Annotated in this window: 54 protein-coding genes, 3 tRNA genes and 1 riboswitch (2 of these 58 running past the window's edge); of the genes, 50 read left to right on the top strand and 7 right to left on the bottom strand. The window is 27.9% G+C overall.

Annotated elements, in window-relative coordinates; all coding sequences use genetic code 11:
• Both NSA50_RS10150 and NSA50_RS10145 read left to right on the top strand, forming a co-directional pair.
• Positions 1-587 carry the 3' end of a DEAD/DEAH box helicase family protein gene (locus tag NSA50_RS10150; RefSeq protein WP_257444889.1) on the top strand. 2,758 nt of this gene lie to the left of the window's left edge, so 587 of the gene's 3,345 nt are visible here — the last part of the coding sequence; its start codon lies beyond the left edge, outside the window; the stop codon is at positions 585-587.
• A gap of 289 nt (positions 588-876) precedes the next feature.
• On the top strand, positions 877-1,551 hold the full coding sequence (locus NSA50_RS10145; protein ID WP_257444888.1) for a CPBP family intramembrane glutamic endopeptidase: 675 nt from the start codon (positions 877-879) through the stop codon (positions 1,549-1,551).
• Positions 1,552-1,952: 401 nt separating this feature from the next.
• On the opposite strand, the gene NSA50_RS10140 is transcribed toward NSA50_RS10145, so the two are convergent.
• Both NSA50_RS10140 and NSA50_RS10135 read right to left on the bottom strand, forming a co-directional pair.
• Complete coding sequence (locus NSA50_RS10140; protein ID WP_257444886.1) at positions 1,953-2,222, bottom strand: DsrE family protein; 270 nt, start codon at positions 2,220-2,222, stop codon at positions 1,953-1,955.
• A gap of 40 nt (positions 2,223-2,262) precedes the next feature.
• Positions 2,263-3,378, bottom strand: coding sequence for a cysteine desulfurase family protein (locus NSA50_RS10135; RefSeq protein WP_257444884.1), 1,116 nt, complete (start codon positions 3,376-3,378; stop codon positions 2,263-2,265).
• A gap of 142 nt (positions 3,379-3,520) precedes the next feature.
• Between NSA50_RS10135 and NSA50_RS10130 the strand changes: the two genes are divergently transcribed.
• Complete coding sequence (locus tag NSA50_RS10130) at positions 3,521-3,715, top strand: hypothetical protein (RefSeq protein ID WP_257444882.1); 195 nt, start codon at positions 3,521-3,523, stop codon at positions 3,713-3,715.
• Positions 3,716-3,858: 143 nt separating this feature from the next.
• On the opposite strand, the gene NSA50_RS10125 is transcribed toward NSA50_RS10130, so the two are convergent.
• Positions 3,859-4,539 carry a cyclic nucleotide-binding domain-containing protein gene (locus tag NSA50_RS10125; RefSeq protein WP_257444880.1) on the bottom strand — a complete coding sequence of 227 codons (681 nt, stop codon included), beginning with the start codon at positions 4,537-4,539 and terminating at the stop codon, positions 3,859-3,861.
• Positions 4,540-4,797: 258 nt separating this feature from the next.
• On the opposite strand from NSA50_RS10125, the gene NSA50_RS10120 reads away from it, so the two are divergent.
• The 5 genes from NSA50_RS10120 to NSA50_RS10100 all read left to right on the top strand — a co-directional run bounded on the left by NSA50_RS10120 (position 4,798) and on the right by NSA50_RS10100 (position 10,267).
• Positions 4,798-5,868 (top strand): BMP family lipoprotein, encoded by a 1,071-nt coding sequence (locus tag NSA50_RS10120; protein ID WP_257444878.1) that lies wholly within the window; start codon positions 4,798-4,800, stop codon positions 5,866-5,868.
• Between the two features lie 96 nt (positions 5,869-5,964).
• Positions 5,965-7,473, top strand: coding sequence for an ABC transporter ATP-binding protein (locus NSA50_RS10115; protein WP_257444876.1), 1,509 nt, complete (start codon positions 5,965-5,967; stop codon positions 7,471-7,473).
• The gene (locus tag NSA50_RS10110; protein ID WP_257444874.1) at positions 7,463-8,554 is read left to right on the top strand and encodes an ABC transporter permease; all 1,092 of its coding nucleotides are present in this window, start codon (positions 7,463-7,465) and stop codon (positions 8,552-8,554) included. The genes NSA50_RS10115 and NSA50_RS10110 overlap by 11 nt, the downstream gene beginning before the upstream one ends.
• Before the next feature lie 2 nt (positions 8,555-8,556).
• A complete protein-coding gene (locus tag NSA50_RS10105; RefSeq protein ID WP_243241910.1) occupies positions 8,557-9,471 on the top strand; it encodes an ABC transporter permease in 915 nt (304 codons plus the stop codon).
• Position 9,472: 1 nt separating this feature from the next.
• On the top strand, positions 9,473-10,267 hold the full coding sequence (locus tag NSA50_RS10100; protein WP_257444872.1) for a metallophosphoesterase family protein: 795 nt from the start codon (positions 9,473-9,475) through the stop codon (positions 10,265-10,267).
• Between the two features lie 178 nt (positions 10,268-10,445).
• On the opposite strand, the gene NSA50_RS10095 is transcribed toward NSA50_RS10100, so the two are convergent.
• Complete coding sequence (locus NSA50_RS10095; protein WP_257444870.1) at positions 10,446-10,874, bottom strand: pyridoxamine 5'-phosphate oxidase family protein; 429 nt, start codon at positions 10,872-10,874, stop codon at positions 10,446-10,448.
• 147 nt (positions 10,875-11,021) lie between these two features.
• Between NSA50_RS10095 and NSA50_RS10090 the strand changes: the two genes are divergently transcribed.
• The 32 genes from NSA50_RS10090 to NSA50_RS09935 all read left to right on the top strand — a co-directional run bounded on the left by NSA50_RS10090 (position 11,022) and on the right by NSA50_RS09935 (position 43,954).
• Positions 11,022-11,951: a helix-turn-helix transcriptional regulator gene (locus tag NSA50_RS10090; RefSeq protein ID WP_257444868.1), complete on the top strand. Its 930-nt coding sequence runs from the start codon at positions 11,022-11,024 to the stop codon at positions 11,949-11,951.
• 280 nt (positions 11,952-12,231) lie between these two features.
• A complete protein-coding gene (locus tag NSA50_RS10085; protein ID WP_257444866.1) occupies positions 12,232-13,665 on the top strand; it encodes a polysaccharide deacetylase family protein in 1,434 nt (477 codons plus the stop codon).
• 41 nt (positions 13,666-13,706) lie between these two features.
• Positions 13,707-14,762, top strand: a complete 1,056-nt coding sequence (locus tag NSA50_RS10080; protein WP_257444864.1) for a polysaccharide deacetylase family protein — start codon at positions 13,707-13,709, stop codon at positions 14,760-14,762.
• Positions 14,763-14,787: 25 nt separating this feature from the next.
• Complete coding sequence (locus NSA50_RS10075) at positions 14,788-16,554, top strand: glycosyltransferase (RefSeq protein WP_257444862.1); 1,767 nt, start codon at positions 14,788-14,790, stop codon at positions 16,552-16,554.
• 106 nt (positions 16,555-16,660) lie between these two features.
• A complete protein-coding gene (locus NSA50_RS10070) occupies positions 16,661-18,346 on the top strand; it encodes a polysaccharide deacetylase family protein (RefSeq protein ID WP_257444860.1) in 1,686 nt (561 codons plus the stop codon).
• 13 nt (positions 18,347-18,359) lie between these two features.
• Complete coding sequence (locus tag NSA50_RS10065; RefSeq protein ID WP_257444858.1) at positions 18,360-19,418, top strand: glycosyl hydrolase family 18 protein; 1,059 nt, start codon at positions 18,360-18,362, stop codon at positions 19,416-19,418.
• Between the two features lie 344 nt (positions 19,419-19,762).
• The gene (locus NSA50_RS10060) at positions 19,763-19,996 is read left to right on the top strand and encodes a hypothetical protein (RefSeq protein WP_195262665.1); all 234 of its coding nucleotides are present in this window, start codon (positions 19,763-19,765) and stop codon (positions 19,994-19,996) included.
• Between the two features lie 50 nt (positions 19,997-20,046).
• A complete protein-coding gene (locus NSA50_RS10055; protein WP_257444855.1) occupies positions 20,047-21,453 on the top strand; it encodes a GH1 family beta-glucosidase in 1,407 nt (468 codons plus the stop codon).
• 147 nt (positions 21,454-21,600) lie between these two features.
• Positions 21,601-22,329 carry a MurR/RpiR family transcriptional regulator gene (locus NSA50_RS10050; protein WP_195262663.1) on the top strand — a complete coding sequence of 243 codons (729 nt, stop codon included), beginning with the start codon at positions 21,601-21,603 and terminating at the stop codon, positions 22,327-22,329.
• A 287-nt stretch (positions 22,330-22,616) separates the two neighbouring features.
• Positions 22,617-24,056 (top strand): glycoside hydrolase family 1 protein, encoded by a 1,440-nt coding sequence (locus tag NSA50_RS10045; protein WP_257444852.1) that lies wholly within the window; start codon positions 22,617-22,619, stop codon positions 24,054-24,056.
• Between the two features lie 33 nt (positions 24,057-24,089).
• Positions 24,090-24,395, top strand: a complete 306-nt coding sequence (locus NSA50_RS10040) for a PTS sugar transporter subunit IIB (RefSeq protein ID WP_257444850.1) — start codon at positions 24,090-24,092, stop codon at positions 24,393-24,395.
• Positions 24,396-24,436: 41 nt separating this feature from the next.
• Entirely contained in the window at positions 24,437-25,771 is a 1,335-nt protein-coding gene (locus NSA50_RS10035; RefSeq protein WP_257444848.1) for a PTS sugar transporter subunit IIC, read from the top strand.
• An 18-nt stretch (positions 25,772-25,789) separates the two neighbouring features.
• On the top strand, positions 25,790-26,104 hold the full coding sequence (locus NSA50_RS10030) for a PTS lactose/cellobiose transporter subunit IIA (RefSeq protein ID WP_195262659.1): 315 nt from the start codon (positions 25,790-25,792) through the stop codon (positions 26,102-26,104).
• 201 nt (positions 26,105-26,305) lie between these two features.
• Positions 26,306-26,932: a thioester domain-containing protein gene (locus tag NSA50_RS10025; RefSeq protein ID WP_257444846.1), complete on the top strand. Its 627-nt coding sequence runs from the start codon at positions 26,306-26,308 to the stop codon at positions 26,930-26,932.
• A 29-nt stretch (positions 26,933-26,961) separates the two neighbouring features.
• Positions 26,962-27,504, top strand: a complete 543-nt coding sequence (locus tag NSA50_RS10020) for a phosphatase PAP2 family protein (protein ID WP_195428848.1) — start codon at positions 26,962-26,964, stop codon at positions 27,502-27,504.
• 101 nt (positions 27,505-27,605) lie between these two features.
• A complete protein-coding gene (locus tag NSA50_RS10015) occupies positions 27,606-28,259 on the top strand; it encodes a VTT domain-containing protein (protein ID WP_257444844.1) in 654 nt (217 codons plus the stop codon).
• A 75-nt stretch (positions 28,260-28,334) separates the two neighbouring features.
• Positions 28,335-28,526 carry a peptidylprolyl isomerase gene (locus NSA50_RS10010; RefSeq protein ID WP_195262656.1) on the top strand — a complete coding sequence of 64 codons (192 nt, stop codon included), beginning with the start codon at positions 28,335-28,337 and terminating at the stop codon, positions 28,524-28,526.
• 269 nt (positions 28,527-28,795) lie between these two features.
• The gene (locus NSA50_RS10005; RefSeq protein ID WP_195428844.1) at positions 28,796-29,743 is read left to right on the top strand and encodes a PucR family transcriptional regulator; all 948 of its coding nucleotides are present in this window, start codon (positions 28,796-28,798) and stop codon (positions 29,741-29,743) included.
• Positions 29,744-29,862: 119 nt separating this feature from the next.
• Entirely contained in the window at positions 29,863-31,071 is a 1,209-nt protein-coding gene (locus NSA50_RS10000; protein WP_257444841.1) for a sugar ABC transporter substrate-binding protein, read from the top strand.
• A 65-nt stretch (positions 31,072-31,136) separates the two neighbouring features.
• Positions 31,137-32,054, top strand: a complete 918-nt coding sequence (locus NSA50_RS09995; protein ID WP_257444839.1) for an ABC transporter permease subunit — start codon at positions 31,137-31,139, stop codon at positions 32,052-32,054.
• Between the two features lies 1 nt (position 32,055).
• Positions 32,056-32,949: a sugar ABC transporter permease gene (locus tag NSA50_RS09990; RefSeq protein WP_257444837.1), complete on the top strand. Its 894-nt coding sequence runs from the start codon at positions 32,056-32,058 to the stop codon at positions 32,947-32,949.
• A 95-nt stretch (positions 32,950-33,044) separates the two neighbouring features.
• On the top strand, positions 33,045-34,064 hold the full coding sequence (locus NSA50_RS09985) for a LacI family DNA-binding transcriptional regulator (protein WP_257444893.1): 1,020 nt from the start codon (positions 33,045-33,047) through the stop codon (positions 34,062-34,064).
• 215 nt (positions 34,065-34,279) lie between these two features.
• Positions 34,280-35,761 (top strand): 4-alpha-glucanotransferase, encoded by a 1,482-nt coding sequence (malQ, locus tag NSA50_RS09980; RefSeq protein ID WP_257444835.1) that lies wholly within the window; start codon positions 34,280-34,282, stop codon positions 35,759-35,761.
• Positions 35,762-35,894: 133 nt separating this feature from the next.
• Positions 35,895-36,191, top strand: coding sequence for a DUF503 domain-containing protein (locus NSA50_RS09975; protein ID WP_195262650.1), 297 nt, complete (start codon positions 35,895-35,897; stop codon positions 36,189-36,191).
• Between the two features lie 94 nt (positions 36,192-36,285).
• Positions 36,286-36,434: riboswitch (SAM riboswitch) on the top strand.
• 93 nt (positions 36,435-36,527) lie between these two features.
• Positions 36,528-37,565, top strand: coding sequence for a methionine ABC transporter ATP-binding protein (locus NSA50_RS09970; protein ID WP_257444833.1), 1,038 nt, complete (start codon positions 36,528-36,530; stop codon positions 37,563-37,565).
• A complete protein-coding gene (locus NSA50_RS09965) occupies positions 37,565-38,203 on the top strand; it encodes a methionine ABC transporter permease (RefSeq protein ID WP_195262648.1) in 639 nt (212 codons plus the stop codon). Before NSA50_RS09970 ends, NSA50_RS09965 begins: the two co-directional genes overlap by 1 nt.
• A gap of 136 nt (positions 38,204-38,339) precedes the next feature.
• Positions 38,340-39,173 carry a MetQ/NlpA family ABC transporter substrate-binding protein gene (locus NSA50_RS09960; RefSeq protein WP_195262647.1) on the top strand — a complete coding sequence of 278 codons (834 nt, stop codon included), beginning with the start codon at positions 38,340-38,342 and terminating at the stop codon, positions 39,171-39,173.
• 199 nt (positions 39,174-39,372) lie between these two features.
• Positions 39,373-40,305 (top strand): serine hydrolase, encoded by a 933-nt coding sequence (locus NSA50_RS09955; RefSeq protein ID WP_257444830.1) that lies wholly within the window; start codon positions 39,373-39,375, stop codon positions 40,303-40,305.
• Between the two features lie 12 nt (positions 40,306-40,317).
• Positions 40,318-41,517, top strand: coding sequence for an alanyl-tRNA editing protein (locus NSA50_RS09950; RefSeq protein WP_257444828.1), 1,200 nt, complete (start codon positions 40,318-40,320; stop codon positions 41,515-41,517).
• Positions 41,518-41,735: 218 nt separating this feature from the next.
• Positions 41,736-42,449, top strand: a complete 714-nt coding sequence (locus NSA50_RS09945; protein ID WP_257444826.1) for an N-acetylmuramoyl-L-alanine amidase — start codon at positions 41,736-41,738, stop codon at positions 42,447-42,449.
• 703 nt (positions 42,450-43,152) lie between these two features.
• A complete protein-coding gene (locus tag NSA50_RS09940) occupies positions 43,153-43,683 on the top strand; it encodes a helix-turn-helix domain-containing protein (RefSeq protein WP_195262643.1) in 531 nt (176 codons plus the stop codon).
• 40 nt (positions 43,684-43,723) lie between these two features.
• Positions 43,724-43,954 carry a hypothetical protein gene (locus NSA50_RS09935; protein WP_195262642.1) on the top strand — a complete coding sequence of 77 codons (231 nt, stop codon included), beginning with the start codon at positions 43,724-43,726 and terminating at the stop codon, positions 43,952-43,954.
• A gap of 181 nt (positions 43,955-44,135) precedes the next feature.
• On the opposite strand, the gene NSA50_RS09930 is transcribed toward NSA50_RS09935, so the two are convergent.
• Complete coding sequence (locus NSA50_RS09930) at positions 44,136-45,884, bottom strand: ATP-dependent metallopeptidase FtsH/Yme1/Tma family protein (protein WP_257444824.1); 1,749 nt, start codon at positions 45,882-45,884, stop codon at positions 44,136-44,138.
• 223 nt (positions 45,885-46,107) lie between these two features.
• Here NSA50_RS09930 and NSA50_RS09925 point away from each other — a divergent pair, with 223 nt between their 5' ends.
• From NSA50_RS09925 to NSA50_RS09900, 6 genes are all read left to right on the top strand, one after another.
• Positions 46,108-46,551: a hypothetical protein gene (locus tag NSA50_RS09925; RefSeq protein ID WP_257444822.1), complete on the top strand. Its 444-nt coding sequence runs from the start codon at positions 46,108-46,110 to the stop codon at positions 46,549-46,551.
• A 25-nt stretch (positions 46,552-46,576) separates the two neighbouring features.
• Positions 46,577-47,533 (top strand): YkvA family protein, encoded by a 957-nt coding sequence (locus NSA50_RS09920; protein ID WP_257444820.1) that lies wholly within the window; start codon positions 46,577-46,579, stop codon positions 47,531-47,533.
• A gap of 43 nt (positions 47,534-47,576) precedes the next feature.
• The gene (locus tag NSA50_RS09915) at positions 47,577-48,527 is read left to right on the top strand and encodes a ribonuclease H family protein (RefSeq protein ID WP_257444818.1); all 951 of its coding nucleotides are present in this window, start codon (positions 47,577-47,579) and stop codon (positions 48,525-48,527) included.
• A gap of 89 nt (positions 48,528-48,616) precedes the next feature.
• Positions 48,617-48,790, top strand: a complete 174-nt coding sequence (locus NSA50_RS09910) for a YtxH domain-containing protein (protein WP_195262637.1) — start codon at positions 48,617-48,619, stop codon at positions 48,788-48,790.
• A 302-nt stretch (positions 48,791-49,092) separates the two neighbouring features.
• Entirely contained in the window at positions 49,093-50,394 is a 1,302-nt protein-coding gene (locus NSA50_RS09905; protein WP_195262787.1) for a helix-turn-helix domain-containing protein, read from the top strand.
• Positions 50,395-50,411: 17 nt separating this feature from the next.
• Positions 50,412-51,671 carry a helix-turn-helix domain-containing protein gene (locus tag NSA50_RS09900; protein ID WP_195262636.1) on the top strand — a complete coding sequence of 420 codons (1,260 nt, stop codon included), beginning with the start codon at positions 50,412-50,414 and terminating at the stop codon, positions 51,669-51,671.
• A gap of 369 nt (positions 51,672-52,040) precedes the next feature.
• Here NSA50_RS09900 and NSA50_RS09895 read toward each other — a convergent pair whose 3' ends face one another.
• Entirely contained in the window at positions 52,041-54,107 is a 2,067-nt protein-coding gene (locus tag NSA50_RS09895) for a helix-turn-helix domain-containing protein (RefSeq protein WP_257444814.1), read from the bottom strand.
• 183 nt (positions 54,108-54,290) lie between these two features.
• Here NSA50_RS09895 and clpB point away from each other — a divergent pair, with 183 nt between their 5' ends.
• From clpB to NSA50_RS09875, 4 genes are all read left to right on the top strand, one after another.
• Positions 54,291-56,885, top strand: a complete 2,595-nt coding sequence (clpB, locus tag NSA50_RS09890) for an ATP-dependent chaperone ClpB (protein ID WP_257444812.1) — start codon at positions 54,291-54,293, stop codon at positions 56,883-56,885.
• Positions 56,886-57,193: 308 nt separating this feature from the next.
• Positions 57,194-57,270 (top strand) — tRNA-Arg (locus NSA50_RS09885).
• A 7-nt stretch (positions 57,271-57,277) separates the two neighbouring features.
• A tRNA-Lys gene (locus tag NSA50_RS09880) sits at positions 57,278-57,353 on the top strand.
• Between the two features lie 33 nt (positions 57,354-57,386).
• A tRNA-Gly gene (locus tag NSA50_RS09875) sits at positions 57,387-57,461 on the top strand.
• 44 nt (positions 57,462-57,505) lie between these two features.
• Here the strand turns inward: NSA50_RS09875 and NSA50_RS09870 are convergent.
• Positions 57,506-57,671, bottom strand: the 3' portion of a protein-coding gene (locus NSA50_RS09870) for an alpha/beta-type small acid-soluble spore protein (RefSeq protein ID WP_257444810.1). 23 nt of this gene lie beyond the right edge of the window; only the last 166 of its 189 coding nucleotides appear in the window; its start codon lies beyond the right edge, outside the window — the gene reads right to left on this strand; its stop codon occupies positions 57,506-57,508.

Here is a 57,671-nt window from a genome sequence, read left to right as displayed (position 1 = left end):
CTTTAAGAGATATTCTTAAATACTTAGAAAAAGAAGGTCAAATAATTTACTATACACACTTTAAGGATTTAATAATAGCAGAAGAAAAAAATGAGTCAATGTATAATGTTAACGACTTAAAGAATTATAGGAAAAAGGTTGAACATTATTTAAGTGAACATAAAGATGAAATGGTAATATATAAGCTTAGGAATAACAAAAAGCTTACTAAAGAAGATATTAAACATTTAGAAAGCATAATGTTTACTGAACTAGGAAGCCAATCAGATTACCAAAAAGAATTTGGAGATACACCAATAACAAAGCTTGTTAGAAATATGATAGGTTTAGATAGAGAAGCTGCTAACGAAGCCTTTTCAGAGTTCTTAAATAATGAAAACCTAAACTCAAATCAAATACATTACATCAAGCTAATAGTAGATTATATAGTTAAAAATGGAATGATAGATGATAATAGAATTCTAACAGAAGATCCATTTAGAACGGTTGGTAATATAGTAGAACTATTTGAAAATAATATTGATGTTAGAAGTAAACTATTAAGCGTTATTAAAGAAATAAAAGATAATGCAATAGAAGTAAGTTAATATTTATAAAAGGAATCTGTATTTTACTGAATACTCTTAATTCAGTTTTATATGGATTCCTTTAATAATATGTAAAAATAAAAGAAATCCAGAGATAAAGTAATATGAAGTATCAATAAATTAAATGCTGAAAATTAAATGGTAAAAATATAATTTCAAAGTATATATGTGAAAATGAGATTAGATTTGAAAATTCATATTAATATTTATAGCATAGGATTCAATAAATAGTATAAGTAATGATGTTATTACAATATATGGTATAATGAAGAGAGGGGAGGGAAGTTATATGGTAAAGAAAAAGAATGCTATTATTTTAATTATTTTACTAGGTTGTTTAATAATGGGATTTATAGATGCAGTTATTAGACCAGAGTATCTTATAAAGTCCTTTATAAAAATTACACTTTTTTCTGTATTGCCTATGCTATATTCGAGGTACGATAATGAATTAAATTTACCGTCACTATTTAAAGTAAAGAGTAAAAAAGAAATAATTATAGCAATTTTATCAGGAATAGCAATATTTATTATTATTTTGGGAGCTTATTTTATAATAGGTAGTTTTTTTGATTTCTCAAATGTTGTATTAGCATTATCAGAAAATGTAGGTGTTAATAATGCTAACTTTATTTTTGTTGCAATATATATTTCCTTTATTAATTCTCTATTAGAAGAATTTTTCTTTAGAGGCTTTGCATTTCTAAAGTTAAAAGAAGTATCAACTAGGAAATTTTCATATATTTTTAGTTCCTTAGCATTTGCTTTTTATCATGTTGCTATGATGATAGGATGGTTTGATATAAGCTTATTTCTTTTAACTATAGTTGGATTATTTGTTGGAGGATTAATTTTTAATTACTTCAATGAAAAATATAAGAATATATATGTTACTTGGTTAATTCATATGTTTGCAAATTTTGCTATTAATTATATTGGATTTATGCTATTTAATATTGCATAGATTTTTTTGAGTGAATGGTAATACTTTTTATCTATGAAATGATGTGTCTAAGTAGGAGTGTAGGAGATGAATTTAGTTTCTATATATAATAATGTTATAGTCTTACCAAAAACTTTAACTATTTCCACTAAACTTTGATTATTCAGAAGATAGCTTGAGTTTGATGAAATCAAAGTCAAGCAGAGTTAAAGGAAGTAGCAGTATAAAACAAATAAGAAAGAATAAAGCTAAAGCAAGATAAATATAGGGATCAGTAAGAAATTTCGCTTGGCTTTTTTCTTTTTATATCATTAATTCTGTAATGCTATTTAATACTGCCATTTTTATGAATTTTTCACAATCAAACTATCCTTCTTTATCTTATTTAAAATGTAACTGTTTTTTCTGCCCATTCTACCATTTCAACTAGAGCTTGGACACGTATTAGTAGCTTCTATATCTCTTGATTTTAAGCAAGTGCCACATGCTAAAATTTCTCCACCTATTTTTGAGAAAATATCAACTTGTTCTGAAACATTAAATTTTTCATGAGTTAATGTTTCACATTCTACAGCTTCTCCCATAAGAAAAACTTTTACTTCGTGGCCTTTATTTTTAGCAGTTGTAGCAAACCTAAATGCATTCCAAGCTTTTTCATATTCCTTTGTTTCAATAATAATTCCTAATTTCATTAATACTCCTCCTAATCAATATGTAGGTTTACTTATTTTATTATTTGTGCATGTCATTTAGTCTTTTAAGGACAATATCTAATTCTTCTTTTGTAGTATATTTACCTAAACTAAAACGAATAGCACCACGTGCAATTTCAGAAGGAACATTCATAGCTTTTAAAACAGGAGAGATAGATGTAGCACCTGAATGACATGCAGAACCGGTAGAAGCAGCAATATCTTCTCCAAGATCAGCTAATAATTTAGCTCCGTCATATCCTATAAAACTTATATTTAAAGTATTTGGAAGTTTATTATCTAAGTCTCCATTTAACTGCATCTTATTGCCGAAAATATTTTTTAATTCATAATAAAAATATTCAGTTAACTGACTTATTTTATTGTTTTGAAGTGCTTCTTGAGCAACTTCACAAGCCTTTCCTAAAGCTACATCAAAAATTACATTTTCTGTTCCTGCACGTCTACCTGATTCATGACCAGCACCGTGAATCAATGATTCAATTTTAATACCATTTTTAATATATAGAGCTCCAATACCTTTAGGAGAATAAAGTTTATGTCCTGCTATTGTAAGAAAATCTACATCAAGTTCCTGAACATCAATAGGAACTTTGCCAAGTGACTGTGAGGCATCTGTGTGAAAAAGCACATCATGGTCATGACATATTTTTGCTATTTCTTTAATTGGTTGGATAGTACCTGTTTCATTATTTGAGTGCATGATAGTAACTAATATTGTTTTTTCAGTAATCATTTTATCAAGTTTAGATATATCGACCATACCATTTTTATTTACAGGAAGATATGATATTTCACAGCCCATTTTCTCTAAATAATTACATGGATTTAAAATTGCAGGATGCTCAATTTCAGAAGTTATAATATGAGTTCCTTTATGATGATAAGTATGAGCAACACCCTTAAGAACAGGGTTATTAGATTCACTTCCACCACTTGTAAATATTATTTCATTAGCACTACAGTTTAATAATTTCGCAACTTTACTTCGTGCTTCCGCAACAGCCTCTTTAGTTCTTTCTCCTAGTTCATGATTACTAGAGGGATTTCCGTAATTTCCATATATATAGGGAATCATTGCATCTGCTACCTGCTTATCTATAGGAGTAGTGGCATTATAATCTAAATAAATCATAGTTTCAAATCCTTTCTGTATTTATATACTTAAGATTATAGCAATTATAAATTATAACAGTAAATAGATTGATCGAATTATTTGAATAATGTCTATTCTTAAATAAAATTCATATAGACTGGATTGAAATGAAATCATTGAAATGTTAAAGTCTTCTGATGTTACAACAATAGATAAAATGAATGATGGAAAGATACAAATGGAATATACATTAGAAAAAATGAAGGTATTAAAAGAAGCTGTGCCAGGTGTATTTGAAGTTGGAAAAACAAATTATTTAACAGAAGTTGAAAATAGTAGCGGGGATAATAAGAGAAAAATTATTAGTATTTCTTAAATAAAAAAATATACTAGAAATTGCAATTTCTAGTAACATAAAATAATAATTATGTAAATTTGTTTATTCTCTTGTATAAGTAAGAAGAATATATTTTGAATGCTATGTAATATAGATATAAATATAGTTACTGTAGATTATATTTAAGAATTCACATCATAAGAATCAGAAGCAATTTCTATAAAATACTCTTCATCTAATATTTTATAATACTTACCTGTTTTACTTAACTTACTATTATTACAAAAAGCATTGAGAACTCTTAATAAATGCCTATAACTAGTACATAAAAGTTCAGCACATTCAGTTAAATTATAGTGAAAAATATTATCTTTAGAGTTTTTTAGTATAAATGAAGCTAAACGATTTTCCAATGAATCAAACATAGTGATACAAGTATTACTATTCATATAGCTAAGCCTCTCGCCAAGGTTCATACAAGTATATCTTAAAAATTTCACATCATTTAAAAGAATTTCTCTATATCTTATAAGAGATATTCCTATACAGTATCCATTAGTGGTAGCTTGAACTGAAGCAGTAGGTGCTTTTTGCCATAGGCTGCAGGTTTCTCCTAAAATTTGTAGGGATTTAAAATGAGAAACAAACATTACTTTTCCAGAGCTAGAATGAGAAAAGACTTTCATTTTCCCGCTGACCAAAAAAAACAAATAATCCGAACATTCACCTTCATTTATTAATATATCACCTTTATTGAAATGGAAAAAATCCATTTTATCAATCATATCATTTGAAAATATATCTAAAATGTTAGTTTCACTCACATATTTATTAAAAAGAGAGTTACTTTCAATTTTTTCCATAAGACCTCCAAATATATAATATTATTAAGTAATAAATATTTTATCATAAGGTTCTTTAGCATTCAATTAGTCTAAAGGTTTTAATTAGATAATTAAATAATAAAGCAAAGTGTAAAAAATATCCTGTTGGAAATCACGAACGTTTTTGATAAAAATAATATGAATATATAGTTTTTTTGAAAAATATGACCTATGTCATATTTTTTATGTTCAACAATTATTATAATAAAGGCATAAGTTGAATACGGAGGATGAGTTATGAAAAAAAACATGAAGAAATTTACCATTTGTTTATTATTTATTATGTCAACTCTTGTTTTTGCAGGATGCTCTACATCAGCTAATGGTACATCAGTTGAAAACGCATTTTCTAACGGAGATTATTCAAAATTAAGAGTAGCATTGATTTCAGACACAATTGGAACAGAGCAATTTATTATTCAAGCTTATAATGCATTAAAAGATGCAGCAGATAAGTATGGATTCCAATGGACATCAATTGAATGTACAGACACAGCTGCTTGGGAAGAAAATACAAGAGCAGCATCAAATGAAGGTTATGATTTAATAATAGGTATTGGTTGGCAAGCAGCAGATCCATTTAGTGAAGCAGCAGATGAATTTGAAAATACTAAATATGCGGTTATAGATACAACAGCTTCTAATGAGAAGGTTACAAGTATAGGATTTAATGAAGCAGAAGGTAGTTATGTACTTGGAACTATGATTGCAACAGCTTTTCCAAATGAAAGTTTATATGGATATGTCTCATCATTCCAGTCACAAGCTACATATAAATATAGATATGGTTTTGCAGAAGGCGTAAAATCTGTTAATCCAAATGCAAAGTTTATGTATAACTATACAAACTCTTATAATGATACAAGCTTAGCATATGAATATGCATTACAACAAAAAGCAGCAGGAGCAAATTTCATATTTGGGGGAGTTTCTGCTAGTGCAAATTCAGGTATATATCAAGCAGCTCTTGAATTAGAAAAGAAAGATACACCTATTTATACAACAGGATTAAGCATTGATCAAACAACAGCTGATAATAAACATATTATTGGTGGATTAATAAAGAATACAGCAGCATGTGTAAATACTGTAGTTGATGAATTCTTAGCAGGAGAATTAAAAGGTGGAGCACAAATACTTGGATTAAAAGAAGGTGCTTTTGGAGTTGTAGGAGTTTCTCCAGAAAATATGAATTACAGAAATACTGATGTTATAACAGATGAAGTTATTTCAGTAGGAAAAGAAACAGCTGACAAATTTATATCAGGAGAGCTTTCAATTGAAGTTCCTGAAGAAGCTTCAAGATAATAAAATAATAGATATATTATATTTAGTTAAGGGCTTTAGCAGTTTGCTTTGCCCTTGTTTTATGATTGAAACCACTTAGAAAGGAAGAGATTTATTATGCTTTTAGAAATGAAAAATATTGTTAAAAGATATGGAAATGTATTAGCTAATAATGGGATAAATATAAGTCTTAACAAGGGTGAAATTCTGGCTATAGTAGGTGAAAATGGAGCTGGAAAATCGACAATAATGAAAATACTATATGGATTAGAAAGACCAGATTCAGGTGAAATATATATTAATGGAAAAAAGATGGACTTTCATAATCCTTCAGATGCTATGGAACAAGGGATTGGAATGGTTCAACAACATTTCATGCTTTTTAATTCAATGACAATTGCAGAAAATATAGTTTATAAGAATGAAATTAAAAATGGAGTGTTCTTTGATTACAAGAAGAATATTGAAGTAGTAGAAGAACTTTCTAAGAAATATATGTTAAAGGTTGATCCAAAGGCTATTATAGAAGATTGTTCTGTTGGACTTCAACAACGTGTTGAAATTTTAAAAATTCTATATCAAAATGCAGATATTATTATATTTGATGAGCCATCGGCAGTTCTAACTCCTATTGAGGTAGACGAGCTTTTAAAAACAATGAAACAATTAGCTAAGCTAGGAAAAAGTATAGTTATTATTACTCATAAATTAAATGAAGTTATGGAAGTTTCAGATAGAGTTGTAGTAATGAGATCTGGGGAAGTAGTAGCAGAAAAACTTAAAAAGGATACAAACATAGAAGAATTATCTTATCTAATGGTTGGAAGACAAATATTAACAAGAGTAATTCCAGATAAAGAGACAAAAGAATTAGTATTAGAAGTTAAAGATTTAACTTTAAATGGAGAACACCAAAAGAAAATATTAAATAAGATTAATTTACATATAAAAAAGGGCGAGATTGTAGGTATCGCAGGTGTATCAGGAAATGGTCAATCAGAGCTTATAAGATGTATAACTGGTCTTGATCACGTGGATTCAGGAGAAGTAATACTTAATGAAAAGAATATTACAAATAAAAAGGTAATGGAAATTAGGGATGCAGGAATTGCACATATTCCAGAAGATAGATATTTCTGGGGAAGTGCACCAGAAGCTACTTTATCAGAAAATGCTTTAATGGGATTTGAAGATAAAGATGGGTTCTCAAAAAGAGGAATATTAAATATTAAAAAGGTTACAAGCCACGCAACAGAATTAATTTCTAAATTTCTTGTGAAAGCTGATTCGCCTAATCAAAAGATTAAAGAACTTTCAGGTGGTAATGCACAAAAACTTATTGTAGCAAGAGAAATTGCTATGGACACACCGCTTCTTATTGCATGTGAACCAACAAGAGGAATAGATATTGGAGCTATGGAGTTTATTCATGACCAACTTGTGGAAAAAAGAAATAATGGAGATAGTGTTTTACTAGTTTCTTCAGAATTAAGTGAAATAATGAGCTTAAGTGATAGAATTTATGTTATTTATGAAGGCGAAATTGCTGGAGAATTTAAAAGAGGAAGTATTGATGAAAAAAGACTTGGTCTTTTAATGGTAGGAGGAAAAACAAATGAAAAGTAAAAGTTCATTAGCAAAAAGCAAATTTATTACTTTATTTGAACCATTAAAACATCCATTACAAGCAATAGTTGTTGGATTAATATTAGGTGGAGTAATTATTGCTTTTTCAGGATTTAATCCTTTTGAAGCAATTATAGGAATGTTTAAAGGTGGATTCGGTTCACTGTACTATTTAACAACTACTTTAACACGTTCAGTTCCTATTATTTTTGCCGGTCTTGCAGGAGCCTTAGCTTGGGGATCTGGATACTCAAGTCTTGGTGCAGCAGGACAAATGATTTTAGGAGCATTTACATCAGCAGTTGTGGCTGCTAATTGCCCAGGCCCAGCAGTATTTGTTGTAATTGTAGCTCTTATTACAGGGGCAGTGGTAGGGATATTATATTCAATGCTTTCTGCTTATTTAAGTGAGAGATTTAAGCTTGATTTACTTATAATAACTCTTATGCTTAATTATGTTGCAGATTATATTGCATCATATTTTACAACATATGTAGTAAAAGATCCATTAGCAGTAGATTCTTCTGCTATTCAAACACAAAAGTTAACAGATACAATACTACCCAAGATATTTAAGGGTTATTCATTACATTGGGGATTTGTAATTGCATTAATTGTAGTATTATTAATACTATTTATCATGAAGAAGACAAGCTTTGGATACAAGGCCAAAATGGGAGGATTAAATTCAAACTTTGCAAATTATGGTGGAATTAATAGTACAAAGATGATGTACTTTGTATTAATGTTAAGTGGAGCTATAGCAGGTCTTGGAGGCGCTTGTGAGGTTTTAGGTTCAAGATATCGTTATGTAGACTCTATGATAACATCTCCAGGATATGCATGGACAGGTATTATAGCTTCATTAATGTCTAGCAATCATCCTATTGGTATTTTAATTAGTGCTATATTCTTGGCGGGGATTACAACAGGTGGTAGCACAATAGAAAGAAGTATGGGAGTGCCATCAGAAGTAACTACAATTATTCAAGGAATTATAACTTTATTAATTACTGCAAAGTTTGTGGTTAAGTGGTATAAGAAAAAGAAAAATATATCAACTAAGGAAGGAGTTCAATAAAAATGGAATTGAATATAGATTATTTAGCAGTAGTAGTAAACTCTACTATTCGTATGATGACACCTATTTTATTAGTAACTCTTGCAGCAGCAATATGTACTAAAGTTCGTATTTTTAATATTGCAATGGAAGGAACTATGCTAACAGGAGCATTTTTTAGTATTGTTGCTAATTACTATACTCATAATGTATTTTTATCTATTCTTGCAGGAGCAATAAGTGGAATGATTGTTTCAGCAATAGTTGGTTTTTGTATCATTAAGCTAGAGGCTTCTCCAGTTGTTGTTGGTATGGCGACTAATACGATGATGGGGGGGGTAACTACATATTTACTTTATATAATATTTAAGACTAAAGGAGTATTTACTGATCCAAGCTTAGTTAGTCTTACAAAGATAGACATACCTTTTGTTAAGGATATACCAGTACTTGGAACGATGCTTTCAGGTTTAACAATAATTGATTATTTAGCATTTATACTAGCGATTGGAATGCATATATTTTTATATAAAACAGTTTTAGGATATAGATTAAGAGCAATAGGAATAAATAAAGAAGCAGCAAGAAGTCTTGGAACTCCAGTAGAAAAATATCAATTCCTTACAATAAGTTTATCAGGTTTATTATGTGGTCTAGGCGGAGTTTTACTATCAATGGGAAGTGTAACTTTATTTATACAAAATATAACTTCAGGACGTGGATATATAGCCATGGCCGCAAATAATTTAGGAAGATCAAATCCGATAGGAGTATTATTATCAAGTTTATTCTTTGGATTTTCACAAGCAGCAGGAAATGTACTTCAAAATACATCTTTAAAAACACAAATAACAGCATCTATTCCGTATGTAGCTACAGTAGTTGCTTTGGTTATATTTAGCATAAGGAATAGAAAAAAGAAGGTTAAAAAGGTGTAGCATGATATTTTTACACTTATCAGATATTCATTTCTTAAGAGAATATAAAAAAGAGGATTCTGGATATAATTCAATTTTTAATAATATGACTAACCCAATTATTCAAATAAAAAGAGTATTAGAAAAAGTAGATAAAAGTACTTTAGATTTTATTATAATTACTGGGGATCTAGTTGAATCGGGAAAAAGTGATGATTACAGATGTCTAAAAGAAAACTTAGATAGTTTATTTGGAGAAATTCCTTATATCGTTACATTGGGAAATCATGATAATAAAAAGGAGTTTTATAAAGGATGGTTTAATGAAGAATCAAAGGATGAGCCTTATAATACTACTATGGAAATAGGAGATCTTAAGATAATAAGCTTTGATAATTCTGAATATCATAATAGTAATGGAATTATAAATTTAGACAGATGTAAATGGCTAAAGAATGAATTAGAGAAATCTTCAAAACAGGATGTAATTCTCATGCTTCATCATCATCTTTTAAAAGAACAATTTAATTTACCATCTGTTAGTTTTAATAGAGAGTTTGAAGAAATTATTAATAAAAGTAAGATTAAGGGTATATTTTCTGGACATACACATCATCCTTACAAAGGAATTTTTTCTGGAAAACCTTACTTTACATCAGGGAGTCTTTCTTTCGTTGGATATGATGAATATGATGGAAGTGTTAGATTTGAAGAGGAAACTAGATGTAATCTTTGTAGATATGAAAATGGTGAAATGTTTGTAGAAGTTATAGATGCTTTAGAGAAAAGTGAATTTTTAACATACGTTAAGTTTTAATATAATATTTAAATTCAAAATTTTAAGAGTATTAATCATGCATTAAGTATATGGAGCTGTTTGTAACATCTCCATATTTTTGTATTTAGAATACCATAGGTTAGACCTGTGGTTTCGGAAAGCTTCTAGCAGTGAGTAGAAATAAAAAAAACTCCGTTGTAAAATTATAAGAGTGTTCTTATAAAGTTATTTTGCCACCTTTGCCAAGGTCTAAAACTACAGTAGCTTCATTAAAACTAATTTCATAAACATCTAACATTTCTCCAAATTTTTCTATTATATTATCATAACCTGGTAGTTTTTTTGTAAACTCATCCTTTAATTCATATATTGTTAAATTACTTTTTTTGACTGTAGCCTTCTTTACTCTAATATGCTCACTGCTTTCAAGTGATAAAGGGATTGTTGTGAATGTTACTATATTATTTTGTGAAAGTTCCAATGTCTTTGGATGGCTTCTAAAGGATGAAAAGTATACAACACCTTTATTTTGAGGGTTATTACAAAAGTTTACTATTCTAACATTTGGTATATTATCTACACTAGTTGCTAAGGCAATCCTATTCGTTTCATTTATTACTCTAATGAATTCTTGTATTAATTCCATTTTAATTCTCCTTTTTAAGTTATTTTTATTATCAATACTCATTGATCAATGTAAATTTATTTTATCATATAACCATGACATCATTATGTCATGGTTATATGATAAAATAAATTTAAATATGGGATGATAAATAAGAGGTGATTTCAATTGAAGATAGATAGGCTTGTATCAATTATAATGATATTACTAGAACGTAAAAAGATAAGTGCATCAGAGCTTGCAGAAATGTTTGAAGTAACACCAAGAACTATATATAGAGATATAGAAGCGATAAGTTTAGCCGGGGTTCCTATACTCACATATCCTGGAGTTAATGGTGGGATTGGAATTATGGATGAGTATAAGATAGATAAAAAGATTTTTACCAAATCGGATATAGCAACGCTTTTAATAGGTCTTAGTAGTATATCATCTACCTTTTCAAAGGAGGAAATTAGAGGCACTTTAGCAAAGATAAAAACATTACTTCCAGAGGAGCATATGAAAGAGGTAGAGTTGAAATCAAATCAAGTTTCTATTGATCTTACTCCATGGATAGGAAATAAAAATTTCAAAATTAATCTTGAAGAGACTAAAAAGGCTATGAATGATAAAAAGATTTTAATCTTCAATTATTTTGATAGTAATGGCAAAAAGAGTAACAGAAAAGTTGAGCCTTATCAGTTGATATTAAAGGAATTAAATTGGTATTTACAAGGGTATTGTATTTCAAAACAAGATTTTCGTGTGTTTAAGCTATCTCGTATTTCAGAACTTAAGGTTATTGAAGAAAGCTTTATTACAAGGGAATTTAATTTAAGATCATTAGGTTCTTGGGACTACATAGAAAAAAATATTATTATGATAAAACTTTTAGTGGACGAATCCCTTAGAGAAAAAATGATAGAGCATTGTGGTGAGGAAAATATTAAGACCTATAAAAATAATAAATTACTTATAGATTTTCCATTTATTAATGATGATTTTGGATACAATCTTTTGCTTGGTTTTGGTAATAAGTGTGAATGCTTAGAACCTATTAATATACGACAAGAACTTATTAAAAGAATAAAAAATATGTTAGATATATATAATTAGTTTAAGCGCCAGTTAGGTGCTTTTTTTATTTTATAATATTAATATAATAATAAAGAATTTTATGTGTTAAATTTATATACACTTATAGAATATTATTTATATAATAAAAAGATATTTGATAAGATTTATTTGTATAAAAATACATATATTAGAAGATGTGTATATAATTGAAAAGTTTAATACTAGGAATATTATGGGAGAAATTCAAGGAGTTTAATATGATAAAGAATATATAAAATAAGTATAATTATTATATAAATTTATAAGTAAGGAGAAGGCAATGAAGAAAAAATACATTAGTATTCTTATAGGAGCATTAATACTTAGCACTTTTATAGGAGTTTATATATACAAAAATTACAACATAGATACTAATGGAGTAATTCCGAATATTGTTAAAAAAAATAGATATGATGCATCAAAGGAAATTAGTGATGCATTAAAAAATTTTGATATTACAAAAAAATCAGAAGTTATAACAAATATAGATACTAAATCAAATATAATTTCTTTATCATTTGAAGGAATTAATAATAAAGAAACTATGCAACAAATAGTAGATTTACTAGATAAATATAATGTTAAGGCTACTTTTTTTATTCATGGAATAAAAGCTGCTGAAGATTCTAGTATAGTTGAAAGTATTAAAGAAGGTGGACATGATATAGGAAGTGGAACGCTTTCAGAAATTAATAATATGGAAAACTTGCCAAAAGAAGATTTAATTTCAGATTTTTCTACTACTAATAAAATTTTAAAGACTATTACATATACAACTCCTGAATTATTGAAATGTAATTCAACAATTTATAATGATAATATACTAGCTTCTGCTTTTGCAGCGGGAAATAAATATGTTGTTAATACAGATCATTATTTAAGTTATCAAAGCTTTAAGAATTATGAACAAGCTTATGGGTATATAAAAGGTTTATTAAATGGAACTATTTTATCTATAAAATTAGATGGGGTTCTTAATGATTTTGAATATAATAAAGAAATTTTAGAAGAAAAGCCAGCAATAGATAAGGAAGCAGGTATAAAAGAAAACTCAGTAGATAAAGAAGAGGAAAGAAATATTACTGAAATAGTAGAATGGGTATTAAAAGCTATTAAGGAGCAAGAAAAATTAGCAGTTAAGATAAAAGAATTTCCAAGTATTAAAAAATACAATGAATTATTAAATAATAACAAGCTGAATGATACAACAATAGGAAATATGAATGATAACAATAGTATTAATAATGATAATTATGAAGACAATAAAAATAATGTGGATGAGATTAATTTTAAAGAGTTAATAGATAAAAATAATGGGATGATTTCCCCTATAGTTTCAAGATTTTATACGACTCAAGAAGCTTTATCATATACCTTTAGAGGAGTAAGCAATGAGATGGTGTTAGATAAGGTATTAGCAAGTCTTGATAAGTATAATGCAAAAGGAACATTTTTTGTTACTAAAAATGAAATAATAAACTATCCAGATAGAATAGAAAAGATCTTAAGACATGGACATGAAATTGGAAATGGCGGAATAACAGTTAACTCTAATTTATTAGATAAGAATTCTGAAGAAATATGTAAAGAAATATATGAAGTGGATAAGTTATTAAAAGAGAGAGGTATATTAACTAATTCATATATGCCTGGATATGGCTATTCGAATTCTAAAGTTCAAGAAGCAATAAAGGTTTTGAAAATTATGAATTAATTACTTATACAAAGGCGCCGATTATACACAAATACAAAGATATGAATGCAGAGCAAATTATAAAAGACTATTTTAATGTAAATTCATATCTTTCATTAAGTAAAGGTGAAATAGTATATTTTAGATTAGATTCTGATTTGTTTAAAGATGATAATGTAGTTCCAAATTTGATTGAGTTACTAACAGAGAACTATGTAAAAAATGGTTATGCTCATAGATATAGTAATGAACTGCAGACATATTTATTAGATAAAAAGCCTTTAAATTACTCAGTAGTTCCATTGAAGAATATACAAAGTAATTTTGAAGGTCAATCAAATTTTGGAAGATATAATATTGTAACTAACATTAGATCTTATGAGGAAGCTTTAAAGATGATAAATACTAACTATATAGGAAATAAAGATGTTAGTTTAGAAGATTTTAGTGATGATGAAAAGCTAAATATTGATAGGACTGGAACTATAGACACTAATGGTGAAAGTGTTATATTTTTTACATTTGATGATTGGGGCGGAGATCCGATAGTAAATGAAATATTGGATGTTTTAAATAAGCATAATGTTAAAGCAACATTTTTTACTATTGCAAAGTATTCAGATGTTAATAGTGGTATATCTAACATTAATCCAAATTTGCTTAGAACTATTGCATTAAATGGTCATGATATAGGAAGTCATAACTATAATCATGAGCTGTTAGATACTAATAAGGCAGAGTTAAAAAAATCATTAATAAAGTCTTATGAGGTTATGTCAAATGTTATAGGTGATTTAGATTCATTAAGACAGTATTTTAGACCACCAACATTATTAGTAAGAAAAGCAGGATTAGAAGCAGTATTTGAAAGTGGATACAATTATTCAGTCGGTGCCAATATTTCTACACACGACTATGAAAGTGCTTCTTCACAAGAAATTTTAGATGCAATTGAACCTAAGTTAGTAGAAGGAAAGGGTAACATAGTTATAATGCATTTTAATAATCAAAGCTATTATACTGCAGAAGCTTTAGATAAATTTCTTACCAATAATGAAAATGGAGTGTATGGAACGAAGTATAAAATTGCGAAGCTAAGTGATTATTTAGAAAAGTAAAAGTACAAGAAGAGGAGTTTGAAGAGTGAGGTTTAACTACAGAAGAAAAAAAAGTAACACAGAAATAACCAATGATATTCTTTTAAGACCTCGAAGAGATAGAAGATTATTATCTAATGTTCCAGATAAGGAAAAAATAAGGAATGGGACTGATCGTAGAGGGAAAAAAATATTAGGTGATAGAAAAGATAATTCAACTGCATTTATTGATGGTAATAAAGCAGGAATAAGATATCTAATGCAAACTGATATTAAGATTAGATGCAAAAGTTCGAAAGGTGATATAACATTTATAGCAAAGTCCATAGATATATCTACTACAGGAATGCTAGTAGAATTACAAGACAAAGAACAATTAAATATAATTAGTGAAGCAGATAAAGTAAAATTACAGTTTAAAATATTACCTGGAGCCATGCCTGAAGGATATGAAATGAAGGTAAATATAGAGGCTAAAAAAGTTAGAGATACAATTGATGAGAATGGAAATATACTTTGTGGACTAGAGTTTTTAGAAACACTATCAGAATATTCGAATAGAAAAAAAGATAAATATTTTTTATTTACATCAAGTTTAATATTATTTTTTATAATCATCTTTATAATTCTGATGAGGGCAGAAAGTATAATTTACTTTAAATTTAACAGGTGGATTTATTTATATAGTATTATAGCTGCTGTATTTTTATTAAGTAGATATTTATTCGGTGCCTTATATAAACCGGTACCTATAGATACTAGTTATACTCCAGGAGTAACGATAATAATTCCTTGTTTTAATGAAGAGGAATGGATACAAAGAACAATCTTAAGTTGCATTAATCAAGATTATCCTATTGATAAATTAGAGGTAATAGTGGTAGATGATTGTTCACATGATAGGTCAGTAGAAAAGATCAAAGAAATAGTAGAAGAATTAAAAAAAGAAGAAAGATTTGATGTTAAAGAAAGATTAAAATACATTGTACAAGAAAAGAATATGGGAAAAAGAGAAGCACTATGCACAGGAGTATTAAATGCAAAACATGAATTAGTAGTATTTGTTGATTCAGACAGCTTTTTAGATCCATTTGCAATTATTAATTTAGTACAGCCATTTAAAGACCCTAAAATGGGAGGAGTGTCTGGTAGAACTGATGTTGCCAACACATATACTAATACTTTAACTAAGATGCAATCAGTTAGATATTATATTGCTTTTAGAATAATGAAGGCAGCGGAAGCTTATTTTGATGCAATTACATGTTTATCAGGGCCGCTTTCATGTTACAAGAAACAAATAATAATTGACAATATGGAATCTTGGAGAAATCAAAAGTTCTTAGGTCAAAGAGCTACATTTGGTGATGATAGGGCAATGACTAATTTTGTCCTTAGCAAGCATAGAACTAGCTATCAAGATACGGCTATTTGTTCAACGATAGTACCTAATAAGTATAAAGTATTTTTAAAGCAGCAAATGAGATGGAAAAGATCTTGGCTTAGAGAATCTATTATAGGTGGAAAGTTTATGTGGAAGAAGGAGCCATTTATGTCACTATTCTTTTATATTGGCCTACTTGTTCCTTTAGCAGCTCCAATAGTAGTAGTATATAACCTTATTTATGTTCCGATATTTCAAAAGGTGTTTCCAACAACTTTTCTTGTTGGTGTGTTAATGATGGCTTTGATGATGAGCTTTGCACAAATGTTCTTTAGAAAAAGTACTACTTGGATATTTGGGCTACTATTTTGTTTATACTATGAAGTTGTATTACTTTGGCAAATGCCTATAGCTGGGGTAACATTTTGAAAGTCAACATGGGGAACAAGAATGACTCCGAGTGATATAGAAGATAAAAGAAAAAAAGAGCAAAAAAAAGCTATAAAGAAATTTAATAAAAAGGGAGGAATTGAAAGTGAAAAATAAAAGATTTTCTCCTGAGAAAAAAGATAGAATAAAGATTTTAAGAGGAACATTTCAAGGAATAATATTATTTGTATTATTGATAATAATTATAAAGGCGGTTTTTACATTTTCAGAATATAAGCCTTATGATTATAATGAAGTAGTAAGTAGTGAGGAGAATGGGTTTATTGCTGTATCATATTTTGGAGTAGATAGAACAGGAAATGATACATTAATAAGTACTGGAGCTTTAGAGAAACAAATAAAAGCTTTACGGGATAATGGTTATGTGACAATAACACAACAAGATATTTTAGATTATTATATTGAGGGAAAAAGCCTGCCAAATAAAGCATTATTTTTATTATTTGAAGATGGTAGAAGAGATACTGCTATTTTCTCACAAAAGATTATGGAAAAATATAATTATAAGGCTACAATGCTTACTTATGCAGATAAGTTTGAAAAAAATGATCCTAAGTTTTTAATGCCAAAGGATTTATTAGAATTAGTTGATAGTTCTTATTGGGAACTAGGCACCAATGGTTATAGACTTGAGTATATAAATGTTTTTGATAAAGATAATAAATATTTAGGTCAATTAACTTCACTGGAGTTTTCAAAGCTATCAGATACAATCAATAGAAACTATAACCATTATTTAATGGACTTTATAAGAGATGAATATAATATTCCAATGGAAACTTATAGTGAAATGGAAGATCGTATTAATAGTGATTATGAAGAGTTATCAAAAATTTATACTAAAGAGATTGGAAATGTACCAAATTTATATTCTCTTATGCATTCAAATACAGGACAATTTGGAACAAATGATAAGGTTAGTTTAATAAATGGCAAATGGATTAAAGAATTATTTAACATGAATTTCAACAGAGAAGGTTATTCTTTAAATACAAGAGAGAGCTCCATTTACGATTTAACAAGAATACAGCCGCAAGCATATTGGTCAACTAATCATTTATTAATGAGGATATGGGATGATACTAAAGAAAATATAGATTTTATTGTTGGAGATGAAGAAAAAGCAAAAGATTTTCAAGAAATAAAAGGAGAAGCAGAATTTATTGATGATACTATAATATTAACATCATTGCCAAAAGATACTGGGCTTATTAAATTATTAGGTAGTGATAAGTATAAAGATTTTAAAATTTCAGCAGAGTTAAATGGAAATGTTATAGGTTCTCAAGCTATATATTTTAGAACAAGTGATGATTTAAAAAATAGTTTGTGCGTTAAGCTTGTTAATAATAATATTGAGGTTATAGAAACCTTAAATGGAAATGAAGAAATACTATATTCTCTAGATTTAAATGATGACAAGAGTATTGATGATATTGATATAAAAGAGTTAGGTAGTAAAAAAATAGATATAAATATAAATGATAATAAGCTTAATTTGACTTTAGATGGAAATCTTATAGTAGAGGGATTAGAAGTCAGAAATACAAATGAAGGTGGTATTTATCTAGAATCAGAATGGGGAGAATATGGATATAGTCAAAGAAATATAGCTGACGATGTATATGATGGAGTATTTAAAAAGCTTAAGATATCTGACATAAATGATACAATATTATACGATTCATCTTTAAAAGGAGTGGATCTGATAAAATACAATGTAAAGAAATACTTTAATAAGGTTATAAATTGGTTTATAAAATATTTATAAACAAGAGGTAAAAATGAATATTAACAAACATAAAGGAAAATTTATTTTAATAGGAATTGTTATCTTATTAGTTGGAGCTATCTTCTTAAAAAAGACATTAAATAAGGATAGTACTATTAAGAGTCCAAATATAATTTCTCAGGAGAAAAATAATGATATTTTTCAAAGTATAGATAATTTATCTTCATGGATAGTTTATTGGGATTTAAATGTAGATAGCGAAATAAATATGCTAAATGATAAGTTGAGTAGTATTTCATACTTTGCTGTTAATTTTAATCAAAACAACGATTTAATTATTCCTGAAAAATTAAAAGTATATTATGATAAGACAAAGTCATATAACTATGAAAAATATATAACTATTGTAAATGACGTAGTTAATGATGATGGTACATCTTCACTAAAGGACAAAGAGATATTAAATATTTTGCTTAGTGATAAATTATCTAGAGAAAAGCATATTAGTGATATAATTGATTTAGCTAAAGAATATGAATTTGATGGTATTGAAATTGATTATGAGCAAATTAAAGATGATTTGGGATTATGGGAAAATTATATATTATTTATAAATCAATTATATAATAAAGCTTTAAATAATAATTTGAAATTAAGAGTAGTTTTAGAGCCGAATGCGCCTATAGATAAGCTTAACTTTACTGAGGGACCTACATATGTAATGATGTGTTATAATTTGCATGGAGGCTTTAGTGCAGCTGGAGAAAAAACAAACCAAAAGTTTATTAAAGAGTTAATAGATAAGATGAAGGTAGTTCCTGGTGAAAAAAGTTTTGCAATTCCAACTGGTGGGTTTGATTGGAAAGATAATGGCAACACTAAATCAATATCAGAAATTGAAGCTAAACAAATATTGATTGAAAATAACATAGAAGCTAAGCGAGATGATAAAAGCAAATATTTATATTTTAATTATAAGGATAAAGAAAATATTAAACATGAAGTATGGTATGCAGATCAAGTTACATTAGAATACTTATCTGAAATTATTAAAGAAGAGGGCTATGATGTTAGCTTGTGGAGATTAGGTGGAAATTTATTTGATAATTAAAATATAGAAAATGGAGAGTTATAAAATTCTATAACTCTCTTTTTTATTAACTAATTACATTAAAATATTTTAAGTATACTTGAGGTGGTTTAGGTAATATTTATAAATATATATTATTTTATATTTAATGTATAAAGTATATATTTATAAATTTGATTAAGTTTCATAAAATTAAGAGTATATTTTTATGGAAAATGTTGCTACAATGAATATAACAATATGTTACAAAAATAAAACAAATTATAAAAAATGATATTTGTTTTATTAATTTATAAAAATAAGTTTTATTAAAAAAAATATTGTAAAATTAGTTTATAAAAAGAATAATGTAGGGGGACAAGGATATGTATAAAGTAGAAATAAACGGAGTTCAAATGAAATTTATAAGAGAATTCTTTGATAATTTTGAAGATGATAAGGTTAAGCTTACAGTGCTTGATGATAGTAATAGAATAAAAATAGTTTATTCAGCAGAAACAGGTTTAACTGCTAATGAATTAGAATCTTATTTAAAATCAGAATTTAAAACAAAATCAAAGTATGGAATGAGTCTTTATTATACACTTCACGTAAAATAACATATTGAAATAAAATTAAGCTTATTTTTATAAATGGGAGGAAGAAATAAATGAAGTTTGCAAAGGATTTCTTATTTGGAGCAGCATCTGCATCATATCAAGTAGAAGGAGCATGGAATGAAGATGGAAAGGGGCTTTCAAATTGGGACGTATTTTCTAAGATTCCAGGAAAAACTTTTGAAGGTACTAATGGTGATATTGCAATAGATCACTATCATAGATATAAAGAAGATATAAAGCTAATGGCAGAAATGGGATTAGAATCATATAGATTTTCAATTTCATGGCCTAGAATATTACCAAATGGTGTTGGAGAAGTAAATCCAAAAGGCATAGAATTTTATAACAATATAATAAATGAATGTCTAAAATATGGAATAGTTCCATTTGTAACTTTATATCATTGGGATTTACCACAAGTTCTAGAAGAAAAGGGTGGATGGACAAATAAAGAAACTATAGATGCATTTTTAAATTATGCTGAAATTTGTTATAAAGCTTTTGGAGATAGAGTTAAGCATTGGATTACATTTAATGAAACAGTTGTATTTTGTGGATTAGGATACTTGGCAGGAGCACATCCACCAGCTATAGTTGGAGATTTAAATAAATATTTCCAAGCTACCCACAATGTATTTTTAGCTCATGCGAAATCAGTTGATTTATATAAAAAGTTAAAACAATATGGTGAGATAGGAATTACTCATGTATTTTCTCCAGCATTTAGTATAGATGATAAGGAAGAAAATATATTGGCAGCTAAGCATGCAAATGAAATCGATACACATTGGTTCTATGATCCTATATTAAAAGGTGAATATCCTAAATATGTTGTAGATATAATTAGTAAGCACGGCGTTAAAATTGATTGGAATAAGGAAGAATTAGAGATAATTAAAAATGCTTCAGATAAAAATGATTTTATAGGACTAAATTATTATCAGCCTCAAAGGGTAATGAAAAATAATATAGATGAAGAAGTTGAAAGAAATAGAGAAAATTCAACAGGAGCACCAGGAAACCCTTCATTTGATGGTTTTTATAGAACAGTTAAAATGGAGGATAAAAAATATACTAAGTGGGGATGGGAGATATCTCCTGAAGCATTTTTAGATGGACTAAGAATGCTTAAAGAAAGATATGGAGATGTAAAAATATATATAACTGAAAATGGATTAGGAGATGAAGATCCTATTATAGAGGATGAAATAGTAGATATACCTAGAATTAAATTTATTGAAGCACATTTAAAAGCTGTAAAAAATGCAATTAAAGAAGGAATAAATTTAAAAGGATATTATGCATGGTCAGTTATCGATTTATTAAGCTGGTTGAATGGTTATAAAAAACAATATGGATTTATATATGTAGACCATAAAAATAACCTAGAGAGAAAGAAAAAGGCATCTTTCCATTGGTATAAAAATATAATAGAAACTAGAGGAGAAGATATTTAAGTATAATAAAATATACTTATATTTACATGGCTGAAGTCTTAAATAGATAGATTTCAGCCTTTTGAAAATAAAAAATATAAATATTTAATGTATATTAATATATGTAGAAATAATTAAAAGATTATTTCTAGGAAAAGGAGATGAGCAATGTTTAGCTATAATAAAATACAAAATTTAAATGAGTTAGAATTATCACTTTATAATTATATAATGAAAAATAGTGAAAAAGTAATTTACATGAGAATAAGAGAATTAGCAAACGAAGCTCATGTATCTACAACTACAATTTTAAGGTTTTGTAAAAAGCTAGATTGTGAAGGCTTTTCAGAATTTAAATTAAAATTTAAGATGTATATAGAAGAAGGAAAAGAAAAGCATTTAACTGATAATACATCAATGATAATAGATTTCTTAAAAAAAGCACAAACTAAGGATTATAGAGATAAGATAGATAGAGTTTGTGATGTATTAGATAAAGCAAGTAATATAATTTTTGTTGGAATAGGTTTTTCAGGTATACTATCAAAGTATGCTGCAAGATATATTTCTGCAATAGGACGAAATGCTATATATATAGATGATCCGTTTTATCCAATTAATATTAAATGTACAGAAAATTATGTTGCTATTGCATTTTCTGTATCTGGTGAAACACCAACAGTAATAGAGCATATGAATAACTTAAAGCGAAAAGGATGTAAATCGATAAGCATTACTAATAATGAAGATTCGACTTTAGCCAAAATATGCGATATAAATATTGGATATTATGTTCAAGAAGAAAAGAATGGAGAACATGATATAACGACACAAATTCCAGCATTATACATTATTGAAACTATCGGCAGGAAGCTGTATAGAAATTATAAAGGATAGATATAAAGCATCTATCCTTTATAATTTTAAAAATAAATTTTATATATTTATGTTTTATAGAACTTTGATAGTAAATTGTAAGAAATATGGTGTTATTTAATAGTTCTATTTTATAGATATAAACATTAAAATAGTATATTAAATACTTACTTTAGTTAAAACAATTTGTTATATTTATGGAACAAATTATATAAGCTGGAAGTGTGTTTTTTAATGTATGCAAATGATTACAAAGAGTATTTTTTAATATATAATATAATCAACAAGCAAGAAGGGAGGAGGGAATCTTGATTCATAAAAAGCTAGATAAATTTAAAGAGGGTTTTTTATGGGGAAGTGCTTCAGCAGCATATCAAGTTGAAGGGGCTTATAATATTGATGGAAAAGGATTAAGTATTTGGGATACCTTCACTGAATTGCCTGGGACAACCTATAAAGGAACTAATGGAAAGGTCGCCGTAGATCATTATAAAAGGTTTAAAGAGGACATAGCTTTAATGAAAGAGATGGGATTAAAAGCCTATAGGTTTTCAATATCATGGAGCAGGATTTATCCAGAAGGAAGAGGTAAGGTAAATGAAAAAGGCTTAGAGTTTTATGATAACCTTATAAATGAGCTTATTGCTAACGATATAAAACCAATTATTACAATATATCACTGGGATTTACCACAACATCTCCAGGAGTTATATGGAGGATGGGAATCTAGAGAGATAATAGATGATTTCAATAATTATTGCATAACACTTTATAAGAGATATGGAGATAGAGTTAAGTACTGGATAACTTTAAATGAGCAAAATGTATTTATACTTTTAGGATATAAGATAGGAATACATCCACCAAAGATACAAGATGATAAAAGGATGCTTAAAGCAAATCATATTGCAAGTTTAGCAAATGCAAAGGCAATAGAATCTTTTAGGCAATATGTATCTAATGGAATGATTGGTCCAAGCTTTGCATTTACTCCTAATTATGCTTATACATGTAAGCCAGAAGATGTTTTAGCAAGAGAAAATGCTGAGGATATGAACTGTCACTGGTGGCTAGATGTATATTGCTTTGGTAACTATCCAGCTTTTGCTTTAAGTAGGTATGAAAAAGAAGGAATAGCTCCAGAGATTGAAGATGGAGATTTAGAGCTTTTAGAAAGAGGAAAGCCTGATTTTATAGGAATAAACTATTATAGAAGTGAAACAGTAGAGGCAAATTCTATAGATGGAATAAGTAATTTTGAAGAAATAAATACATCAGGAAAAAAAGGAACATCTAAGGATTATGGAATTCCAGGAAATTTTAAAACTATAAAAAATCCTAATTTAGAAAGAACAAATTGGGATTGGGAAATCGATCCAACTGGTCTTAGAATAGGGATAAGAAGAATAAATAGCAGGTATAGGCTACCAATATTAGTAACTGAAAATGGGTTAGGTGAATTTGATAAGCTTGAAGATAACGATATTATAAATGATGACTATAGAATAGAATTTATAAGAAATCATATTTTAGCTTGCAAAGAATCTATAACAGATGGAGTAGAGTTACTAGGATATTGTACATGGTCATTTACAGATTTATTAAGCTGGCTTAATGGCTATCAAAAGAGATATGGCTTTGTTTATGTAGATAGAGATGAAAAAGATGAAAAGGATTTAAGACGTATTAAAAAGAAGAGTTTCTATTGGTATAAAAATGTAATAGCAACTAATGGAGAAGAACTTTAATTATATTAAAAATAAATTTTAGGAGGAATTATTATGAAAAATATTTTATTAGTATGTGCAGCGGGAATGTCTACAAGTCTTTTAGTAAATAAGATGAAGGCAGCAGCAAAGGAAAAAGGAATAGAAATTAATATTGATGCCTTACCAGTTTCAGAATGTTCAAGGGTAATTGATAATGTTGATATAGTTTTATTAGGACCACAAGTAAGGTTCCAAAAACCACAAGTAGATGCTTTAGTTAAGGGTAGAATACCTGTAGAAGTTATAGATATGAGATTATATGGAACAATGAATGGAAAAGTAATATTAGATCAAGTATTAAAAACTCTTGGAATTTAACAAGAGGTTTAATAAATAAAAAAATATAAGGGGGAAAAACAATGAGCGTTATGACGAAATTAGAAAGCAGCATGGAAAAAATACTTGTTCCAATTGCAACAAAGTTAAATGCACAAAGACATATTGTTGCAATTAGGGATGCATTTATCTTAACCTTCCCATTAACAATGGCAGGTTCATTAATGGTATTGTTAAATAACGTTTTATTAGATCCTAATGGATTTATAGCAAAACTTATTCACTTAGGAGATTTAATTCCTAATTTAGCAGACTATCAAGCAATATTTGCGCCTGTATTAAATGGATCTTTAAACATTTTAGCAATCTTTATAGCATTTTTAATAGCAAGGAATCTTGCAAGATCTTTAGGTGCAGATGACTTATTAACTGGACTTACTTCAGTATCAGTATTCTTTATAATGTACCCATCAGCAGTAGATGGAAGTATTACAATGCAATACATGGGACCTCAAGGTCTATTCGTTTCAATAATAGTTGGATTACTAGTAGGTGAATTTTTATCAAGGCTTTCTAAGAGTCCTAAACTTGAAATTAAGATGCCAGAACAAGTACCTCCAGCAGTATCTAGAACATTTAAAATATTATTACCTATAATAATAGTAACAGTTGGTTTCTCAATTCTTAACTTTATATTAGGTAAAATTACTAATGGTGGCGGAATTCATACTATGATTTATAATGTATTACAAGCCCCATTAACTAAACTTGGAGATAACATCTTCTCAGTAGTAATTATGGTTTTAGTATCAAATTTATTATGGATAATGGGTATTCATGGACCTAATACTATAGCAGCAGTAAGAGAAACTATGTTTGCTGAACCAAATGCAGCTAACATAGCTTTCGCACAAGCAAATGGAACAGCATGGGGTGCACCATACCCAACAACTTGGGTTTTAACTGATGCTTTTGCTAACTATGGTGGTTCAGGTATGACACTTGGATTACTTATAGCAATATTCATATTCTCTAAAGCAAAGGATCAAAGAGATATTGCTAAATTATCTATAGGACCTGGATTATTCAATATTAATGAATCAGTAATATTTGGTTTACCAATAGTTTTAAATCCAATATATATAATACCATTCATATTAGTACCTATAGTAAATGTTCTTATTGGATATGGGGCAATAGTGCTTAAGATTATTCCACCTATAGCTTATGGTGCTGTTTGGACTACTCCAGGACCACTTATTCCGTTTATAGGAACTGGTGGAGTATTTATGGGACTTGTAGTAGGATTTGTGTGTCTAGCAGTCAGTGTATTAATTTATGCACCTTTCGTTATAGCATCTAATAAGGCAGCTATGAAAGCACAAGAAGAATTAAATTCAAATACAGAAACTATGTAACAGTTAGGAGAATAAGAAATGAATGAACTAGAATTAGTTGCATTTGAAATTATAAGCAATGTAGGTATGGCTAAATCTTTAGCTATGGAAGCAATAAGAGAAGCTAGAAATGGTAATTATGATGAAGCAGAAAAGAAAATAGAAGAGGCTAAAGGGTTTTTATTAGAGGGGCATCATGCACATTCTGGATTGATTCATAAGGAAGCAAATGGTGAAAAGCTTGAGTTTTCTTTAATAATAATGCACGCTGAAGATCAACTAATAAGTGCAGAAACTATAAAAGATATAGCAATAGAGCTTATAGAAATGAATAAGGAATTCAAAAAGAATTAAATATTCGTGTAAAATATATATTAAGGTAGCATCAGAAATAAATTGATGCTACCTTAATTATTTTTAGTGAATACAAAAGTAATTATGCATATAATATGGTGATTATTAGCAAAGTAAGAGTTAAAAATTAACCCTCTTAATTAGTATATTTAGCTGTAAATTGATAAAAATAGTATTGAGACAGCTAGTAGGAGGGATAAAATGAAAAGTAAATGGAAAAATGTATTAATTATTGTTGGGTTAACTTTAATATTATGTAATTGGAGCTATAGTTATTGGGCTACTAAACTTAACAATGAAGTTAAAATAACAACTGATAATTATTATGTAGGTGAAGTTGAATATGAAAATTTTAATATTAAAGCAAAAATGATAAGGGAAGTAGAAACAAATCAAATAGGATATTGCTTGGAGATAGATAAGTCTTATCCAAAGGGAGAAACATTTAAGGAAAATGGATATGCAACAAAGCAACTAGCAGGAATACTAGCTTCAGGCTATCCAAGCAAAAGTTATAGTGAATTAAAGCTTTATTCAGAAGAAGAAGCATATTTTGCAACTCAAATTGCTGTATGGAGTTTTGTTGAAGGATATGATGTAAATGGATTTAAAGGTGATACTAGAGTTGTAGAAGCTATAAAAAAGATCTATAATGAAGGAATAAGAAAAGATGAGCAATCATATAGTAATGAATATATGTTATACTACTCTAATGATAGTATACAAGATATAGCTTTAATCAAAAATGAACAAAGTAAGCTAAGAGAAGAAAATATGAGGAATGCAGAAAGAAAAAATATAGAGGGAAGTTCTATATATGGAAAGTAAATTATAGGTTCAAAAATAATGGGGGAAATATGTGGGAGTATATAAATTTAATAGATATAAGTATATTACGATTTATTAGAAATTATTTTTCAAGTCCTCTAATGGATTCCATGATGATATTTATAACTAAACTAGGAGATAGAGGATTTGTATGGATAGTAATAGGTATAATTTTATTAATAAGTAAAAAATACAGAAAAATTGGATTCACAATGTTAATTGCTTTAGCTGTAACAAGTATTATTGGTGAAGGAATTATAAAAAATATTATACAAAGGCCAAGAGCCTTTATAACTTTTCCAGATATAGAAATAATAATTAAGGCGCCTTTATCATATTCATTTCCATCAGGACATACTGCATCTTCATTTGCTGCAGCTGTGGTACTTGGATACTACATAAAGAAGTGTAGATACTTATTTTATTTTTTTGCGGCTCTTGTTGCATTTTCAAGATTATATTTATTTGTACATTACCCATCAGATATAATTGGAGGAATAGTACTAGGAATTTCATGTAGCTTAGCTACTATAGAAGTTATAAATAATATAAAAATAAAAAAACTATCATGAACATGGTAGTTTTTTATTTATTAATAATTATGTAATATATGCATTCGTTATGAATTATATAATTAGATTGTTAATAAAAATTTAAGCGAGAGGGTAACGATATGAACTTAATGTTAAAGTTTGTAGATATTATATTACATTTAGATAAATATTTAAGTGTAATAACTGCAAATTATGGAATATGGATATATGCAGTATTGTTTATAATAATATTTCTTGAAACTGGATTAGTGGTAACTCCATTTTTACCTGGAGATTCAATAATTTTTGCTTCAGGAGCTCTTGCAGCAATAGGTGCAATGAATGTAGTTAGTTTACTTATCATATTTTACGTAGCAGCTGTATTAGGTGATACTGCTAATTATTACATAGGTAAAAAAATTGGAAGTGGAATAATGGAAAAGGAAAAGGTGAAATTCATAAATAAAAATTATTTAATAAAGGCAAATAATTATTATGAGAAACATGGAGCTATAACAATAGTTCTATCTAGATTTATACCAATAATAAGAACATTTGCTCCTTTTGTTGCTGGAGTAACTAAGATGAATTATAAAAGTTTTATAAAGTATAATCTAATTGGTGGGGCTTTATGGGTGCTATTATTTTTAATCGGAGGGTTTGCATTAGGAAACTTACCAATAGTAAAAAGTAATTTTTCAATAATAGTAATTGCAATTATAATAATTTCAATTATACCTGCAATAGTTACATTTATAAAAGATAGAAAAGAAGAGTCAATAGAGCTACAATAATTAAATCCTCTTAATGAGTATAAATTTAATTTTAAAGCAAAATATAATAATATATTCATTTAGGAGGTATAAATTATGGTTATGGAAGAAATAGAAAATAAAATGAAAAGACTATATAAACAAGTAAAGTCAGGAAAGATGACTCAGGAAATAGCAGAAGAAATATCAGAGTTAGCAGATAAAGTTGGGGACATGGGTGAGAATGCTAAGGAAAGTATGAAAAATATGATGAATGATATGAAAAAAGCTATGAAAAAAATGAAATAGAGTAAAAGGCTAACTAAAAATATTAATTTTGGAATTTTTTTAGTTAGCCTTTTATATTGATATATAAAGGATGGGTAATAGATTTTGTGAAAAATTACAAAAAATATGCATCTAATTGTGATAAAATACTATTGAATAAAAACGATTGCAAGAGTATAATCAAGTTAAGATAAAGAATAAAGATAAAACAATTTATTATTTTCTGGAAACGTTACCTGTTTCATGGAGAAATAAGAAAATATAAAGTTGTTTTATAATGGGGGAAGCTTATGTATGGGTTAAAAAACTCTTTCCAAAAAATAAGTGAAGAAATTCAAATTCCCTTCAAGATAAGTGAAAAAGATGGATCTGTAATAGCTAATTTCTTACAAGGAAATAATTCGAAAATTGTAAGTAGTATTTTGAAAATGCCAACAGAAGAGTTGCTGTTAGAAACATATGAAAATTACAGTAACTGTATTAGTTTGCTAAAATACTGTTTAGAACAGGAGTTAAGCAATGCAGTGAAATCGAAAGAAGAAATAATAGCAGATATAATAAAGGGAAAAGAATTTTCTAATGATATTCTAAAAGAAGTGATAAAAGACAAGCCTTTTAAATTAATACTTATTTATTTAAAGGACAAGCAGTCTAAGGCTATAAAGTTAATAGAGAAAAAACATTTAGAAGATGAGAGTATAATAGTCATTCAAGATGAATATATTCTTGTAATAAGTAAAAATGATATCAGTGATGATAGCATTAAAGAAATTCTTCTAGGAATAAAAAAGAATATAACTGAGAAATGTTATATAAGTTATTGTAATATTGATGAGTATAATGAATTAAAAGAAAAGTTTGAGTATCTTAAAGCAAACTTAGAAATTTGCTTAAAATATGAATTGCCATCAAAAATATATACCGAAAATTCATTGCTTCTAGAAAAAATGATAAAAAACGTAGAAGAAAAAGAAATTAATAGAATATATAGGCAATTTAATGATACTTTCTCTAAATTAGATGACGATCTTATAAAGACTATAGAAATATTTTTTAGTGAAGGTCTAAAAATAAGTGAGTCTGCAGATAAGTTATACATTCATAGAAATACTTTATTTTATAGGATAGATAAAATAAAGAAAATAGTCAATTATGATATATCGAATTTCAATGAGGCAGTAGAATTTAAAATTTTATTTCTATTGTGGAAGGAATCATGGCATAGGAGTAACTTATAAAATTTTATGGTAACGGTACCGGTAAGGTTGCCTGTAAACATTAACATCAAATTAGTTAATAAACCTAAAAGGGTTTATAAATATAAAAATCTAAAATTAGATTTTGGGAGGAATTTATTATGGTAAAACGTTCAAAATTATTAGCAGTTTTAATTGCTGGTGTAATTGCTGCAACTTCTTTAGTTGGTTGTGGCGGAAAAGATGAAAAAGGAGCTACTACTAATGGTGAAAAGAAAACTTTAACAGTTTGGTCACACTTTACTACTAATGAAGTTAAAGAATTTGAAAAGGTAGCTAAGGCTTGGGGAGAAGAAAATAACGTTGAAATTAATGTTGTTGAAGACCAAGGAAAGTTCCAAGACATGATTCAAGCTCTTCAAAGTGATAATGGTCCAGACCTTGTATTAGGTGTTCCACATGATAATTTAGGAACATTCCAAAAAGCAGGTGTAATTGCTGAGGTTCCAGAAGGAATGGTTTCAGCTGATAAATATACTTCTCAAGGTATAGTTGATGCAGTTACTATAGGTGGTAAAATTTATGCAGTTCCATTTGCTCAAGAAACAACAGCAATGTTCTATAATAAAGATAAAGTTAAAGAAGTTCCAAAGACTATGGAAGATTTAGTTGCAATGGCAAAAGAAGTTGGATTTGAATATAACGTTAACGATTTCTTCTTCTCATATGCATTCTTATCAGCTGGCGGCGGATATGTTTATAAAAATAATAATGGAACATTAGATCCAAATGATATAGGTCTTGGAAATGAAGGAGCAGTAGCAGGACTTCAATTTATTTCAGATTTAGTTAATAAGGATAAATTAATGGCAGCAGATATCACTGGAGATATAGCTAAGGGTGACTTTACATCAGGTAAAGCTGGGTTCTACTTCTCAGGTCCATGGGATGTTTCAGGTGCTAAAGAAGCTGGATTAAACTTTGGGGTAGTTCCAATGCCAACTTTAAATGGTAAAGCTCCACAAACATTCTTAGGTGTTCAAACTTCATTTGTTAATGAAAATTCCAAAAATAAAGATACTGCTTGGAAACTTATGGAAGAATTCGTTAATAAAGGACAAGATGTAGTATATAAAACTGGTAGCAGAATTCCTGTAGCTAAAGATTACGTAATTGATGATGAATATACTAAGGCATTTATGGAACAAGCAAAAGTTGCTATGCCAATGCCAAACATAGTAGAAGTTCAAGCTATGTGGGAACCAGCAGCAAACAACTTAAAGTTATTAACAGCAGGATCAATAGATGCTAAAACAGCTGGGGAAAATATAGTAAATCAAGTAAAAGAAGGTATAAAACAAATAAAATAATATATGTAGCTAAATAGAGATAGGTGTATTAACCTATCTCTATATAAGATAAAGGGGGATTTTAAATGGGCATGAAGAGTAAAAGTCGTAAAGCTTATTATTTTTTAGCACCAGCACTTATTTCAATATTTATATTCACACTACTTCCAGTACTATCAACAGTATACTATGCTTTTACTGATTATACTCAGTTTTCAAAAGGTGAAATTAATTTTGTAGCTTTTTCTAACTTTATAGAGGTTCTGACAGGACCTTTTAAAGAAACATTTTTACCTGTATTTGCATGGACATTGATTTTTGCAATAATATCTACTCTCGGATGTTTCTTCTTAGGATTAGTTATAGCATTAGTTTTAAATAATCCTAACATAAGAGAAAGAGGAATATATAAGGGAATATTAATACTTCCTTGGGCATTACCAGTATCAGTTGCAATTTTATCATTCCAAGGCTTATTTAATGGAAGTTATGGACAAATAAACAACTTATTAATGCAATTACACATAATCCAAGAGCCTATAAAGTGGTTAACAGATCCAAATTTAGCTAGGCTAAGTATAATAATAGTTAATATATGGCTTGGATTTCCGTATATGATGAATGTTTGTTTAGGTTCATTATCTGCAATACCAGAAGTTTATTATGAAGCAGCAATGGTTGATGGAGCAAGTAAGTGGAAACAGTTCACAAATATAACTTTACCATCAATAGCTAAGACAGCTTATCCACTTATAATCTCATCATTTGCATTTAATTTTAATAATTTCAGTTCAGCTTTCTTAATAACAGGAGGTGGCCCTCCAAGATTGACAACACAATTTGCAGGTTATACAGATATACTAGCATCAGTAAACTACAAGCTTTCAATTCAATTCGGAAGATTTGATATTGCATCAGCACTTAGTATAATTATATTTATAATAATTGCATCAATTTCATTTGTTCAAATGAAAGCATCTGGTCAGTTTAAGGAGGTTGATTAATATGCAAACAGAGGTAAATTTAAAGAGTCTATCAATAAAAAAGGATAAAGTAGTATATAAAAAGAAATTAAGATCTGATGAAATTAGAACAGCTTGGCTTGGAAGAATTTTCTTATGGTTAATGATAGCAATAACATTAATCCCTATAGTGGCAGTTGTCTCTGCGTCAATGGCAAAAGGTCAAGCATTTAGTCAAACAACTTTCTTCCCTGCGGAATGGACTTTAGAAAATTATAGAAGAGTATTTGAAAAGACAAATTTCTTATTATGGCTTAAGAATTCATTAATTATCTGTACAGCTGTAGCATTGGTTCAATTGCTTTTATCAGTACCAGCTGCATTTGCTTTTTCAAAGCTAAGATTTTGGGGAAGAAAAAATGGACTTATGAGTTTACTAATACTTCAAATGTTCCCAGCAGCTATGGCATTGCCAGCAATAATTGGAATAGTTTTTACTTATAATTTAACTAATAAACCATGGGTATTAATATTAATATTAGCTGGTGGTAGTGCATATAATATATGGCTTTTAAAAGGGGCAGTAGATGGAATCCCTGATGAATTAGTTGAAGCAGCTTATATAGATGGAGCATCAACTTGGAAGGTATTCTCAGCAATAATATTACCTTTACTTAGAAATATGTTAATAGTTATATTCTTATTTGCATTCATAGGTGCTTATGGTGAGTTTATGATATCATCAGCAATATTAAAGAATGCAGAAGCGCAAACTATAATAACAGGATTACAAAAATTTATTAAAGATCAATTCTCTGCAAACTGGACAATGTATTCAGCTGCAGCAGTAATGGCATCATTACCAATAGTATTTATATTTATGCTTTTACAAAAATATATAGCAACAGGATTAGTTTCAGGTTCAGTAAAAGAATAATGATTTTACCCTTAAATTAAATCTTATGGTATAATAAATGTAGAAATTAATGGAAACGATACCGAATAATTTGTCGGAATTTGGAGGGAATTATGATAAACATAAGAGATATTGCAAAAATTGCTGGGGTAGGAGTTAGTACAGTTTCGAGAGTTATAAATAATCATCCAGATGTGAAAGAACAAACTAGAGAAAGAGTATTAGAGGTAATAAGAGAAAATAATTATGTACCTAATAATAGTGCTAGGAACCTTAAAAAAAATAATACAAATAGTATTGGAGTATTAATAAAAGGGGTTTTTAATCCATTCTTCTCAGAAATGTTAGACTCAATAAGTAAAAGGATTTCTAAAGCTGGATATTCTATGATTTTAGAGCATCATGATTATTTAAGTGATGATGAAATGAATAACTTAATATCCATGATAAAGGAAAAGAGGCTACAAGGGGTAATTTGTTTAGGAGGAAACTTTACAGATGTAAAAAATGATGATTTTAATGATATAAATGTACCGGTTGTATTAACTTCAATAAATCATAAATATGGAAAAGAGTTTTCTAATTTCTCATCAGTGTCTATAGATAATGAAAAATCTGCTTATTCAGCTACACAGTATTTAATAAATAATGGACATAAAAATATAGCTATAATGCTAGGCGATGAAAATGACTTTGGAATTGGATATCTAAGAGAAGCTGGTTATAAAAAGGCATTAAGTGAAAATAACATTGAATTTAATAGAAATTATAAAATTCTAGGACATTATGATTATAGAGGAGCATATGAAGAAACAGATAAGTTATTGAAGAACAATAAAGACGTTACAGCTATATTTGCTATATCAGATATAATGGCTGTAGGGTGTGCAAAGGCTATAAAGGATAATGGGTTAGAAGTAGGAAAAGATGTTGCAATAATTGGATTTGATGGTATGGACATTAGTGAATTTTATAATCCTGCAATTACAACAGTAATACAACCTAAAGTAGAAATGGCGAAGATAAGCGTAGATTTATTACTAGATTTAATAGCTAATAAAACTGATAATAAACACGTTATACTGAATACAGAGCTGATTGAAAGAGAATCAACAAATTTCAAGATAAGTAAATGAAAATTAATCTATTCATGATATTATGAAAACTTTTATCATGAATAGATTATATATAATATATAGATTTAAAATAAATTGTTTATAGCCCTCAGGCATATAAGTAAATCTCTCTTATGTATTAATATAATAGATTAATAATTTATTATAAATAATTCTCAATATATAATAATAATTATAATATAGAAATAGGTTTTATGAGAAATGAGGTAAAATTTATGAAAAGAAGTAGTGGTATATTGATGCATATTTCATCATTACCAGGTAAATATGGAATAGGCACATTTGGAATGGAAGCGTTTGCCTTCGTTGATTTTTTGAAAAAAAGCGGACAAGTGTATTGGCAGATATTGCCATTAGGACAAACTAGTTATGGAGATTCACCATATCAATGTTTTTCAGCATTTGCTGGTAATCCATATTTTATAGATTTTGAATTGTTAGAGAATGACGGGTTATTAGCTAAGGAAGATTATTCAACCTTAGACTATGGTTCAGATGAAAATAGTGTAGATTATGCTAAATTGTTTATAAATAAAAATAAAGTATTAAGAATAGCATATAAAAACTCTAAAAATAAGTATGATAAAGAAATAAACAAATTTATAGAGGAAAATAAATTTTGGTTAGAAGATTATGCTTTATATATGGCTGTTAAGAATCATTTTAATTTAGTTAGTTGGCAAAATTGGGATGATGATATAAGACTTAGAAAAAAAGAAGCTATAGATTCTTATAAATCATTGTTAAAGGATGAAATTGATTATTGGATATTTGTTCAATATATGTTCTTTAAGCAATGGTATAGTTTGAAAAAGTATGCTAACGATAATGGAATTGAAATAATAGGCGATATTCCAATTTATGTAGCAGAAGATAGTGCAGATATATGGAGTAATCCAGAGTATTTTAATGTTGATGAAAATATGATGCCAATAACGGTAGCAGGATGTCCACCAGATACGTTTTCAGCTACTGGACAACTTTGGGGAAATCCAATATATAATTGGGTCAACTTAGATAAAGATGGGTATAGCTGGTGGATAGATAGGGTTAGAGAAAGTTTTAAGTTATATGACGTAGTAAGAATAGACCATTTTAGAGGATTTGAAGCATATTGGGAAATACCATATGGTAATAAGACAGCAGAATTTGGACAGTGGACAAAGGGACCTGGAATAAAGTTATTTGATGCAATAAAAGATAAACTTGGAGATGTTAATATAATAGCAGAAGATTTAGGAATGATGACTGATGATGTCATGAAACTTAGAGATACAACAGGTTTTCCAGGTATGAAAATATTACAATTTGGATTTGGTGATGGAGATAGCAGAGACTTACCTCATAATTATCCAGTTAACTGTATAGCTTATACAGGTACTCACGATAATGATACTGTTTGTGGATGGTACAATGTTACAGGAAGCAAAGAGGAGATAGAAAAAGCCAAGAAGTATTTAAACTTAACTTATGAAGAAGGAATTGCAAGAGGATTAATAAGAGGAGCATGGGGAAGCCCAGCTTACTTAGCAATAACAACTATGCAAGACTTCTTGGGGTTAGGAAATGATGCAAGAATGAATATGCCTTCTACATTAGGTGGTAACTGGGTATGGAGAGCTTCGTCAAAGGATTTAAATGATAAACTAGCAAAAGAAATTTATGATTTAACAAAATTATATGGCAGAATAAAATAATTTTAACTAGATTATTAAAGTAATCCCCTATAAAAATTATAAATAAAGCTCATAGAGAATATTCTCTATGAGCTTTATTCATAATAATGTTAAGATATATAATATCTAAAAATTGTAATGTAGGTGGTTGAAAATGAGAGTTCTAGTAATGAGCGTTAAATTAAGAGCAAGCTGGGTACATTCTTTAAAAGAAAAGAGGATGGTGGTTAAAAGTATAACTCAAAAATTAAAAAATAAATTCAATATTTCAGTAAATGAAGTAGAAGATCAAGATATTCATCAAAGTATAGTAATTGCTATTTCAGGAATATGCTCAAGTAGTTCACAAGTTGATTCTACAATGGAGAATATAATTAATTTTATTGAGTCAAATACAGATGCGGAGATTATTAACATAGAAAAGGATGTTATTATGTTTAAATTTTTATAGGAACAAATACATAAAATTTAAAGTAGTGGGTTGACAATCCAATCCAATAAATGTATATTAATATCAATAGAAAAATTAAATAATTAGATTACGTTTCTTATCAAGAGTGGTGGAGGGACTGGCCCTGTGAAACCCAGCAACCTGTAATAGGATTAAATGATAAGTCTAATTTGTATTAGATAAAATTTTATTCTTATTAAGTTTGGTGCTAAATCCTGCAGCTTTTTTGCTGATAGATGAGAGAATAGATTAATATGTGAATTTACGCGCACTAGAGATTTATTCTCCGGTGCGCTTTTTGTTTTACTTTAAGTTTCATAAAAGGGGGAATGACTTGTGATTAAAATTAATAACTTAAGTAAAAGATTCAATGATGTTGAAGTTATAAAGGGAGTTTCACTTAAGATAGAAGAAGGAGAAATATACGGAATTATAGGGCATAGTGGGGCAGGAAAATCTACATTACTTAGATGCATAAATGGCCTAGAGAGTTATGAAAATGGATCAATTACAGTAATGGGAAGAGAAGTTAAAAAACTGAATGGACTAGAGCTTAGGGAGTTTAGAAAAAAGCTAGGAATGATATTTCAAGGATTCAATTTGCTCAATAGAAAAACAGTATCTGAAAATATAGCATTACCATTAGATGTATGGGGATATGAAGAAGAATATAAAAAATATAAGATTGAAAATAAAGAAAAAGGAATAAAGTCTTGTAGCTATAATAAATTTAAGAAAGAAAGAATAAAGGACAGAGTAGATGAACTTCTAGATTTAGTAGGACTTTCAGAAAAAGCAGATGTAAAACCAGCAAGCTTAAGTGGCGGACAAAAGCAAAGAGTAGCAATAGCAAGAGCTTTAGCATTAGAGCCTAAGATTTTACTTTGTGATGAAGCTACTTCAGCTCTAGATCCTAAAATAACAAAAGATATACTATCACTTTTATCAAAGATAAATAAAGAATTAGGTATAACAATTGTAATTGTTACCCATCAAATGGAGGTAGTTAAAGAGGTTTGTGAAAAAGTTGCTTTAATAGAAGGGGGCATTTTAAAAGCAGAAGGTAATTCAGAGGACTTATTTTTAAAACCAGAAATCTCTCTTAAGAAATTTTTAGGAGAGCAGGATGATGAGTTACTACCTACAAATGGGATTAACATAAAGCTATTTTTTCCAAGTACATCATCAGAAAATGCTATTATTACAAAAATGGCTAGAGAGTTAGATATAGATTTTTCAATAGTTTGGGGGAAATTAGAAAAATTTAGAGAAGATGTGCTTGGTAACTTAGTAATAAATGTAGATCTAAATGATAAAGAAAGAGTAATAGAATATTTAGAAAGTAAAAATGTGGTATTGGAGGTGCTTAATTAATGTCAGAAATATTAATACCAGCGTTTAATAAAACAATTGCAATGGTTTTTTTCTCAACATTATTTTCGCTTATATTAGGATTTATACCAGCAATTATATTAGTAGTTACAGCTCCAAATGGATTAAATCCTAATAAGATTATATATAGAGTTTTAGATACAATAATAAATATATTAAGAGGGTTCCCATTTTTAATTTTAATGGTAGCAATAATACCACTTACAAAGTTAATAGTAGGAAAGTCAATTGGTACACCAGCAGCTATAGTTCCACTAACAATAGCAGCAGCACCTTTTGTAGCAAGAATAATAGAATCATCCTTAAAAGAAGTAGATCCAGGAGTTGTAGAAGCAGCCAAATCATTTGGGGCATCTAATACACAAATAATTTTTAAGGTTATGCTAAAAGAGGCAGTTCCATCAATAATATCAGGATTAACATTAACTGTGATAAGTATAATAGGATATTCAGCTATGGCTGGAACAGTAGGTGGTGGCGGACTTGGTGATGTAGCAATAAGATATGGATATCAAAGATATCAAACAGATGTTATGATTGTGACAGTAATAATTCTAATAATAATCGTACAAGCATTACAGTCGCTAGGAAACTATCTATATAAAAAATTATCAAAATAAAGTTTATAAAAATTAAATTAATATATAGAAGATAAATGTATGAAAGACATTTAACTAAAAGAACTCTACAAGAGTTATATCCTAAATTATCAATTGTCAATTATGCATTATCAATTATTTCGAGGGGGTTAAAGAAATGAAAAAAAAATCAATTTTATCATTATTATTAACAGGGGCTTTAGCAATAAGTTTAATAGGTTGTGGAAATGCAAATAAGGAAAATGAAACAGGGGCAAAGAGTGAAGATAAAACAATAACAATAGGGGTTACTCCAGTTCCTCATAAGGAAATAGTAGAAGAAATAAAACCTGATCTTGAAGCAGAAGGATATACAGTAAAAATAGTAGAGTTTACAGATTATGTAACACCTAACACAGCTTTATCAGAAAGTGAATTAGATGCAAACTACTTCCAAACAATTGCATATTTAGATGAAACTAATGAAGGAAAAGGCTTAGATTTAACTTATACAAAAGGTATTCACTTAGAACCTTTAGGGGTTTATTCTTCTAATATTAAGGATTTAAATGAATTAGAAGAAGGAGCGACAGTTGCAGTACCAAATGATCCATCAAATGAAGCAAGAGCTTTAAGAGTACTAGAAGGTGCAGGGTTAATAAAGTTAAAAGACGGTGAATTAGTTACACCAAATGATATAACAGAGAATCCTAAGAAACTTAAATTTGAAGAGCTTGAAGCTGCTCAATTACCAAGAGTTTTAGAAGAAGTAGGTATTGCCGTTATTAATGGAAACTATGCCCTTGAAGCAGGATTGAATCCAGCTGAAAATGCTATTTATTTAGAAGATGCAACTAACGATGCTTCAAAAAAATATTATAATGTATTGGCTGTAAAAAAAGGAAACGAAGATAGTGATAAAATACAAGCTTTAACAAAGGCTTTAACATCAGATAAAGTTAAGAAATTTATTGAAGAGAAATATAATGGATCAGTAATTCCAGCTTTCTAGAAATTAATTAAAATATAAAGAATTTAAGAGATTTATTGAAAAGAAATATAGTAAAATATAAAAATTAAAATGGAAGAGTAAGTAAGAAAATAAGCTTTTACTTGCTCTTTTAATTTGCATTTAGAATTATAAGAATTTATATATGATATAATAATTATAAAAATATAATTAAAATAATGCTTTGAAATAGGGGGCATAGATGAAAAAAGTACATGTTTTATCAATTATTATACTCATATTATTTTTACAAGGATGTACTAAAAAAGAGGAAGTTATAGAGTGTGATAAAAGTAATTTTATAACAAATAGCATAAAAGACGAAAATATGGATGAGAAGATAGGTTCAAATATAGATAAAAAGATAGATGAAATAGTAGGAGATTATAAGGATAATATATCTATATACTATAAGAATCTAAATACAAATGAGGAATATATATTAAATGCAGATAAATATTATGTAGCAGCAAGTACAACGAAAGTACCTTTATGTATGATGATTTTAGATCAAGTTTTTGAAGGTACAATATCATTAGAAGATACTATTTATTATGAAGAAGCAGATAGTGAAGGTGGAAGTGGAGTTTTATACTACTTGCCAGAAGTGCCGGACATAACTATTGGAGAAGCTGTTTATTTATCTATTGTTGAATCAGATAATGTTGCTAAGAATATGTTACATAGAATAAGTGAAATATCATTAACAGATTATTTAAGAGATATAACGGAAGATGACAGTATTTCTTATGATAATTCTATCACTGCAGAGCAATTATATAAGGTATTAAAGAGATTATATGAAAAACCAGATAATAATCCTTACTATGAAAAACTTATAGAATACATGAAAGAAACTGTATTTCATGATAGAATAGATAAATATGTGCCTTATGATATAGTATCGCATAAAATTGGAGATTATTATAGATATTATCATGATTTTGGAATAGTATATGCTAAAGATCCTTATATAATAGTAATATTAACAAAGGACATAGGTGATTTAAGTGAGGAGCCTTATGAAAATGGAAGTGAAGATGAAAGATATCTTTTAGATTGGGGTAATGAAGCCTATGAAATGATAGCAAATATATCAAAAGAAATATACTTAATGGTTGAGGAAGATTATTAATAGGTGAAAAATATGGAAAAATTATATTACATAGATCAATATTTAAAAGACTTTGAAGCAAAAATTGTAGGTATTAAAAAAATAGATAGTAAATTTCATTTAGCCTTAGATAGAACAGCATTTTTCCCAGGTGGTGGAGGCCAAGTTTGTGATTTAGGTGAGTTAAATGGAGTAAAGGTATTAGATGTATATGAAGAAAATAGGGAAATATATCATGTTGTTTCAGAAGATATATCAGACCAAATTAACGTAAAAGGTAAGATTGATTGGGATAGAAGAGAAGATGGAATGCATCAGCATTTAGCTCAACATGTATTATCAGGATGCTTTTTTAAACTTTTTAATAGAAATACATTAAGTATTCATTTAGGAAAAGATATTAGCACAGTAGATATTATTGGGTATTTAACTGAAGATCAAATAAGAAAAGCTGAAAAAATGGCAAATGAGATAATAAGAGAAAATATTTTAGTAGAGAGCTTAGTACCTAGCGAAAAAGAGCTGGAAAATATGAATTTAAGAAGAGATTTGCCTAATACAGAAGAAGAAATAAGAGTTGTTAAAATTGGTGATTTAGATATTAATGCTTGTTGTGGGGTTCATCCAAAGAAAACTTTAGATTTAAAATTAATTAAAATTAGAAAACACGAAAAAAATAAAGATAATACTAGAATTGAGTTTTTAGCTGGAGAGAGAGCAATTAAAGATACTTTATTTAAAGATAAAGTATTAAAAGATATATGTAATTATTTAAGTAGTAATGAGGAAGAGGCATTAAATAGTATTAAAAATTTAAAAAATAACATAGACGGTTTGAATAATTTAAAAAGAAAACTAGAAGAAGATCTTATAGAATATGAAATAGAAAATATGATCCTTAATTCAAGTAAAGAAACTGATTTGACAATTATAACAAAGATATTTAATGAAAGAAGTATTGATTATATAAGAAAATTAGCTAATAGATTAGTTGATAGAGGTAATATTATTTGTTTATTTGCAACTATAAATAATAATAAATCCAATATATTATTTTCATGCTCTAAAGAGCTGGAGAAAGTTAATATGGGGCAACTTTTAAAAGAATCAATTAAGGAAATAAAGGGAAAAGGTGGAGGAAATAAAATATTGGCTCAAGGATCAGGAGAAAATATAGATATTGAAAAGTATATTAATAGTATCAAAAATAAAGTAAAAGAAAATGAAATTTAATGGAAAGCTACTCCTAGATTTGAGAATTTGGAGTAGCTTTTATGTTTTTTTAATAATTAATGAAGATATTAGGACTATAAGATGATTAATTTTTCTATTTGTCAAAAATGAAGATGGAGATATTAATTTTGTAACCAAGTGTTGAAGTTATAAGTATACTAAATTATGAATTAATACAATATTTATATTCTTATATATAAATAATAGGAGGGACAGAATTGGCAAAATGGGTGTTAGATGCAGCACATGGAGGCAATGACCCAGGGGCAATAGGAAAACATGGTAGAAGAGAAGCTGATATAGTCTTAGAAGCAGTATATGAAGCTAAAAGATTGTTAGAAAGAAATGGAGAAATAGTATTACTGACTAGAGCATCAGATGCAAATTTAGATGCAAAAGACAGGGTAAATATAGCCAATAGCTGGAATGCAGATTATTTTGTTAGCTTCCATATGAATTCCTTTGTTGATGATTCAATAAAAGGAAGTGAAATAGTAATCTTTGAAAAAGGAGGTAAATCAGAAGATTTAGCAAAATTTATTAAAGATGAGCTATTAGCAAATTTAAAGTCTAATGATAGAGGAATAAAAGAAGCAAGTTATACTGTGCTAAGAGAAACTAATATGCCTGCGGTCATAATTGAAGCAGAATTTATATCTAACGAAGACATAGAGAAAAACTTTAGTAGTATTAAATATGGGTACATGGTAGCCAAAGCTTGTTTAGCTATGGTTGATAAGGTTTTAATTGATATTCCAATAAAAAAACCTAAAACTCCAGCAAGAGAAGGGTGGAGAATTTGTTTAGGATATTATCGGGATTATGAAGAAGCAGAAGAAGAGTTAATTAAATTAAATAAAAATGGGCTTAAAGGAGCTTATATTGTTCCATACCCTGAGGAAAATGGGAAAAGTGAAAATGTGAAAGAGTAAAGAGTTAAGGAAATAACTTAGAGGAGCCGAGTTATGAAAAGAGAAAAAGTTGAAGCTATGAAAAAGTAAAATAATGAAGGAAAACTATTCTAAGGCAGTAAAATCAAGGACTTCAAAGGGGCTAACGTTTCGTTAGCTCATTTGAAATTGTGTAGTAAACCTCTTGAATGGATTGAAACATTTAGATAAAATATATCAAAGTAAGTAGGTCGGTGTTACTTTTGAAGAAGATACCTACTTTTATGTTGCTAATAGGAACTGTTTTATCATTAAATTTCCTCGCAAATAAGCCGACTAATGTAGTTGGTGATTACGATAAGAAATAGGTGTAGAAATAACAGTATTATTTGACATATATGAAAATAGCTTTGAGTAGAATAGTATTTATGAAATATATTGGAGTTACTAAAATAAAGAATTAAAAAGGAAGTCGCGTTTCGCGACTCCCATGTAAAATAGGTAATTAAAATTTTGAATTTATGTATATTAATTAAAAATAAAATAAATTAAAAATAGAATAAATTAAAAATAGAATAAATTAAATTTGTTACCAAGTAAATATATGCTTGGTTTTTTTGTTATGAAAAATATTTCTTGGTGTCTCGGAACAATTTATAAGAAAAGTAGTATAATATAATTAAGTAGTAAAAAATATTTTAGTAATAAATAATTATGGATCAATAAAAATAAGAGGAGAATGAGAATGAATTATTTAGATTTATATCTGCAAAGGAATAACAGTAAGAGATATGATGTATATAAAAAAACTGGAGTTAGTCAACAATTGCTTGCAACTCATACAAATAAGAAAATAGAAAAGTATTCAAATAAGGTAATAATGGCTTTAGCTGAAACTTTAAATAAAACTCCAGGTACTGTATTGGATGAACTTATAGCTTTAGAACAAGAAAATCCAGCATTTGAAGCTTTTAATCCATCAGAATTATTAATTGGATTAGAGTATAAATATGACATTATAATTATAAAAGGGGCTTATTGTAATGAGATATATAAGCTGATGAAAGGACAACTTTCAGAGACAGAGAGTATGGGGTTTGAGCTAGGTAGTGCAGGAGTAGCAAGTGTTCTTGCTTATGCAATTAATATGGTAAGGGACTTATTTAGTAATTCGGATAAACTTCAAAAAGAAATAGAAAGAAAAATAATATTATATAAATTAGTAGAAGCAAGTCATGAGCAATTAATCTTAAGATTAAAACAACTTGATTATTAGGGAAAATTCACAAAAGGTTTCATTAGGTCAAGAGACATATATGAAAATATTAGAATTAACTTTTGAGGCTGAGCCAATTTTTAAAACATTCATTTATCAAAATACTCTTTATAGGATACAAATTGATGGGCTAAATACTAGCAATCCATATAAAAGAAGGATTGTAGGAAATAGATTAATTGAAAGAGAAGAATTAGATAGAGTCTCATACGACTTATATTATAATGATAGTTTTATGGAAACTGTTTTTTGGTATAGAAAAGTACAATAGAAAAATAGGGGGCTGTGCATAATTAGAAATGTAAAATTTAGAATGTAGAGTTAAGGTGAATACTACTGAAAGTAGTTTTTAAATAATATAAATTTAAGTATTTCAGGATGAAATACTACCTTAATTTTAAATTTTACATTGGTATAACTTTATGCAACAGCTCCTTTTAAATTTTTATTTATTAAATTTTTTCATTAAATAAGCTGTATATTTCTTTTTCGTCCAAAGTTTCTTCTTCTATAAGATTCATAGCTATTTTATTTAGAATTTTTTTATTCTCTTTAAGCAATTCTAAAGTTTCTTCATATAGTGAATTAACAAGTTCCCTACATTCTTCAACTATTGGATTTCCATAACTATTTGAAAGAGGTCCGAGGCTAGATAGTTTTAATAAACCTAATGTTTTTCCCATGCCATATTCTGAAATCATGGACATTGCCATTTCTGTTGTTTGACTTAGGTCACCTTGAGCTCCAGTTGAAATTTTATCTTTTCCGAATATAATTTCTTCTGCTGCTCTTCCGCCAAGGAGTACCATAATTCTATTTTTTAGATAATCTAATCTTTGATAAGAACTATCTTTAGGTATAGTTAATGTATAACCACCAGCACCTTTAGTTGTTGGAATTATAGTTATTTTTGAAACTTTATCGTCAGGTGTTTTTAATAATGAAACAAGAGCATGTCCAGCTTCATGGTATGAAGTTAATAGCTTATCTTCTTCAAGATAATGACTTCTTTCCTTTTTCTCATAACCAGCAAGAACAATAGAGTATGCTTTATTTATATGATCTTGAGTCAGCGAGACAGAATTTTCTTTGGCTGCTATAATTGCAGCTTCATTAATTAAGCTTTCTAGTTTTGCACCTGAAAAGTATGCAGTTTTTTTAGCGATATCTTTTAAATCAATGATATCGTGAGGCTTGTTTTCTAAATGTAATGATATTATTTTTTCTCTAGCACTTATATCAGGTAATGAAACCTCTATATGTCTATCAAATCTACCAGGTCTTAATAATGCTGAATCAAGAGTATCTAATCTATTAGTTGCAGCAATAACAACTATTCCTTCTTGTTCACCAAAGCCTGACATTTCGGTTAATAGAGCATTTAAGGTTTGATCTCTTTCATCATTTCCACTAGATGCACTAGAGCCACCTCTTTTTTTACCTATTGCATCTATTTCATCTATAAATATAACAGCTTTACCTTGAACTTTTGCCTTTTTAAATAAATTTCTTATCCTAGCAGCACCAACCCCTACATATACTTGTACGAAGTCTGATCCACTTAATGCATAGAAAGGAACTTTAGCCTCACCAGCAACTGCTTTAGCAAGTAAGGTTTTACCTGTACCTGGAGAACCATAAAGGATAACTCCTTTTGGCATTCTAGCACCATAATCTTTATATTTTTGAGGGTTCTTAAGAAAATCTACTATATCCATAAGGCTTTCTTTTGCTTCTTCATTACCAGCTACAGAATCAAAGTTTAGAGCATTTTGATCTTCTGAAAAATCTTTAACATCTAAATTAGTCATGCTTGATGATCCAAGTTTTCTTTTATTAATAGTTACAAAAACAATTGAAACAATTGATATCAAAAGAATACTTGAAGCAACTGTTTTAGGAGTACTTGTACTATTTTGATCTAATACTTCTATATTATGTGTTAATAACTCTTCTTTCAAAGTAGGACTATCAGGATCATTTGTTGAATATTTTGTTCCATCTTTTAAGAATACAGTTAAATTAGAGTTATTATTAAAAATAACCTTGGAAATATTATTACTAGTTATATCTTCTAAAAAAACTGAATATTGTTTATTATGATTAGCTTTGGAGCCAAAACTTGTATATCCCAAAACTAATGTAGAAAAAATAGCAGTAACTATTGGTATCCAAATTATATTTTTCTTTATTTTATTCATCATTACCTCCTAAATAGAAGATGGATTTCTAAGAATATTGTAACATTTAAAAATATTTAGTCTAATTAAAATCATATATTTTTCCAATGTAAGTATTGGTGAATCTGTAAAATTGAAAAGATATCTTTTAAAAGTCTTACAAATAGAGTATACTTTAAGTTAAATTATTGACTAATTAGACTAATATCTTTAACAAGTAATATAGCAAGGAGAGGTTTTAAAAATGCTTAACTCAACTGTATTAACGTCAGAAGATATTACTGAGATAATCAATTTAAAAGGAAAAGAAAAAGGAATAGAGGTAACCCATATAGAAATTACTAATGGAGTAGAATTTTCAGGGAAAATTAGGGCGAAAATAAATGCTAGCTTTAAAGGAATTATATATATAAAAAGTTTTTGTAATAATAAAATAATATTAGAAGCACAAAATTTAAATATAACTAGCTTAGGGTTATTGAAGGGAGCAAGTAATGTAATATTAAAGGCCATTGTAAAAATGCTTGGAGAAGATTATATAAATATAAAAGATAATAATATAATAATTGATTTAAATAAGGTAAAGAGCGATGGTGCTTTATATAACACATCCATAAGTGACGTATATATTAAGGACAAGGCTTTATATATAATTGGGACAAATTTGGACATGTATTTAAATGCATAAATAACTTGTATTATAGGAGGTAATTATGAATATATCAGGGGTTAAGGTTTCGTTAACAGGAGAGGACTTATTAAGTATTATAAATGATTTTGTAAAGGTAGACGGATTAAATTTATCTAAGATTGAAATTGGTGAGGAAATAAAATTATTTGGAAGCTACGTTAAAGGTTTTAAAATAGATTTTATTGCTGGAGTAAAAATTAAAAGAGTTGAAAATGGAATTATTCATGGGGAAGTTTCTTCATTTAAAATAGCTAAAATTAAGGTGTTTTCTTTATTAAGGAAAATGGCATTAAAATATACGCTTAAGTCATTAGAAGAAAAAGGAATAAATTATGAAGACGGAAAAATTGTTATAAATTTAAAAAGCTTACTAAAAGACGTGCCTTATGTAGACCTAGATATTGCAGATATACATATTAAACAAAATATATTAAATGTGGATGTATCAAATATAAATATTTCTTTAGATGGAAACTTAAAAAAGGAAGAAACTGAAGCTTTTGAAGATGAAGAAGTCATTGAAGAAATTGATGAAAATATAGAAAAAGTAAAAGATTGTTATAGTAGTGGAAGAGGATATTTAGAAAATAAATTACCACAAAAAATAAAGACATATAGTGATTATTTATTTATAATACCAGATATGGCGGCTTTATTATATAGATTATTAAAAGATAAGAGAGTACCAGTTAAGACTAAGTTAATAATATCAGGAGCAATTGCATATATCGCATTTCCAACGGATATAATACCAGATAATATTCCCTTTATAGGTAAAGTAGATGAAATAGCAGTGGCGTTTTTTGCTATTGATAGGATTATAGCTGATGTTTCAACTAACATAATATTAGAAAACTGGGAAGGGAAAAATGATATAGTTCTAGTTATTAAAAATATAATAGAATATGTTACTAACTTTACTGGTGCAAGAAATGTGGAAAAAGTTTATAATTTTGTGGAAGAAGTCATGTCATTATAAAATAATGTACAATATTTGAAGATAATTTTAAGGAGCATAGAGTATGGGTAAAAAAGTTTATGCAATAAAAGAAGGATTTAATTTTACTACTAATGAAAAAGTAGAAAATATAATCGTTAATACATGGGCAGAATGTTTGAAATATGTAAAGGGTGTTAAGGGGGCAAAATATAAGAGCTTTGAAGATATAAATGAAGCTAAAAAGTTCTTAGAAGAAGGTAGTAAGTTATTAAAAAAGGGGATAGATAAATATCCAGAAGATTGTTTGCATATATATGTTGATGGAAGTTATAGTATAAGTTCTGAAAAGTATTCTTATGGATTAGTTGCAGTTAGAGATAATGTTATAGAATATATAGAATCGTCAGCAGCAAGGGATAATACTAAAAGTAATATCAGACAAATTGCAGGAGAATTGGAAGCATCAATAAAAGGTGTTGAATATGCAATAAGGAATAAGGATAAAAAAGTTGTTATATTCCATGATTATGAAGGTATAGCCCATCATGCTACTGGATTTTGGGAAAGAAGAGAAGAGTCATCTATTAATTACTATAATAAAATGAATGAATTAATTAATAGTGGCATAGAAGTTATTTTTGTAAAAGTTGATAGCCATACAGGTGATTTATTTAATGAAATTGCTGATGAAAAATGCAAACAAGAATTATCAATTGTTTCAGATAGAGTAGTTGATAAATGGCTAGATAAAAATGAATTATATGTAGCTAGTAACAAAATTAAAAAAGAAATACTAGAAATTGTTAGTGGAAAAGAAGAGAAAATAATAGTTGTAGGAAATAGTGAAGAGGATGTAGCCATATCACTTGATTCATATAATAATGAAGATTCTTCTAATGAAAATCCTACTAATATAGAAAATGAAAGTGTGAAAATAATAAATCAGTTAAATGTATTTATGAAAAAAATATCTTTAGAAAATCAGCTAGATGTATTAAAGTACGCTGAATATTTATATAATAAACAAAAATAATATAAATTCCATAATTTTCATAGAGTAAAGAAGATAATATTACTAATAATAAGTATATCTAATCAAGAATATTTATAGAGGTGATAATTATGGCAAAGATGATGAGAAGTATGGCAGCTGGTGCAATGCTAGGAATGGCAGTAAGCGCTATGGTTTTACCACAACTAGATAGAAGGACACAAAGAAATATAAGAAGAGCTAGTAAGAGAGCAATTAATATGGCTGGCGATGCTTATGATACAATAATGGGTTATATGAAGTAAAAGAGTAGGAAATCTACTCTTTTTTTGTTGTTATTATTAAAATAGCACTATAATTTATATAAATTCAATAACAATATTTACAATTTTTATAGTATTTTAGATATATTTAATGATATAATAAATAAAAAATGAAAAAATATTCTAAATTTGATTATAAAATTTATAATTTGACGAAAAAAATCTAATCTATAAAGTAGTTCAGTAACAATTACTATTTAAATTTGTTAAATTATGATATAATTGAATAAAAACAAAAAATTTGAAAAATTATTAATTTATAGTAATGAAAAGGAAGAGTATTGATGGAAATTCTTGCATTAGGGGAAAAAATAAAGAGAAGAAGAAAAGAATTAGATATGACCCTTAAAGATTTAGCTGGAGATAGGATAACCCCTGGACAAATAAGTTTGGTAGAATCAGGAAGATCTAATCCTTCTATGGATTTATTAGAATACTTAGCAGGTGCATTACAAACTTCAGTTGAGTACTTAATGGAGTCTGAAGAAACTCAGGCTGAAAAGATTAGTATTTATTATGAACAAGTTGCTGAATCTTATATTTTATCAGGAGATTATATAACAGGAGAAAAATATATAGAAAATGCTTTATATTATGTAGAAAAATATAATTTGGAATATAGAAAGGCAAAAATACTATATCTAAGGGCTGAAATATACATGGCTAAGGGCGAACTAACTTTAGCACAGCAATTTTTCTTATCATCAAACGTAATATTTATTAAAAATAATAATTATGAGGAAATTATAAATACTTTTTTAAATTTGGGTAAAATAACATTGAAGTTAAAAGCATATCATTCTGCTAATAGTTATTTAAGACAAGCTGAAAAGGTCTACTTAGATAATAGTATTGGCGATGATTCATTGCTTGGGGAAATATATTATTATATGGCTAGATCCTATTTTAAAACTGAAAATATAGGAAAGGCAATAGATTATTCATTTTTAGCAAAAAGTAAATTTGAGCAAGTTCAGAATAGAGAAGAGTATGCTAAAACTTTACTATTAATATCTGAAGAATATAATAAAAAGGGAGATCTAACTAATGCTATTAAGTACTCTCAAAAAACTTTGGAAGTATATAAAGAATTAGAAGAACTGAATAATATATCTGAAATAGAGAATAATTTAGGTAAGTTATTTTATGAGTTTGAAAATATAGAGGAATCCTTTAAACATTATGAAATATCTAAAGATATAAGAATGAGGAGAAAAGACTACAAGATAATAGATACTTTAATAAATATATGTGAGAATTATATTAAGTTAAAGAATATTTCTAAGTGTGAGGAAGTATTAGAAGAAATTGCTTCATATATGGAAGAAGATGATATGGAGAAATTAATAGATTTAAATATATTATGGTATAGAATTTATACAATAAAAGAAATGTCTAAAGAAGCGGAATATATTTTATTAGATACTTATAAGTTAGCTAGAACGAGCAATTTAAAGAAGCAATCTGCTCAGTTAGCAATTATGATAGGAAAATTTTATATAGATAATAAAAGAGATTTTGAAGCAGCTAAATATTTAGATGAAGGAGTTAATATTTTTAAGGAAATAGGAATACTTAAAAATTAACTCAAGCGGGGGTTTAAATGGAAATATTATCAACTGGAGAAAAAATTAAAAGAGCAAGGGTATATCAAGGGATAACTTTAAAAGAATTATGTGGAGATAAAGTATCCATATCAAAAATGAGCTGCATTGAGAATGGAAAAATAAAGGCAGATAAAGATATTCTAGAATATATATCTAACAAGCTTAAAATTGATTATGATTATTTAGTTAGAGATGTTGAAGAACAAATAGTTAGTAATCTTGAATTAATTAGAAATAATTCAATACCAGAAGATGAAATAGATGATGTGATAAACCATAATTTAAATTATGCTTTAGAATATTCCTATGATGATTTAGCGTTTGAGCTTATGCATATACTGTTTAATTTTTATGTGGAAAAAAATAAGGTTGAAAATATACAAATTATAATATCTCAATATTATGATTTGTACCAAAAAAATAATACTCGTGAGAATACAATAACTTACTACATAGATATGGCTACATTTTTTTATAGTATTAAAGAGTATAATGAAGCAGTAAATTATTATAGTAGAGCAAAGGATCTTATAAAGGATTCTGAGAAGTTCGATAAAGAAAAATATTCATATATTTGCTATAAAGAAGGAAAGTCTTATGAAAAATTAGGATTATTACAAGAAACTTATAATTCTATAAAAGAAGCAATAGATTACATAACTTATATTGATGGTGATATTGAAAAAGGAGATATATACCATTGTTTTGCTACTGCATGTATTAAATTAAGAAAAAGTGATGCGGATAAATATATAAAATTAGCGTATGAATGCCAAAAGGAAAATACAATGATTTTAGCTTTAGCAAAAGGAAAAAATGGTGAGAGTTATTTTTATGTAAATGAAAGAGAAAAAGCCATTAAAGAGATTAAAGATGGAATAGACTTATTTCCACCTGATAATAAGGCGAAGTATGTTAAATTTTTAAATAAGTGTATAAAAACTCTTTATAATAATGAAGAGTACGATGTTGCATATGAAATTACTGATACAACATTAAATTTAGCTATTGATACGAATGATATAGTATTAATAGAAGAAGCTTATTATTTAAAAGGAATGATACTTCAAAAGAAGGGGCTATATATTCAAGCAGAAATGTATATGAATTTATCTTTGGATTCTTTATTTAAGTTTGCTAATAAAGAAAAAAGATATGAAAGATATTTAGACATGGCAGAAATGTATTATAAGCTAGGCGAAGTGAAGGATTCCCTAAAGTATTTTACTTTAGCCATGAAATTAGAAAAAGAATAAATAAAAGGTAGATTAGCCACCTTTTATTTATTCTTTTTCTAATTAAATATATAATAAATACTATAAACTTCAAGTTTCTATAGAATTTTTATTTTATCTATGCAGTTATTTAGATGGATGTAAAATTGCAGTTAACATGCTTAATATTGAGTATTTTGATAATATACCAGGCATAAAGAATAAGCCTCTCATTAAATAATCAATCCTTTCTAAACTTTTTTAGTTTATTATTATGATTAAATTATAGTTTAATCTAAGTATAAAAGCATTGACTTAAGTGTTGATATTTAAGTACATTTAAGTTATTAAAATTAAAATAAATAAATTAAAAAAGTACAAAGAAACCATAAAATTTGGTTTCTTTGTACTTTATTTAATACTTTTTATCAAAATTAGCTTAGCAGCATAACCCCTAAGTTCAGTAATTATATTTAGTATTACATTTTTCTTTGAATATTTAAATTCTATCTTAGGAAAAGATGCTTTGTGCAGAATTTCCTTTTCCTCTTTATTAAGTCTATCTGGTGAACCCATGGATAACCAATAATTATATGAAGATCCAACTCTTTCACTAATCTCGTAAGTAATGATTCTAGAAGATTTTTTTATATTTTCAATGTTTAAGGAAATTTTTCTTTTATATATTTTTCTTTTACCACGCTTAGTAAAAATATCTTCGAAGTTTTGCATTTCATTCAATTCATCATTATATGAATATAGCAAAATACAATATTCATCGTCCTTTTTAGTTACAATATATCCATTTTCCATTGCAACTATTTCATTTCCTAATTTGCTAAGCAAGTAATATGCGTAATAGGATGGTTTTCTAATTCCCATATCATTAACAAGTCCAGGGGCTCCTATAAATACTTCATTTGTTAGACTTATTTCTTTTTCTAAAACATCAAAAGCTCTTAAGAAGCTTAATGAGTTTTTATTAAAAATAGTATTATGAATTATATATGGAAGCATATAAGCAGTATCATAAATTTTATTTAAGCTTTTATCACATATAAAATCATTTTCAATGACATCTAAATTATACTCTTCAATTAAAAATGAACTTAATGACTTTTTGGTGTTTTTAGATATAGCTGGTGTAAATTGAAATTTAAATTGCGATACATCAATATAATCTATCTCTGAAAAATATTCAAAGAAGCTAGTTAGAACTTGTTTATATTTATCAAAAGTAAAATTAGAGTTATCAATTAATATAAGTGGTTTTAAATCTATATAATCTAAAAATTCTATTACACTTTTGGCTTTATTCCAATTATAAAAATCGGCTTTAGGAAATACTCCCATATCACTATTAAACATATTTTCGAGCCTTACATAATTAAAATGAAGTTCTTCTTGAATTTCTTCAAGAATATTTTTATTATCTTCTAATAATAAATCAAAAGCATCATCTAAATTTATAACTTCACTATAATCCTTGTTGAATTCTCCAAGACTATTATCCATATTTATATGAATTTTCCACAACTTATTTTCATAGTTAAAACGTTCATAATCATCTAATTCAGAAGATAAATATTCTAAAGCTTCTTCAAGTTTTAATATTTCTATTTTTTTAATTTCTTCAAGTTCTTTTTCAGTTAATTTATTTTTCTTTCTATACTGAAGTGGAGTACAACCATAATAATTTTTAAAGTTTTTATTTAAATATCTTACATGAGAAAAACCAACTTCATCAGATATATCTGAAATACTCAAATCACTATCTAATAAAAGCTTAACAGATTCTTCAACTCTAGTTTGGTTAACTAAATCAGTAAAGCTATTTCCAGTTGCGTATTTAATCTCATGAGATAGATAATGAGGACTTAAGAATTCTTTTTTCGCAATTTCTTGTAAAGTTATATTGCTATCATAATTATTAAATATATATTTAGAAATTCTATGATATCGAGCTAATTGCTCAGTTTTTTCTTTTAGCTCTTCTTTTTCATAAGTTAAGTAGTGGAAGTTATTTATAAGGTGATATAATAAATCTATTAAAATTGATTCAATTTCCTTATCATAATCATCAAGTTTTTGAATAGCTTCACATAAGAGTTTGGCTAAAAAATTTCTAAGAAGATCATATTCTTCACCTTCTTGAGCGCCATCATCAGTAGAATTTGTATAGAAGAATATGTTGTTTATATCTTTATAATATTTTTCAAAAAAGTAAGGATCTATATGAAATATTAATACCTTATTATCTTCATTACTATAAATTCTGTGAGCCTCATCAACATTTATTATTTCTAATTCTTTCTCAAGTAACTCAAATGAGTCAGTATCTATATTAATGTTAACACTCCCACGTAAAACATATAATATTTCAATAGAATTATGCCAGTGAATAGGGCATTCTTGTATATTTGCATAAGTTATTTTAATTGGAGCATCTTCCTGGTAACTCACATATTCTCTTCTCATAAAATCCCCTCTTTTCTAATAGAATTAAGTTATAATTTAATTATAGCTTATTTATTAATAAATATAAAATTTTCAAAAAAATAAGCAAAATAAACTTTGACTTTCTTTGACTTTTGTATTATTATATGAATATAAGGATATATTAAATATGTTTGAGGTTGTAAATGTGAGGAGGAGTTAAGCATGAATATAGATAAAATGACCTTAAGAGTACAAGAAGCATTAAATAATGCTAGTTTAGTAGCGGTTAAATATAACCATCAACAAGTAGAGTTAATTCATCTATTTTGTGCATTAGTAGAACAAGAGGATGGATTAATACCAAATATTTTAACTAAGATGGGAGTTAGAGTTAAATCATTAGATGAAGATTTAAATAAAGTACTAGATAATAAGCCAAAGGTTTTGGGAGAAGGTGCTAACTCCTCTGGAGTTTATGCTACAAGACAAATTGAAGAAGTTTTAGTCAAGGCTGAAGATATAGCTAAAAAATTTGAGGATTCTTATATAAGCGTAGAGCATTTAATGCTTGCAATAATTGAAGTAGATAAAAATGGAGAAGTTAAAAGGTTATTAGATAAATATAATATAAACAAGAAGAATTTCATGGAAATTCTAAAAGAAGTAAGAGGAAATCAAAGAGTAGAAACACAAGATCCAGAAGGAACATATGATGCATTAGGTAAATATGGAACTAATCTTACAGACTTAGCTAAAAAACATAAGCTTGACCCAGTTATAGGAAGAGATGATGAAATTAGAAGAACAATTAGAATACTTTCAAGAAGAACAAAAAATAATCCAGTGCTAATTGGAGAACCTGGTGTTGGTAAAACTGCAATTGTAGAAGGATTGGCAGAGAGAATAGTTAGAGGGGATGTACCAGAAGGTTTAAAAGATAAAGTGATTTTCTCGTTAGATATGGGTTCCCTTATTGCGGGAGCTAAATATAGGGGTGAATTTGAAGAAAGATTAAAAGCTGTATTAAAAGAAGTTCAAAGTAGTGAAGGTAGAATAATCTTATTTATAGATGAAATTCATACTATAGTTGGAGCAGGAAAAACTGATGGCGCCATGGATGCAGGTAATTTAATAAAACCATTACTAGCAAGAGGAGAGCTTCATTGTATAGGTGCTACAACTTTTGATGAATACAGACAATATATAGAAAAGGATAAAGCGTTAGAAAGAAGATTTCAACCTGTAGTTGTAGAAGAACCTACAGTAGAAGATGCTATATCTATACTAAGAGGGTTAAAAGAAAGATTTGAAATTCACCATGGTGTGAGAATACATGATACTGCTTTAATAGCAGCAGCAAAATTATCTCATAGATATATTCAAGATAGATATTTACCAGATAAAGCTATAGATTTAATAGATGAAGCTGGAGCTATGATAAGAACAGAAATAGATTCATTACCAACAGAATTAGATAATATAAGAAGAAAGCAATTCCAATTAGAAATTGAAAAAGAAGCTTTAACTAAGGAAAGTGATGAAGGTTCTAAGAAAAAGCTAGTAGCTTTAGAAAAAGAAATAGCAGAATTAAAAACTAAAAATGATGAAATGACTGCAAAATTTGAAAAGGAAAAAGATGCAATAGTTAATTTAAGAGATTTAAAATCTAAATTAGATGATGCAAGAGGAGATCTAGAAGCAGCTCAAAGAAGCTATGACTATAATAAGGCAGCAGAAATTCAATATAGTGTTATTCCAGCATTAGAAGAAGAAATTAGACAAAAGGAAGTGGACGTAAAAGAAAATTACGAAGGAGCTCTTTTAAAAGAAGAAGTAACCGAGGAGGAAGTTTCTAAAATTCTTTCTAAGTGGACTGGAATCCCAGTTACAAATTTATTAGAAGGAGAAAGAGAAAAACTTCTAAGATTAGAAAATGAAATGCAAAGAAGAGTAATTGGTCAAGAAGAAGCTATAACAGCTGTTTCTAATGCAATATTAAGAGCAAGGGCAGGATTAAAAGATGTAAATAAGCCAATTGGTTCATTTATATTCTTAGGACCTACAGGAGTTGGTAAAACAGAACTTGCAAAAACTTTAGCAAGAAATCTATTTGATTCAGAAGAAAATATAATAAGAATTGATATGTCTGAATATATGGAAAAACATTCAGTATCTAGATTAGTTGGAGCGCCTCCAGGATATGTAGGATATGATGAAGGTGGGCAACTTACTGAAGCTGTAAGAAGAAATCCATATAGTGTGATACTATTTGATGAAATTGAAAAAGCACATGAAGATGTATTTAATATGTTCTTACAAATTCTGGATGATGGAAGATTAACTGATAATAAAGGTAAAACTGTTGATTTTAGAAATACTATAATAATTATGACATCTAATATAGGAAGTAGCTATCTTCTAGAAAATAAAAATGAAGATATAGTTGATGAAAATATAAAAACTCAAGTTATGAATGAAATGAAATTAAGATTTAAACCAGAGTTCTTAAATAGAGTAGATGATATAATTATGTTTAAGCCATTATCAGAAACTGGAATTAAGAAGATAATAGATATATTCTTGAAAGAAGTTTCAAGTAGATTGAAAGATAAGAATATTACTTTAGAAGTAACAGATGAAGCAAAGACAACTATGGCAAGAGAGGGATATGATCCAGTATATGGAGCAAGACCATTAAAAAGATATATACAAAATAGCCTAGAAAATAATTTAGCAAGAAAGATTATAAAAGGTGAAATTGGATATGGATCAAATGTAGTTGTTGATGCAAAGGAAGAAGAAATAGTAATTAAATAATTGAACTTAATGATATGTATTAGCTTTCCTATTTTTATATAATGTCGAATACAATTCTAGATTTAATACATATCATTAATGAGGCTAATTTTTTATTTAATTATCTTAATTTATGAAATATAAGTTGGCTAAGAAAAATAGACTGTAAAATAAGCCTAGCACTTTTTTCGTAGCTATTTAGCTTATGGAACATATTCTACTTATCTTTGACAACTTATATTTCTTAATTTAATTTTTTCATTATTTCACTAAAAAAGTTGTTGACAAAATCCGACCTTTTGGGTTATTATATACAACGTAGCAAATATGCGTGTTTAGCTCAGCTGGATAGAGCAACGCCCTTCTAAGGCGTGGGCCAGGAGTTCGAATCTCTTAACACGCACCAAGCTTATGGTTTACTAGCTCAATCGGTAGAGCACTTGACTTTTAATCAAGGTGTACCGGGTTCGATTCCCGGGTAAGCCACCACATTAAGTTCATTGATAAAATGAGCTTTTTTGTGCGGAAGTGGCTCAATGGTAGAGCGTCACCTTGCCAAGGTGAATGTTGCGGGTTCGAGTCCCGTCTTTCGCTCCATAAGGAAAAGAGAAGTGGATAAACACTTCTCTTTTTTATTTTAACTACTTAATTTTTGATTCGTATTGTTCAACCATTCTCTTAACCATTTCTCCACCAACACTACCGCATTGTTTTGAAGTAAGGTCTCCATTATAGTCTGAGAAAGGTACTCCCATTTCATTAGCTACTTCATTTTTGAATTTAGCTAATCCTTGTTTAGCTTCTGGA

The sequence above is a fragment of the Clostridium mucosae genome, assembly GCF_024622765.1.
Lineage (GTDB): Bacteria > Bacillota > Clostridia > Clostridiales > Clostridiaceae > Clostridium.
This window is presented reverse-complemented; position numbering and strand designations above follow the sequence as displayed.

Coding starts and splice junctions, on each gene's coding strand:
- NSA50_RS10145 (WP_257444888.1), top strand. CDS start 877: ATGGTAAAGAAAAAGAATGCTATTATTTTAATTATTTTACTAGGTTGT.
- NSA50_RS10140 (WP_257444886.1), bottom strand. CDS start 2,222: ATGAAATTAGGAATTATTATTGAAACAAAGGAATATGAAAAAGCTTGG.
- NSA50_RS10135 (WP_257444884.1), bottom strand. CDS start 3,378: ATGATTTATTTAGATTATAATGCCACTACTCCTATAGATAAGCAGGTA.
- NSA50_RS10130 (WP_257444882.1), top strand. CDS start 3,521: ATGTTAAAGTCTTCTGATGTTACAACAATAGATAAAATGAATGATGGA.
- NSA50_RS10125 (WP_257444880.1), bottom strand. CDS start 4,539: ATGGAAAAAATTGAAAGTAACTCTCTTTTTAATAAATATGTGAGTGAA.
- NSA50_RS10120 (WP_257444878.1), top strand. CDS start 4,798: ATGAAAAAAAACATGAAGAAATTTACCATTTGTTTATTATTTATTATG.
- NSA50_RS10115 (WP_257444876.1), top strand. CDS start 5,965: ATGCTTTTAGAAATGAAAAATATTGTTAAAAGATATGGAAATGTATTA.
- NSA50_RS10110 (WP_257444874.1), top strand. CDS start 7,463: ATGAAAAGTAAAAGTTCATTAGCAAAAAGCAAATTTATTACTTTATTT.
- NSA50_RS10105 (WP_243241910.1), top strand. CDS start 8,557: ATGGAATTGAATATAGATTATTTAGCAGTAGTAGTAAACTCTACTATT.
- NSA50_RS10100 (WP_257444872.1), top strand. CDS start 9,473: ATGATATTTTTACACTTATCAGATATTCATTTCTTAAGAGAATATAAA.
- NSA50_RS10095 (WP_257444870.1), bottom strand. CDS start 10,874: ATGGAATTAATACAAGAATTCATTAGAGTAATAAATGAAACGAATAGG.
- NSA50_RS10085 (WP_257444866.1), top strand. CDS start 12,232: ATGAAGAAAAAATACATTAGTATTCTTATAGGAGCATTAATACTTAGC.
- NSA50_RS10080 (WP_257444864.1), top strand. CDS start 13,707: ATGAATGCAGAGCAAATTATAAAAGACTATTTTAATGTAAATTCATAT.
- NSA50_RS10065 (WP_257444858.1), top strand. CDS start 18,360: ATGAATATTAACAAACATAAAGGAAAATTTATTTTAATAGGAATTGTT.
- NSA50_RS10060 (WP_195262665.1), top strand. CDS start 19,763: ATGTATAAAGTAGAAATAAACGGAGTTCAAATGAAATTTATAAGAGAA.
- NSA50_RS10055 (WP_257444855.1), top strand. CDS start 20,047: ATGAAGTTTGCAAAGGATTTCTTATTTGGAGCAGCATCTGCATCATAT.
- NSA50_RS10050 (WP_195262663.1), top strand. CDS start 21,601: ATGTTTAGCTATAATAAAATACAAAATTTAAATGAGTTAGAATTATCA.
- NSA50_RS10040 (WP_257444850.1), top strand. CDS start 24,090: ATGAAAAATATTTTATTAGTATGTGCAGCGGGAATGTCTACAAGTCTT.
- NSA50_RS10035 (WP_257444848.1), top strand. CDS start 24,437: ATGAGCGTTATGACGAAATTAGAAAGCAGCATGGAAAAAATACTTGTT.
- NSA50_RS10030 (WP_195262659.1), top strand. CDS start 25,790: ATGAATGAACTAGAATTAGTTGCATTTGAAATTATAAGCAATGTAGGT.
- NSA50_RS10025 (WP_257444846.1), top strand. CDS start 26,306: ATGAAAAGTAAATGGAAAAATGTATTAATTATTGTTGGGTTAACTTTA.
- NSA50_RS10020 (WP_195428848.1), top strand. CDS start 26,962: ATGTGGGAGTATATAAATTTAATAGATATAAGTATATTACGATTTATT.
- NSA50_RS10015 (WP_257444844.1), top strand. CDS start 27,606: ATGAACTTAATGTTAAAGTTTGTAGATATTATATTACATTTAGATAAA.
- NSA50_RS10010 (WP_195262656.1), top strand. CDS start 28,335: ATGGTTATGGAAGAAATAGAAAATAAAATGAAAAGACTATATAAACAA.
- NSA50_RS10005 (WP_195428844.1), top strand. CDS start 28,796: ATGTATGGGTTAAAAAACTCTTTCCAAAAAATAAGTGAAGAAATTCAA.
- NSA50_RS10000 (WP_257444841.1), top strand. CDS start 29,863: ATGGTAAAACGTTCAAAATTATTAGCAGTTTTAATTGCTGGTGTAATT.
- NSA50_RS09995 (WP_257444839.1), top strand. CDS start 31,137: ATGGGCATGAAGAGTAAAAGTCGTAAAGCTTATTATTTTTTAGCACCA.
- NSA50_RS09990 (WP_257444837.1), top strand. CDS start 32,056: ATGCAAACAGAGGTAAATTTAAAGAGTCTATCAATAAAAAAGGATAAA.
- malQ (WP_257444835.1), top strand. CDS start 34,280: ATGAAAAGAAGTAGTGGTATATTGATGCATATTTCATCATTACCAGGT.
- NSA50_RS09975 (WP_195262650.1), top strand. CDS start 35,895: ATGAGAGTTCTAGTAATGAGCGTTAAATTAAGAGCAAGCTGGGTACAT.
- NSA50_RS09965 (WP_195262648.1), top strand. CDS start 37,565: ATGTCAGAAATATTAATACCAGCGTTTAATAAAACAATTGCAATGGTT.
- NSA50_RS09960 (WP_195262647.1), top strand. CDS start 38,340: ATGAAAAAAAAATCAATTTTATCATTATTATTAACAGGGGCTTTAGCA.
- NSA50_RS09955 (WP_257444830.1), top strand. CDS start 39,373: ATGAAAAAAGTACATGTTTTATCAATTATTATACTCATATTATTTTTA.
- NSA50_RS09950 (WP_257444828.1), top strand. CDS start 40,318: ATGGAAAAATTATATTACATAGATCAATATTTAAAAGACTTTGAAGCA.
- NSA50_RS09940 (WP_195262643.1), top strand. CDS start 43,153: ATGAATTATTTAGATTTATATCTGCAAAGGAATAACAGTAAGAGATAT.
- NSA50_RS09935 (WP_195262642.1), top strand. CDS start 43,724: ATGAAAATATTAGAATTAACTTTTGAGGCTGAGCCAATTTTTAAAACA.
- NSA50_RS09930 (WP_257444824.1), bottom strand. CDS start 45,884: ATGAATAAAATAAAGAAAAATATAATTTGGATACCAATAGTTACTGCT.
- NSA50_RS09925 (WP_257444822.1), top strand. CDS start 46,108: ATGCTTAACTCAACTGTATTAACGTCAGAAGATATTACTGAGATAATC.
- NSA50_RS09920 (WP_257444820.1), top strand. CDS start 46,577: ATGAATATATCAGGGGTTAAGGTTTCGTTAACAGGAGAGGACTTATTA.
- NSA50_RS09915 (WP_257444818.1), top strand. CDS start 47,577: ATGGGTAAAAAAGTTTATGCAATAAAAGAAGGATTTAATTTTACTACT.
- NSA50_RS09910 (WP_195262637.1), top strand. CDS start 48,617: ATGGCAAAGATGATGAGAAGTATGGCAGCTGGTGCAATGCTAGGAATG.
- NSA50_RS09905 (WP_195262787.1), top strand. CDS start 49,093: ATGGAAATTCTTGCATTAGGGGAAAAAATAAAGAGAAGAAGAAAAGAA.
- NSA50_RS09900 (WP_195262636.1), top strand. CDS start 50,412: ATGGAAATATTATCAACTGGAGAAAAAATTAAAAGAGCAAGGGTATAT.
- NSA50_RS09895 (WP_257444814.1), bottom strand. CDS start 54,107: ATGAGAAGAGAATATGTGAGTTACCAGGAAGATGCTCCAATTAAAATA.
- clpB (WP_257444812.1), top strand. CDS start 54,291: ATGAATATAGATAAAATGACCTTAAGAGTACAAGAAGCATTAAATAAT.